At 69.3% G+C, this 55134-nt stretch carries 56 protein-coding genes (1 of these 56 only partly in view); 27 read left to right on the top strand and 29 right to left on the bottom strand.

Annotated features, from left to right (window positions below; all coding sequences use genetic code 11):
• On the bottom strand, positions 1-568 hold the 5' end (the start) of the coding sequence (locus MKL11_RS01945; protein WP_243939759.1) for a hypothetical protein. The gene continues 6569 nt to the left of window position 1, outside the view; only the first 568 of its 7137 coding nucleotides appear in the window; its start codon is at positions 566-568; its stop codon lies off the left edge, out of view.
• Positions 569-858: 290 nt separating this feature from the next.
• Between MKL11_RS01945 and MKL11_RS01940 the strand changes: the two genes are divergently transcribed.
• Together MKL11_RS01940 and MKL11_RS01935 are read left to right on the top strand one after the other, a co-directional pair.
• Positions 859-1182, top strand: coding sequence for an Hpt domain-containing protein (locus tag MKL11_RS01940; RefSeq protein WP_243939757.1), 324 nt, complete (start codon positions 859-861; stop codon positions 1180-1182).
• A 146-nt stretch (positions 1183-1328) separates the two neighbouring features.
• Positions 1329-1649: a 2Fe-2S iron-sulfur cluster-binding protein gene (locus MKL11_RS01935; protein ID WP_007568306.1), complete on the top strand. Its 321-nt coding sequence runs from the start codon at positions 1329-1331 to the stop codon at positions 1647-1649.
• Between the two features lie 6 nt (positions 1650-1655).
• On the opposite strand, the gene MKL11_RS01930 is transcribed toward MKL11_RS01935, so the two are convergent.
• Positions 1656-2831 carry a vWA domain-containing protein gene (locus tag MKL11_RS01930; RefSeq protein ID WP_243939808.1) on the bottom strand — a complete coding sequence of 392 codons (1176 nt, stop codon included), beginning with the start codon at positions 2829-2831 and terminating at the stop codon, positions 1656-1658.
• 337 nt (positions 2832-3168) lie between these two features.
• On the opposite strand from MKL11_RS01930, the gene MKL11_RS01925 reads away from it, so the two are divergent.
• Entirely contained in the window at positions 3169-3576 is a 408-nt protein-coding gene (locus MKL11_RS01925) for a hypothetical protein (RefSeq protein ID WP_058193747.1), read from the top strand.
• 20 nt (positions 3577-3596) lie between these two features.
• Here the strand turns inward: MKL11_RS01925 and MKL11_RS01920 are convergent, their stop codons facing one another.
• Positions 3597-5429 carry a cation:proton antiporter gene (locus MKL11_RS01920; RefSeq protein WP_243939754.1) on the bottom strand — a complete coding sequence of 611 codons (1833 nt, stop codon included), beginning with the start codon at positions 5427-5429 and terminating at the stop codon, positions 3597-3599.
• A 378-nt stretch (positions 5430-5807) separates the two neighbouring features.
• Here MKL11_RS01920 and MKL11_RS01915 point away from each other — a divergent pair, with 378 nt between their 5' ends.
• The 5 genes from MKL11_RS01915 (at position 5808) to MKL11_RS01895 (ending at position 9298) form a co-directional block, all read left to right on the top strand.
• Complete coding sequence (locus MKL11_RS01915; protein ID WP_243939751.1) at positions 5808-7070, top strand: ATPase; 1263 nt, start codon at positions 5808-5810, stop codon at positions 7068-7070.
• A complete protein-coding gene (locus tag MKL11_RS01910) occupies positions 7067-7711 on the top strand; it encodes a hypothetical protein (RefSeq protein ID WP_243939749.1) in 645 nt (214 codons plus the stop codon). Before MKL11_RS01915 ends, MKL11_RS01910 begins: the two co-directional genes overlap by 4 nt.
• A 75-nt stretch (positions 7712-7786) precedes the next feature.
• Complete coding sequence (locus tag MKL11_RS01905; protein ID WP_243939747.1) at positions 7787-8026, top strand: DUF4160 domain-containing protein; 240 nt, start codon at positions 7787-7789, stop codon at positions 8024-8026.
• A complete protein-coding gene (locus MKL11_RS01900) occupies positions 8019-8408 on the top strand; it encodes a DUF2442 domain-containing protein (protein WP_243939745.1) in 390 nt (129 codons plus the stop codon). Before MKL11_RS01905 ends, MKL11_RS01900 begins: the two co-directional genes overlap by 8 nt.
• A 38-nt stretch (positions 8409-8446) precedes the next feature.
• Positions 8447-9298 carry an AAA family ATPase gene (locus tag MKL11_RS01895; protein ID WP_243939742.1) on the top strand — a complete coding sequence of 284 codons (852 nt, stop codon included), beginning with the start codon at positions 8447-8449 and terminating at the stop codon, positions 9296-9298.
• Between the two features lie 3 nt (positions 9299-9301).
• Here the strand turns inward: MKL11_RS01895 and MKL11_RS01890 are convergent, their stop codons facing one another.
• Entirely contained in the window at positions 9302-10231 is a 930-nt protein-coding gene (locus MKL11_RS01890; RefSeq protein WP_243939740.1) for a class I fructose-bisphosphate aldolase, read from the bottom strand.
• Between the two features lie 173 nt (positions 10232-10404).
• Between MKL11_RS01890 and MKL11_RS01885 the strand changes: the two genes are divergently transcribed.
• Complete coding sequence (locus MKL11_RS01885; protein WP_243939739.1) at positions 10405-10929, top strand: SixA phosphatase family protein; 525 nt, start codon at positions 10405-10407, stop codon at positions 10927-10929.
• A gap of 4 nt (positions 10930-10933) precedes the next feature.
• Here MKL11_RS01885 and MKL11_RS01880 read toward each other — a convergent pair whose 3' ends face one another.
• Positions 10934-11965, bottom strand: a complete 1032-nt coding sequence (locus MKL11_RS01880; protein WP_243939737.1) for an alpha/beta fold hydrolase — start codon at positions 11963-11965, stop codon at positions 10934-10936.
• A gap of 194 nt (positions 11966-12159) precedes the next feature.
• Between MKL11_RS01880 and MKL11_RS01875 the strand changes: the two genes are divergently transcribed.
• Together MKL11_RS01875 and MKL11_RS01870 are read left to right on the top strand one after the other, a co-directional pair.
• Complete coding sequence (locus MKL11_RS01875) at positions 12160-12642, top strand: Hsp20 family protein (RefSeq protein ID WP_243939735.1); 483 nt, start codon at positions 12160-12162, stop codon at positions 12640-12642.
• Positions 12643-12795: 153 nt separating this feature from the next.
• On the top strand, positions 12796-13797 hold the full coding sequence (locus tag MKL11_RS01870) for a GNAT family N-acetyltransferase (RefSeq protein WP_243939733.1): 1002 nt from the start codon (positions 12796-12798) through the stop codon (positions 13795-13797).
• Positions 13798-13947: 150 nt separating this feature from the next.
• On the opposite strand, the gene MKL11_RS01865 is transcribed toward MKL11_RS01870, so the two are convergent.
• Positions 13948-14400: an RNA polymerase subunit sigma-70 gene (locus tag MKL11_RS01865; protein WP_243939731.1), complete on the bottom strand. Its 453-nt coding sequence runs from the start codon at positions 14398-14400 to the stop codon at positions 13948-13950.
• Positions 14401-14609: 209 nt separating this feature from the next.
• Here MKL11_RS01865 and MKL11_RS01860 point away from each other — a divergent pair, with 209 nt between their 5' ends.
• From MKL11_RS01860 to MKL11_RS01850, 3 genes are all read left to right on the top strand, one after another.
• Positions 14610-15470 carry a Kdo hydroxylase family protein gene (locus MKL11_RS01860; RefSeq protein ID WP_243939806.1) on the top strand — a complete coding sequence of 287 codons (861 nt, stop codon included), beginning with the start codon at positions 14610-14612 and terminating at the stop codon, positions 15468-15470.
• An 18-nt stretch (positions 15471-15488) separates the two neighbouring features.
• Positions 15489-15788 (top strand): antibiotic biosynthesis monooxygenase family protein, encoded by a 300-nt coding sequence (locus tag MKL11_RS01855; RefSeq protein WP_243939729.1) that lies wholly within the window; start codon positions 15489-15491, stop codon positions 15786-15788.
• Between the two features lie 362 nt (positions 15789-16150).
• The gene (locus MKL11_RS01850; RefSeq protein WP_243939727.1) at positions 16151-21430 is read left to right on the top strand and encodes an alpha-2-macroglobulin family protein; all 5280 of its coding nucleotides are present in this window, start codon (positions 16151-16153) and stop codon (positions 21428-21430) included.
• Between the two features lie 180 nt (positions 21431-21610).
• Here MKL11_RS01850 and rlmN read toward each other — a convergent pair whose 3' ends face one another.
• From rlmN to recQ, 7 genes are all read right to left on the bottom strand, one after another.
• Positions 21611-22885 carry a 23S rRNA (adenine(2503)-C(2))-methyltransferase RlmN gene (gene rlmN / locus MKL11_RS01845; protein ID WP_243939724.1) on the bottom strand — a complete coding sequence of 425 codons (1275 nt, stop codon included), beginning with the start codon at positions 22883-22885 and terminating at the stop codon, positions 21611-21613.
• 166 nt (positions 22886-23051) lie between these two features.
• Positions 23052-23390 carry a Grx4 family monothiol glutaredoxin gene (gene grxD / locus MKL11_RS01840; protein ID WP_243939722.1) on the bottom strand — a complete coding sequence of 113 codons (339 nt, stop codon included), beginning with the start codon at positions 23388-23390 and terminating at the stop codon, positions 23052-23054.
• A 42-nt stretch (positions 23391-23432) separates the two neighbouring features.
• Complete coding sequence (locus tag MKL11_RS01835) at positions 23433-23927, bottom strand: DUF29 domain-containing protein (RefSeq protein ID WP_243939720.1); 495 nt, start codon at positions 23925-23927, stop codon at positions 23433-23435.
• A 23-nt stretch (positions 23928-23950) separates the two neighbouring features.
• The gene (locus MKL11_RS01830; protein WP_243939718.1) at positions 23951-24187 is read right to left on the bottom strand and encodes a BolA family protein; all 237 of its coding nucleotides are present in this window, start codon (positions 24185-24187) and stop codon (positions 23951-23953) included.
• Between the two features lie 25 nt (positions 24188-24212).
• On the bottom strand, positions 24213-26438 hold the full coding sequence (gene purL, locus MKL11_RS01825) for a phosphoribosylformylglycinamidine synthase subunit PurL (protein ID WP_243939716.1): 2226 nt from the start codon (positions 26436-26438) through the stop codon (positions 24213-24215).
• Between the two features lie 139 nt (positions 26439-26577).
• Positions 26578-27732: a hydrolase gene (locus MKL11_RS01820; protein ID WP_243939804.1), complete on the bottom strand. Its 1155-nt coding sequence runs from the start codon at positions 27730-27732 to the stop codon at positions 26578-26580.
• A gap of 211 nt (positions 27733-27943) precedes the next feature.
• Positions 27944-29785 carry a DNA helicase RecQ gene (gene recQ / locus MKL11_RS01815; RefSeq protein WP_243939714.1) on the bottom strand — a complete coding sequence of 614 codons (1842 nt, stop codon included), beginning with the start codon at positions 29783-29785 and terminating at the stop codon, positions 27944-27946.
• Between the two features lie 83 nt (positions 29786-29868).
• Here recQ and MKL11_RS01810 point away from each other — a divergent pair, with 83 nt between their 5' ends.
• On the top strand, positions 29869-30105 hold the full coding sequence (locus MKL11_RS01810; protein WP_243939712.1) for a type II toxin-antitoxin system VapB family antitoxin: 237 nt from the start codon (positions 29869-29871) through the stop codon (positions 30103-30105).
• Positions 30105-30506, top strand: coding sequence for a type II toxin-antitoxin system VapC family toxin (locus MKL11_RS01805; protein WP_238261826.1), 402 nt, complete (start codon positions 30105-30107; stop codon positions 30504-30506). The genes MKL11_RS01810 and MKL11_RS01805 overlap by 1 nt, the downstream gene beginning before the upstream one ends.
• Before the next feature lie 3 nt (positions 30507-30509).
• Here the strand turns inward: MKL11_RS01805 and denD are convergent, their stop codons facing one another.
• From denD to MKL11_RS01780, 5 genes are all read right to left on the bottom strand, one after another.
• Positions 30510-31487: a D-erythronate dehydrogenase gene (gene denD, locus MKL11_RS01800; RefSeq protein WP_243939710.1), complete on the bottom strand. Its 978-nt coding sequence runs from the start codon at positions 31485-31487 to the stop codon at positions 30510-30512.
• 27 nt (positions 31488-31514) lie between these two features.
• Positions 31515-32789, bottom strand: a complete 1275-nt coding sequence (gene otnK, locus MKL11_RS01795; RefSeq protein WP_243939708.1) for a 3-oxo-tetronate kinase — start codon at positions 32787-32789, stop codon at positions 31515-31517.
• A complete protein-coding gene (gene otnI, locus MKL11_RS01790; RefSeq protein ID WP_243939706.1) occupies positions 32786-33568 on the bottom strand; it encodes a 2-oxo-tetronate isomerase in 783 nt (260 codons plus the stop codon). The genes otnK and otnI overlap by 4 nt, the downstream gene beginning before the upstream one ends.
• A 29-nt stretch (positions 33569-33597) precedes the next feature.
• Positions 33598-34512: an L-threonate dehydrogenase gene (gene ltnD / locus MKL11_RS01785; RefSeq protein ID WP_243939704.1), complete on the bottom strand. Its 915-nt coding sequence runs from the start codon at positions 34510-34512 to the stop codon at positions 33598-33600.
• Positions 34513-34695: 183 nt separating this feature from the next.
• Positions 34696-36018, bottom strand: coding sequence for an MFS transporter (locus MKL11_RS01780; RefSeq protein ID WP_243939702.1), 1323 nt, complete (start codon positions 36016-36018; stop codon positions 34696-34698).
• A gap of 342 nt (positions 36019-36360) precedes the next feature.
• On the opposite strand from MKL11_RS01780, the gene MKL11_RS01775 reads away from it, so the two are divergent.
• Complete coding sequence (locus tag MKL11_RS01775; protein ID WP_243939700.1) at positions 36361-37368, top strand: LacI family DNA-binding transcriptional regulator; 1008 nt, start codon at positions 36361-36363, stop codon at positions 37366-37368.
• Positions 37365-38042, top strand: a complete 678-nt coding sequence (locus MKL11_RS01770) for an aldolase (RefSeq protein WP_243939698.1) — start codon at positions 37365-37367, stop codon at positions 38040-38042. Before MKL11_RS01775 ends, MKL11_RS01770 begins: the two co-directional genes overlap by 4 nt.
• A gap of 310 nt (positions 38043-38352) precedes the next feature.
• On the opposite strand, the gene glyS is transcribed toward MKL11_RS01770, so the two are convergent.
• The gene (gene glyS / locus MKL11_RS01765) at positions 38353-40455 is read right to left on the bottom strand and encodes a glycine--tRNA ligase subunit beta (RefSeq protein WP_409565797.1); all 2103 of its coding nucleotides are present in this window, start codon (positions 40453-40455) and stop codon (positions 38353-38355) included.
• Positions 40456-40561: 106 nt separating this feature from the next.
• A complete protein-coding gene (locus MKL11_RS01760) occupies positions 40562-41005 on the bottom strand; it encodes a hypothetical protein (protein WP_243939694.1) in 444 nt (147 codons plus the stop codon).
• Positions 41006-41141: 136 nt separating this feature from the next.
• On the opposite strand from MKL11_RS01760, the gene MKL11_RS01755 reads away from it, so the two are divergent.
• The gene (locus MKL11_RS01755; RefSeq protein ID WP_243939692.1) at positions 41142-41381 is read left to right on the top strand and encodes a DUF4926 domain-containing protein; all 240 of its coding nucleotides are present in this window, start codon (positions 41142-41144) and stop codon (positions 41379-41381) included.
• A 5-nt stretch (positions 41382-41386) separates the two neighbouring features.
• Positions 41387-41728, top strand: coding sequence for a DUF6883 domain-containing protein (locus tag MKL11_RS01750; protein WP_243939690.1), 342 nt, complete (start codon positions 41387-41389; stop codon positions 41726-41728).
• Between the two features lie 4 nt (positions 41729-41732).
• Here the strand turns inward: MKL11_RS01750 and MKL11_RS01745 are convergent, their stop codons facing one another.
• Entirely contained in the window at positions 41733-42641 is a 909-nt protein-coding gene (locus MKL11_RS01745) for a glycine--tRNA ligase subunit alpha (RefSeq protein ID WP_243939688.1), read from the bottom strand.
• Positions 42642-42793: 152 nt separating this feature from the next.
• Between MKL11_RS01745 and MKL11_RS01740 the strand changes: the two genes are divergently transcribed.
• Together MKL11_RS01740 and MKL11_RS01735 are read left to right on the top strand one after the other, a co-directional pair.
• Positions 42794-43252, top strand: coding sequence for a GNAT family N-acetyltransferase (locus MKL11_RS01740; protein WP_243939686.1), 459 nt, complete (start codon positions 42794-42796; stop codon positions 43250-43252).
• A 142-nt stretch (positions 43253-43394) separates the two neighbouring features.
• Positions 43395-43670: a hypothetical protein gene (locus tag MKL11_RS01735; protein WP_243939684.1), complete on the top strand. Its 276-nt coding sequence runs from the start codon at positions 43395-43397 to the stop codon at positions 43668-43670.
• Positions 43671-43789: 119 nt separating this feature from the next.
• Here MKL11_RS01735 and MKL11_RS01730 read toward each other — a convergent pair whose 3' ends face one another.
• The 7 genes from MKL11_RS01730 to MKL11_RS01700 form a co-directional block, all read right to left on the bottom strand.
• Positions 43790-44296 carry an MmcB family DNA repair protein gene (locus MKL11_RS01730; RefSeq protein WP_243939683.1) on the bottom strand — a complete coding sequence of 169 codons (507 nt, stop codon included), beginning with the start codon at positions 44294-44296 and terminating at the stop codon, positions 43790-43792.
• Between the two features lie 112 nt (positions 44297-44408).
• Positions 44409-45194, bottom strand: coding sequence for a cobalamin-binding protein (locus MKL11_RS01725; RefSeq protein WP_243939682.1), 786 nt, complete (start codon positions 45192-45194; stop codon positions 44409-44411).
• 22 nt (positions 45195-45216) lie between these two features.
• Positions 45217-45738, bottom strand: a complete 522-nt coding sequence (locus MKL11_RS01720; protein ID WP_243939681.1) for a DedA family protein — start codon at positions 45736-45738, stop codon at positions 45217-45219.
• Positions 45739-46081: 343 nt separating this feature from the next.
• On the bottom strand, positions 46082-46666 hold the full coding sequence (locus tag MKL11_RS01715; RefSeq protein ID WP_243939679.1) for a hypothetical protein: 585 nt from the start codon (positions 46664-46666) through the stop codon (positions 46082-46084).
• On the bottom strand, positions 46663-47847 hold the full coding sequence (locus MKL11_RS01710; protein ID WP_243939677.1) for a toll/interleukin-1 receptor domain-containing protein: 1185 nt from the start codon (positions 47845-47847) through the stop codon (positions 46663-46665). Before MKL11_RS01710 ends, MKL11_RS01715 begins: the two co-directional genes overlap by 4 nt.
• Positions 47844-48446 (bottom strand): TIR domain-containing protein, encoded by a 603-nt coding sequence (locus tag MKL11_RS01705; RefSeq protein ID WP_243939676.1) that lies wholly within the window; start codon positions 48444-48446, stop codon positions 47844-47846. Before MKL11_RS01705 ends, MKL11_RS01710 begins: the two co-directional genes overlap by 4 nt.
• A gap of 15 nt (positions 48447-48461) precedes the next feature.
• Positions 48462-48941, bottom strand: coding sequence for a TIR domain-containing protein (locus MKL11_RS01700; RefSeq protein WP_243939675.1), 480 nt, complete (start codon positions 48939-48941; stop codon positions 48462-48464).
• 427 nt (positions 48942-49368) lie between these two features.
• Between MKL11_RS01700 and pdxY the strand changes: the two genes are divergently transcribed.
• The gene (pdxY, locus tag MKL11_RS01695; RefSeq protein ID WP_243939674.1) at positions 49369-50217 is read left to right on the top strand and encodes a pyridoxal kinase PdxY; all 849 of its coding nucleotides are present in this window, start codon (positions 49369-49371) and stop codon (positions 50215-50217) included.
• Between the two features lie 33 nt (positions 50218-50250).
• Here pdxY and MKL11_RS01690 read toward each other — a convergent pair whose 3' ends face one another.
• Positions 50251-50730 carry an OsmC family protein gene (locus tag MKL11_RS01690; protein WP_243939673.1) on the bottom strand — a complete coding sequence of 160 codons (480 nt, stop codon included), beginning with the start codon at positions 50728-50730 and terminating at the stop codon, positions 50251-50253.
• Positions 50731-50893: 163 nt separating this feature from the next.
• On the opposite strand from MKL11_RS01690, the gene MKL11_RS01685 reads away from it, so the two are divergent.
• From MKL11_RS01685 to MKL11_RS01670, 4 genes are all read left to right on the top strand, one after another.
• Positions 50894-51778, top strand: a complete 885-nt coding sequence (locus MKL11_RS01685; protein WP_243939672.1) for a PhzF family phenazine biosynthesis protein — start codon at positions 50894-50896, stop codon at positions 51776-51778.
• Positions 51771-52475, top strand: a complete 705-nt coding sequence (locus tag MKL11_RS01680; RefSeq protein ID WP_243939671.1) for an NUDIX hydrolase — start codon at positions 51771-51773, stop codon at positions 52473-52475. The genes MKL11_RS01685 and MKL11_RS01680 overlap by 8 nt, the downstream gene beginning before the upstream one ends.
• Before the next feature lie 409 nt (positions 52476-52884).
• Positions 52885-53748, top strand: coding sequence for a flagellar motor stator protein MotA (gene motA, locus MKL11_RS01675; RefSeq protein WP_243939670.1), 864 nt, complete (start codon positions 52885-52887; stop codon positions 53746-53748).
• 22 nt (positions 53749-53770) lie between these two features.
• Entirely contained in the window at positions 53771-54631 is an 861-nt protein-coding gene (locus tag MKL11_RS01670; RefSeq protein ID WP_243939669.1) for a flagellar motor protein MotB, read from the top strand.
• The last annotated feature ends 503 nt before the right edge of the window (positions 54632-55134 follow it).

Here is a 55134-nt window from a genome sequence, read left to right as displayed (position 1 = left end):
CAACGAGGCGCATCTCCTGCGCCCGGGCCGCCAGCATGGCGGCGATCACGAACAGGACGACCGGGCCGAGCAGGGCCGCGGCGCCCACGGTCGCCTGGAGGGCGGTGAGGCCCGAGACGACGCCGCGCAGGTCGCCGCCGGATTGCAGCCAGGCGACCAGCACCAGGCCGGCGATCCAGGCGAGCCCGGCCAGCAGTGCGAACAGGTAGGGCTTGGGCGAGGAGCGCACCCGCAGGGTCTGCTGCAGGATGCCGATGTTGCGCCGGTCGTCGTTCGCCACCAGCGAGCGGTCGGGGGGCAGCAGGCCGCCCTCGCGGCGCAGGCGCTCGCGGCCGGGCGGGGGCAGGTCGGAGGCCAGCGGCGGATCGAGGTCGAGGCGCGGCGGCATCTGGCGGCCGGCCGGATCGAGGGCGCCGTCGAGCAGGGGATGGGCATCCCCGACATCGGGCAGGCGCGGCTCGGCGCGGCTCTCGGTGCCGGTCGGCGTCAGGGCGTCGAGGTTCAGCGCCTGCTCGATCGCAGAGAGCGCGGCCTCGGCCGGGTCCTTCAGCTTCTTCTCGGTCGCCATTCAACGCCTCGTCACACGGGTTTCACCGGCACCTGGGGAGGCTGATGCCAGAGACGCAACGTCCCGTTTACCATTACAGGATTAGACGCGGACACCGATTGCCGATACCCGAGCCGCCGTCCGACCCCAGAAACCGTTAACGCTATGGTTACTGCGGCCGCTGCCTTCCGGCTCCACCATCTTGGCGCAGATGAGGGTCCCTGCGCGATCCCCGTCCGGCGAATCAGGGGGTGAATCATGGGGATCGGTTCGGCAACCCCCAGAAGAATGCGGATTCCGGGAGTGCGCGCATGCTGGCCATCGATCGTGCGGAGCTCGATGCGCAGACCGGCGGCGACGCCGAGCTGGCCGGCGAGGTGCTGGCACTGTTTGCCGGGCAATGCCGATCAATCCTGCTCCGGCTGACCGATCCGTCCCTGCCCAGCGCGCAGCGCGCCGACCTCGCCCATACCCTGAAGGGCTCGGCCGCCGGCGTCGGCGCCACGCGGGTGCGCGCCTGCGCGGACGCCGCCGAGGCGCAGTTGCGGGCCGGCACGGAGGCTGTCGCGCTCGACGACCTCGTGCAGGCGGTCGCGGCGGCGCTGGAGGAGATCGAGCCGGACACCGAGTCTTAAGAGCGTCGGTCCGCCGAGCGCATGCGGATGCGGCGATCGATCCGGAACGGACCGCCGCCACCGCGCTTGCATTCCATGGCCTCAGCCGCCAAGCAGTCACCCCGCCCGTCGAAGCGAGGCCGCTCGACGCGAGCCCGGAGCCGAGCATGCCCAAGATCACTTACGTCGACCACGCCGGGACGGAGAGGACCGTCGAAGGCAGCGTCGGCGCGACCGTGATGGAGACGGCGTTGCGCAACAACGTCCCGGGCATCGACGCGGAATGCGGCGGCGCCTGCGCCTGCGCCACCTGCCACGTCTACGTGGCCGACGACTGGATCGACGTCGTGGGCAAGGCGCAGGACATGGAGCAGGATATGCTCGATTTCGCCTCCGACGTGCGCGAGAATTCCCGCCTGTCCTGCCAGATCAAGATCGCGCCGAACCTGGATGGGCTCGTGGTCTCGACCCCCGCGCAGCAGGGGTAGCGACCCTCACCGCACCAGCGCCCGGGCCGCCGCGTCGAGCCCGTCGAGGGTCAACGGGAACATCCGGCCGCCCACGAGCCGCTGCACCATCCCGATCGACTGGGTGTAGCCCCAGTGGGTCTCCGGTATCGGGTTGAGCCACGCCGCCTTCGGGAAATGGTCGAGGAGCCGCTGCATCCAGACAGCGCCGGGCTCCGCGTTCCAATGCTCCACCGAGCCGCCCGGCGTGGCGATCTCGTAGGGGCTCATCGAGGCGTCGCCCACGAACACCACCCGGTAGTCGCTGCCATAGGTGCGGATCACGTCGAGCAGGGGGGTCTTCGCCTCGTGCCGACGCCGGTTCTCGGTCCAGACCGCCTCGTAGGGGCAGTTGTGGAAGTAGTAATGCGCGAGGTGCTTGAACTCCGAGCGCGCCGCCGAGAACAGCGCCTCCGCCTGCGCGATGTGCCAGTCCATCGAGCCGCCCACGTCGAGGAACAGCAGCACCTTGACGGCGTTGCGCCGCTCCGGCCGCAGCCGCACGTCGATATAGCCCTGGCGGGCGCTCTCGCGGATCGTGCCGTCGAGGTCGAGCTCCTCGGCCGCCCCCGTCCGGGCGAAGCGGCGCAGCCGCCGCAGAGCGAGGCGCATGGTGCGCGCGCCGATCTCGCGGTCGTCGTCGAGATCCTTGAATTCGCGCTTGTCCCAGACCTTCACCGCGCGGAAGTTGCGGTTCCCGTCCTGGCCGATGCGGATACCCTCGGCATTGTAGCCGTAGGCGCCGAACGGGGAGGTCCCGCCGGTGCCGATCCATTTCGAGCCGCCCTGGTGGCGCGCCGTCTGCTCGGCCAACCGCTGCTTGAGCGTCTCGAACAGCTTGTCCCAGCCGAGCGCCTGCAGTTCGGCCTTCTCGGCCTCGGTCAGGTACTTCTCCGCGAGCTTGCGCAGCCATTCCTCGGGGATCGCCGCGGGCTCCACCGCCGCGCCGAGGGTCTCCAGCCCCTTGAACACCGTGCCGAACACCCGGTCGAACCGGTCGAGATGCGCCTCGTCCTTCACCAGCGCGGTGCGCGACAGGAAGTAGAACGCCTCGACATCGTGTTCGGCCAGGCCCCGGTCGAGGGCGCCGAGCAGGGTCAGGTACTCCTTGAGGGAGACGGGTACCTTGGCCTCCCGGAGGGCCGTGAAGAAGTGCAGCAGCATCCTGGAAGAACGCGCCAGCACGACGCCCGGGTCAAGCCCAGGCGAATCAGACAAGCTTACGGTCGGCCGGGCAGGATGTCCGGGCCTTCTCCCCGAGTCGTCGCGGATGGTCGACAAGATTCAGCGGCAGACAAAGGCCTAATGCAGAGGCACCTGGAGAGTCTCCGCTGGCCCCGGAGACTCATAAGTTGGGCATAAGTCGTCGAATCTGTTGATATGTGCCCGGACAAGCCTCGCGCAGTCACTGAAACCGTCACGGGAATCGCTCAACTCGGGGCATCAGGTGTGTTCAGCCGCGAGGACGCGTGCCGCACCGAACGAAGCGAGGAGGCCTGCGATGGCGGTCATCCTGCGGAATGTGACGGATTTCAAGCGGTTTCTCGGGAAGCCGGGCGCGACGATTCAACTGGTGCGTAACACCTTCATGGATCGCCAGCCCGAGACGACCCGGGAGGCCTACCGCGCCAAGGGCATGTACGCGCCCCGTGCCGTGCAGGCCCTGTCGCGCAAGGCCGCGGTGTTCACCCTGCGAGGGTTCCCCGGGACTGTCTGGCTGTACTGGGACAAGGGTGCCCGGGGCTGGCGCTTCTCGGGGGACACCGTGACCGTCCCCCTGGTCACCGGCCTCGGACCGGCGGACGAACTCGTCTACCGGTGCAGCTTCGCCGACGGCTTCGAGCCGGCGCCGCGCAACCGCGTGACCCGGCAGCCCAAGCACGCCGAGGCGCATCTAGCCCCGGCGTAAGGCTGTCCGCGGCCGTCGGCTCAAGCTTCCTGGCGCGCCGCAACCTCTTTCTTGGCCGGCGGCTTGCCGAGGGCCTTTCCCACCGTGCGCCGGGCGCGAAAGATCGGCTTTGCCTCGTTCTCGCGCTTTTTGAGCAGCGCGCGGTACTCGTCCCGCCGCTCGTGGATCGACGCGATGACGAGGCCCATCGGCACGCCGACATCGACCAGCACCGCCTCCGACAATTGCAGCGAGGCCTCGATCGTCTCGGGCACCGCGTCGTCGACGCCGAGCTCGTACAGGGCCGAGGCGTGGCGGGCATCGCGGGCGCGGGCGACGATGGTCAGGTCCGGCCGCTCCGCCCGGGCCGCCGTCACCGCCTGCTCGACGGCCCGCGGGTTGTCGAGGGTGACCACCAGGGCGCGAGCCGTGGCGATGTCGCAGCGGCGCAGGATCTCGGTGTTGCCGGAATCCCCGAAATAGACCGGCGCGCCGGCGCGGCGCTGCTCGGCCACCCGGGCCGCGTCGGAATCGAGGGCGAGGTAGGGGATCCCGTGCCGGTCCAGCATCTCGCCGACCTGGCGGCCGACGCGGCCGAAGCCGGCGATGATCACCCGGTTCTCGACCCGGTCCGGCAGCGGCTCCGACTTCATGGCAGCCTGGGCGGAGCTCGTCGCGCGCCGGCCCAGCCGCCGGCCCAGAGCCGCCAGGGCCGGGATCATGATCATCGTGACGGTGGTCACGATCAGGGCGGCCGCGCCGACATCCTCCGGCACCAGCCCGGCGGCGACGGCGCCCCCGATCAGCACGAAGGCGAATTCGCCGCCCGGCCCGAGGAGCAGGGCCGCCTCCAGCGCCACAGGACGGGAGATCTTGAGGGCAGGGGCCGCCATCATCACCACGGCGGCCTTGATCAGGACCAGCGCCAGCGACAGGCCGAGGATCGCCCCGGGCGCCGCCATGAGCTGGGCCGGGTCGAGGTTCATGCCCACGGAGACGAAGAACACGCCCAGCAGCAGGCCCTTGAACGGGTCGATGGTCGCCTCGATCGCCCGGCGGTACTCGGTCTCGGCCAGCAGCAGCCCGGCCACGAAGGCGCCGAGCGTCATCGACAACCCGCTCGCCGCCGCCGTCAGCGCGGTGCCGACGATGACCAGCAGGCAGGCCGCCATGAACAGCTCGGTGGAGCGCGTCCGCGCCACCAGCTGGAACAGCGGGCGCAGGGCCAAGCGGCCGGCGACCACGATCAGCAGCAGCGCGACGGCGGCCTGGCCCAAGGCCATGGCCAGCGCCCAGCCCTTGTCGCCCTCGTCGCCGCGGCCCAGCACCGCGATGGCGAACAGCACTGGGGCGACCGCGAGATCCTGGAACAGCAGGACCGCGAAGCTCGCCCGGCCGGAGGGCGCGTTGAGCCGCTTCTGCTCGGCGAGCACCGGCAGCACCACCGCGGTCGACGACAGCGCGAGCCCGATGCCGACGATCGCCGCGCCGGCGAGCGGCACCTGCAGCCCGTACAGGATCGCCCCGAGGATCAGCGCCGAGCAGCCGACCTGCAGCGAGCCGAGGCCGAAGACGAGCCGGCGCAGGGTCCGCAGCCGCTCCCACGACAGCTCGACTCCGATCATGAACATCAGGAAGATCACGCCGAACTCGGCCAGATGCGCGATCTCGGTGCGGTTGCCGATGGTGAAGAGGTGGACGTAGGGATGGGTGTCGGCGAGACGCCCGAGGCCGAAGGGTCCGAGCAGGGCGCCGGCGCCGATGAAGCCCAGCACCGGGGAGATCCGCAGCCGGTGGAACAGCGGCACCACGATGCCCGCGGTGACGAGGAACAGGATCGCTTCCTTGTAGGAGCCGGCGTGAACCTCTGGCATCGGCGGCGGATCGAACCTCGTATTTTCGACCGGTGCGGAAGCCGATCACGGATGCGCGATCATGGGTCGGCACCGCGCGCCGGGCAACCGCTTTCGGCCACCGCAAGGCCGGCGAGGTGCGCTCTGACACAAGCCGGATACACATGTCGGGTGAGACATTTCAGCCACCCGGGCGGCGCTTGCGGGCGATCCACCGGGGAAGGGGTGCAGGGCGGCCCAAAATCGGCACAATGCCCGCCTACACGCTGGAGTTAACCGGGGGTTACGTTCGGCCAGGGCCGCGCCTGCATTTGAGCATCCTCTCGAAAGGTGGTTTCCAGCTTTCGAAAAAAGGTGATGCGGAAATTGCAGGGATGCGCGCGCCCGCGACAGGACCCGATGGATGTGACGAGGCCGATGATCTCCATCAAGTCGATATTCTCCGGTCCCGCGGCGCCACCGAGTCGCGACCTCGCCCGCGAGCGCCGCCAATGGAAGCTCGAATCGGACCGGTGGCAGCACCAGCGGCACGTCGATCGCGGCTACCGCATCAAGTGGGGCTACGTCGCGATCGCGTACCTCGTCGAGTTCATGGTGATCGGCGCCTCGCTCTGGGGCGCGTGGCTGTTCGCGGGCGTCTACAGCGACGGCGACTGGCACGCCTTCTACTTCATGCTGCTGGCGCCCCTGGTCTACGCCGCCGTCGAGCTGTGCCGCGTGCCGCTCGGCATCCTGGCCCGCACCCAGCGCTCGCATTTCGTGCGCGGGCTGGCGGTGCTCGGCATCATCTTCGCGGCTGGCGTGACCACCAAGTCGGTGTCGCAGCTCGGCGAGATGATGTTCCATCCCCGCCTGATGGAGGCGGCGCGGACCAAGACCGCCCTCAAGGACGCTCAGGCCGACCGCGCCACGATCGGCGACCGCATCAAGGCGGCGGACGAGCGCGTGGCGCAGTACACGGCGGAGCTCGACCAGATCGAGAAGCGGTCCTCCGACAACGCCCAGCAGCTCGCGGGCCTGCCGGCCCAGCGCTGCGAGCGGGTGTTCGGCACCAACAGCAAGGGCCGCAAGTACCAGAACCTGAAATGCGTGGCCGATCCGCGCGTGGCCGCCCTGTCGGCGGGCGTCACCAAGGCCTCGGCCGATCGCGCGGTGCTGGTCAAGAACCTCGAGGAGGCCCGCAAGGCGCGCGCCGCGCTCGATCCCGGGGCCGCCGACCGGCGGGTGGCCGATGCCGAGCAGGGCTACCGTAACGCGGTCAACCGCTCGCAGCTGCACTCCTTCACCGCCATGGTCTACGGCGTCGACCCGATCGACGTGACGGAGAGCCAGGTCCACGCCTTCCTGCGGATCTTCGTGTTCCTGCCCGCCGTCTGCGCCGCCTTCGCGTCGACCATCCTGGCGCTCTGCGCGGTCTCCACCCGCCGGACCTTCATGGATGAGGACGACCTCGGCGCCGCCGTGAACCCGGAGGCCGCGCCGTTCATGCTGGACGCGATCGCCGACGCGCTGCGCTCCAACCCCGAGCCGATCATGCCCCGGGCGGCCAACGCCACCGGTGCGGTGATCCCGATGAACCGGCCGGCCCAGGGCCAGCAGAGCCTGCCCGGCCAAAACCTTCCGGGCCAGCAGTCCCTACCTGCCGCGGGAGCCGGCGCATGAATTACGTCGCCGGCGGCACCCCTGAGAACGTCGCCCTCGCCCAGCAGGTGAATTCCCGCCTGCGGGCGGATTCGAGCTACGTCGCGGCCCGGGCCTTCCTGTTCCGGGCGCTGGGCTTCGGCGCCTTCGCGTGCCTGTCCGGCATCGGCGTCGGGGCGGCGGCCTATGGCTGGGCGACCCTCAACCAGTTCGACACGGCCGCGGAGAAGATCGCCGCCGCCATGCAGGCCGCACTCTCGGACGTGACCCTGAAGACCAAGGGCGAGGTCACGCTGACCGACAACACCCTCAAGCTCGAGGGCCTGCCCAAGCTCGGCGGCGGCACGCCGACGCCGACCAAGGCCCAGCTCGGCAGCGATGCCGCCCCGGCCTCGAAGGCCGCCGTGAACACCACCTTCACGGTGTTCAAGCAGGTGCCCTATCTCGACGGCCAGATCGTCACCGGCTGGAACTTCAAGGACAACGCCGACCAGCCCTACCAGCAGTATTGCTACTTCTCCCGGCGCTCCAACGAGTCGAAGGGGCAGGTCGAGATCAAGATCGACCTCGCCATGGACGGCAAGACCCTGCCGCAGCCGCAGAAATCCGACGTGAACCTGGAGATCCTGGCCCGGAACTGCGTCTGGCACGAGAAGGGTTAGGCCACCTCGCCCGCTGGGCGGCGCGTTTACGTGGTCCAGCGCCCCTGCTAGGTAACCCAACATGATGGGTTACCGATGGCAACGATTCTTCGAGCCGGTGGGCTGCGTGTCATCATCTTCGTCGACGACCACGAGCCCGCCCATGTGCACGTCTTCGGGGACGGGCATGCCAAGATCAATCTCGTCTCATCGACCGGCGAGCCCGAACTCGTCTGGTCGGCGGGCATGAGCCGGGTCGAGCGCCTACGGGCGTTGAGTCTCGTCTCCGAGCATCGGGACCTGCTGCTGGCACGCTGGGAGGAGATCCATGGCTGATCCGACCGACGCCTCGGCCACGCCGCGCGGAGCGCCCCCTGGTCCTCGGGCCGAGACGGCGCGCTACGATCGCGCGCGGGGCCGCGTGGTGCTCGACCTCGACAACGGATGTACCTTCGCCTTTCCACCACGCTTGGTCCAAGGCCTGGAAAGCGCGGACGAGGATCAGATCGCCGAGATCGAGCTCCTGGGTTCCGGCTACGGCCTGCACTGGGAAACCCTGGACGTGGACATCTCGGTGCCCGGTCTGTTGGCCGGAATTTTCGGCACGCGCGCCTACATGGCCGCGCGGGCCGGGCGCGCGACCTCTGCCGCCAAGGCCGCGGCGGCGCGCGCCAACGGATCGCGGGGCGGACGCCCGCGCAAGACCGCACACAGTTGATACGCGCCCCTGATTCTCCCGGCCGAGGCAAGCGACCGATGCGATTTTCCGGAACCGAGTCCTACGTCGCGACCCCCGACCTGACCGCCGCGGTCAACGCCGCCGTGGTCCTGGAGCGTCCGCTCCTGGTCAAGGGCGAGCCCGGCACCGGCAAGACCGTGCTGGCGGAAGAAATCGCCAAGGGGCTGGGTGCGCCGCTGATCGTCTGGAACATCAAGTCGACCACCAAGGCCCAGCAGGGCCTCTACGAGTACGACGCGGTCTCGCGGCTGCGCGACTCGCAGCTCGGCGACCCGCGGGTCTCGGACATCGGCAACTACATCCGCCGGGGCAAGCTCTGGGAGGCGTTCACAGCCCCCGAGCGCCCGGTGCTGCTGATCGACGAGATCGACAAGGCCGATATCGAATTCCCCAATGACCTCCTGACCGAACTCGATCGGATGGAGTTCCACGTCTACGAGACCGGCGAGACCGTGAAGGCCGTGCGCCGGCCGATCATGATCATCACCTCGAACAACGAGAAGGAGCTGCCGGACGCGTTCCTGCGCCGCTGCTTCTTCCACTACATCAAGTTCCCGGACGCCGAGACGCTGATGCGCATCGTCGACGTCCATTATCCGGGCATCAAGCACCGTCTGGTCGAGGAGGCCCTGCGGGTGTTCCTGGAAACCCGCGAGGTGCCGGGCCTCAAGAAGAAGCCCTTGACCTCGGAACTGCTGGACTGGCTCAAGCTCCTCGTCTCCGAAGATATTTCGCCCGAGACCCTGCGCGAGCGCGACGGCCGCAAGCTGATCCCGCCCCTGCACGGCGCCCTGCTGAAGAACGAGCAGGATGTCAGCCTGTTCGAGAAGCTCGCCTTCATGATGCGCCGCGAGCAGCGGGGCGGCTGAGCCTCAGCCGTCCTTCCCCGCGTAGATATCAGTGATCTGCCCCAGCAGCTTCAGGGCATCCGCCTTGGAGCGCTGGAAGGCGTTGCGGCCGACGATCGAGCCGAAGCCGCCGCCCGCCTGGATGGCGCGGATCTCATCGAGGAATTTGTCTTCCTCGGCCTGGGCGCCACCCGAGAAGATCACGATCCGTCGCCCGTTGAAGGCACATTGCACCACGTGGCGCACCCGCTCGGCCGCGGTGCCGATCGGGATGCCGGTCGATTCGTAGACCTTCTTGGCAGCCGGTTGCTCGATATGGGCGGTGGGCAGCTTGACCTTGATGATGTGGGCGCCGAGTTGCGCGGCGATCTGCGCCGCGTAGCCGATCACGTCGATGGCGGTCTCGCCCTCCTTCGACAGGGCCGAGCCGCGGGCATAGGACCAGATCACCACGGCGAGGCCGACGCTCTTGGCCTCCTCGGCGATCACCCGGATCTGGCCGTACATGGCGTTGCGGTGGGTCGAGCCGGGATAGATCGTGAAGCCGATCGCGCAGGCGCCGAGCCGCAAAGCATCCGCCACCGAGCCGGTGATCGCCTGCTCGGGATCGTCCTCGTCCGCGAGCAGGTCGTGATCGTTGAGCTTGAGGATCAGCGGGATCCGCCCGGCGTAATCCCGCGCGCCCGCCTCCAGGAAGCCCAGCGGCGCAGCGTAGGCATTGCAGCCCGCCGCCAGGGCGAGCTCGAAATGGTAATGCGGATCGTAGGCCGCCGGGTTCGGGCCGAAGCTGCGGGCGGGGCCGTGCTCGAAGCCCTGGTCCACCGGCAGGATCAGCATCTTGCCGGTGCCGCCGAGCCACCCGTGCTCCAGCATCCGGGCGAGGTTGGTGAGCGTGCCGGGGCTGTCGGCCCCGTACCAGGACAGGATCTCGGACACCCGGAGCGATCGATCCATCGCGCGACCTCCTTCGACAGAGGCCGCTATCCACGGCTTGCCCTGCTTCGGCGGCCCCGGTTTCCGAACCGGGCAGGGCTGCCGAGGTTCCCGCGCGCCGCGCTTTCGGCTAACCGGGCCCCGGCGCGAATCCGGCGCCTGTCGAGACTCCCACGCCGAGAAGGGCTCGCTCCATGCGCAGGCTGATCCTGTTGCGGCACGCCAAGTCGGACCGTCCGGCCGGCGTCGCCGACCACGAACGGCCGCTCAACGACCGCGGCCGCCGGGCCGCGCCGGCCGTGGGCGCCCACCTTGCCGAGGCGGGCTTTCGGCCCGACCTCGCCCTGGTCTCGACCGCCACCCGCACCCGCGAGACCTGGGAGGCGGTGGCCGCCGCCCTCGGCGCGCCCGAGGCGCGGTTCCACCGGGAGATCTACGAGGCGCCGGCGGAGCGGATCCTCGGGGTGATCCGAGGGGCGCCCGACGCGGCCGAAACCGTGATCGTCGTCGGCCACAATCCGGGGCTGGGCGACCTCGCGGCGACCCTGGCCGGGGAGGGGGCCCGCAAGGAGCTCGCGCGCCTCGCCACGGAATTCCCGACCGCCGCCTACGCGGTGATCGCGTTCGACGCCGCATCCTGGTCGACGGTCGTCCCGGGGCAAGGCCGGCTGGAGCGGTTCGTGCGCCCGCGGGACATCGACCCGGAGTTGGGGGGCTGACGGCTCAGGCCACTGGCACGGCCGTGTGCGCCTCCACCTCCAGGTGGGAGGGCAGGGGCGAGCCCGGCACGAAGGCGTCGAAGGCCGCCCAGAAATCCTGCCGGATGGCGTCGCGCTCGCTCAGGATCTCGTGCCGGGAATCCGGCAGGACCAGGATGTGGCCGGCCTTCAGCCGCGCCGCGAACCGCTCGGTCTCCAGGGTCCCGCAGACCGGATCGGCGCCGGCCGCGACGATCAGGGTCGGCAGGGTGATGCGCGGGGCGGCGCGCGGGTCGCGCAGGCGCGCCATCGCCCGGAACGCCTCGGCGAGCCACGCGATCGTCGGGTCCCCGACCGCGCCGGCGCCGACCTGCCGGGCCGCGGCCGCGTTGCGGGCGTAGCGCACCGGATCGCGCGACAGGCGATTGCCTGCATAGGGCTTGGTGGCGATCGAGACCGGCTTGCCGAGCGGGATGTAGCGGTCGCCCAGCCCGATCCGGTGCAAGACCCGCGACAGGAACGCCGCCCCGGCGGGCCAGCGCACCATCCGGACCGACAGCATCGGCGCCACCGTGACCAGCCGCCGGAACGGCAGCCAGCCGTCGAGCGCCCCGATCAGGGCGACGCAGCCGCCCATCGAGTGCGCGAGGCCGACATGCGGCTCGGGCATCAGCGGCACCAGCACCGTCTCGGCCACCGCCCTGAGATCGATGCGGTAATCGTCGAACCGGCCGACATGGCCCTTGTGCGGGTCGTCGACCCGCCGGTCCGACTCGCCCTGGCCGCGCCAGTCGAACGCCACCACGGCGAAGCCGCGCGTGCGCAGATCCTGGATGGTCTCGTAGTACTTCTCGATGAATTCGGCCCGGCCCTGGAGCAGGCAGACCGTGCCCCGGCAGGTCCGCGCCGTACTCTGCCAATAGGCTGCCCGCAGGGTGCAGTCGTCGCGGGTGCCGACCGCGATCAGGGTGCCTCCGGGCGGCACCGGATTGTCCGGCGTGCCGCGCAGGGTCAGGAGCGGCGGCTCCCGCCCGATATCCCCGTCGAACCGTCTCACGGGCCCACCTCGTTTCGTCCGCGCGCCAGCGTGACCGTAGCCGAAAAAATCCCGGACTCCGCCCTCGCCGCGGGTCTTGAACGCCGATTTTTCGCCCCCGATATTCCGTCTGTGCCGGCCGTCAGGCGGCACGAAAGACGGGTCCGGCCCATCGGGCGGACCAATTCTGCATGTTGCTCAGACGAGGATATGTCATGCGTCAGTTCGATCTCGCCCCCCTGTATCGGTCCACCGTCGGTTTCGACCGGCTGTTCTCCGCCCTCGACCAGTTCGCCACCGCCGAGGCGGCGCCGACCTACCCGCCCTACAACATCGAGCGGACCGGCGAGAACGCCTACCGCATCACCGTCGCGGTCGCCGGCTTCACCGAAGCCGACCTGTCGATCGAGGTCCGGGAGAACGCCCTCACCCTCAAGGGCGAGCGCAAGGCCGAGGCCAAGGCGGAGTTCCTGCACCAGGGTATCGCGGCCCGCGCGTTCGAGCGCCGCTTCCAGCTCGCCGACCACGTCCAGGTGACCGGTGCGGCCCTGGAGAACGGCCTCCTCCATATCGACCTCGTCCGCGAGGTGCCGGAGGCGAAGAAGCCCCGCCGCATCCAGATCGCCACGGCCGGCACCCCGTCCGCGCCGGTGATCGAGGGTGACGTGCGCAAGGACGCGGTCCAGCAGGCGGCCTGATCCGGCCGCAGGCTTGAAGACCGGCTCGACTGATGGAACGCCTCGGCCCCGGCCGGGGCGTTCTCGTGTCGCGGCTGTCATAATGGCGTGTGCGCTTCGTGCTCTCTATCCGTCCGGACGGTGCATAACCGTGCACCCGGAGTGAACCCGACCATGGTCGCCAATCTCGCCCGCGGAGCCTACAGCGCGCTCGGAGCCGGCTGGCACAAGGGCGTTCAGGGTATGCAATGGGGCGTCGGCGCGCCGATCGCGAAGCTGCGCCGCCGGCACGCGCTGATTCAGGCCGGCCCTGCGGGCATCGCGGATGTCCTGTCGGCCGAGCGGGCGATCCGCCTGCCCGAGCCGTTCGAGGGCCGCAGCCTCGGCCGGATCGGCAACCTCGAGGTGCGGCTCGCGTCGAAGAAATCCGAGATCCGGCGGGCGCAGCGTCTGCGTTTCAAGGTCTTCTACGAAGAGATGGCGGCGATCCCGACGGGCCTCGCGGCTTTGTCGCGAAGAGATTGCGACGGCTACGACGCGCTCTGCGACCATCTCCTGGTCCTCGACCATGCCGCGCCGCGGCGGAAGAAGCCGTTCGTCGAGCACCGTCCGAAGGTGGTCGGCACCTACCGGCTGCTCCGCGGCGAGGTGGCCGAACGCCATGCCGGCTTCTACTCCGAGGGCGAGTACGACCTGGAGCCGCTCCTGGCCGCCCAGGGGCACCGGCGGCTGCTCGAGCTCGGCCGCTCCTGCGTGCTCAAGCCCTACCGGGGCAAGCGCACCGTCGAGCTGTTGTGGCAGGGGATCTACGCCTACGTGCTGCACCACCGGATCGACGCGCTGATCGGCTGCGCCAGCCTGGAGGGCACCGATCCGGACCGGCTGGCCCTGCCGCTGTCGTTCCTGCACCACCACGCCCGCGCCCCGGAGGCGTGGCGGGCCCGGGCCCTGCCGGAGCGGGCGGTGGCGATGGACCGGCTGCCGCGCGAGGCGGTCGATCCTAAGGCGGCGCTCCAGGCGTTGCCGCCGCTGATCAAGGGCTACCTGCGGATCGGCGCGACCTTCGGGGACGGCGCGGTGATCGACCGCCAGTTCGGCACCACCGACGTGTTCGTGGCGCTCCCGGTCGAGGCGATCGGCGCGCGCTACCGCGGGCATTTCGCGCCGACGAACTGAGCCCGTAAAAATCCCGGATTCAAAAGGTCGACGACCTTTTGCGGGTGCAGGGCAGAGCCCTGCGAGAGCCCCTGAGAGGCATGCGAACTCGGGGCTGCGTGCCCCGAACCCTGCCAAAGGGCTGCGAGCCCCTTAGAATCCCATTCGTTCCTACAGATCCCCGAGCGCCAGCTGGCCCTGGTTGCGCGCCTTGGCGGGGGTCTTGGGGGCGGCCGCCTTGCGCTCCTTGGCACGGGACGTTGCCAGGGGCGGCTTCTTCGGCTTGGGGTCGCCGCGCATGCGGGCAAGCGCCTTGTCCCGGGCCACCGCCTCGGGGGCCTGGGGATCGTCCGACAGCCACTTGCCGCGCTTGATCACCTCGTTGACCCGGCCCTGGTTGACCCCGACCTTGAAGGCGATCTCCTGCTGGGTCATGCCGGTGGAGGCGTGCAGGTCGAGGATCGCCCGGGCGAGTTCGGGGGTCATCTTCTGGCCGGTCAGCCGGCGGGCCGGCTTGACCGTGCGGGTGGCGCGGTCGCGCTCGCGCAGGCGCTCCAGCAGCGCCAGCGCCATGTTCATGCCGTGCTCGCGCAGGGCTTCCTCGAATTCCTTCAGGGTCGCCATCGGCGCCATCCTCCGCCGGGCTCGTGGGCCGGTATGCGGAGGGGAACGTGCCGGGAACGCGGCGGTTGCGCAAGCGCTCCGGGCCGCGGCCCCGGGCGGTGCCAGTGGACGGGCGATGTCATCCACCGGAAATGCGGACCCTGGCCTCCCGGCGGCAGCTCGGCTACAGGATTGCGCCCCTCCGGCACGGCAGGCCCGGCCCGCACACGATGATCAGCCCGATCCGCACCGTCGCCCCCGGCGAATCCGCCGGCTCCCTGGCCCGGGAACTGGAAGCCGGCGCGGTGCTGCTGTTCCCGGACCTGCCGTTCCCGTTCAGCGACTTCGAGAAGCGGTTCACCGAGCGGCCCTTCGCGGACGGCAAGGCCAAGAACGTCAACATCCGGGGCGAGGCCGCGGAGCTGCGCGGCGCCGCCGGCACCCCGGAAGAGCAGGAAGCCCTGCGCCAGATCCTGATCCGCTACCGCGCCTTCGCCCGGGACCTGATCGGCACCTACCTGCCGGACTATGCCGACCGGGTGAGCCTGGCCGGCACCTCCTACCGCCCCTTCGACGTCGACCGGCGCAAGCTCAGCTGGCGGCGCGACGACACGCGGCTGCATGTCGACGCCTTCCCGTCGAACCCGATCGGCGAGAAGCGGATCCTGCGGGTGTTCCGCAACATCAACCCGTCGGGCGAGCCGCGCCGCTGGCGGGTCGGCGAGGATTTCGGCTCGATGGCGGAGAAATTCCTGCCGCGGGTCCCGCGCTACTCGGCCCTCTCGGCCCACGTGCTCGCCGCCCTGCGGATCACCAAGGCAAGGCGCTCCGAATACGACCACCTGATGCTGCACCTGCACGACGCCCTCAAGCAGGACGAGACCTATCAGGCGAGCGCTCCGCAGGCCGATGTCGCGTTCCGGCCCGGTGCCACCTGGGTGACCTTCTCAGACCTCGTGATGCACGGGGCGATGGGCGGCCGCTACATGCTGGAGCAGACCGCCTACCTGCCGGTGGCGGCGCAGGCCGATCCCGCCTTGAGCCCGCAACGCATCCTGGCGGCCAAGCTCGGCCGCCCCCTCCACGCGTAAGGATAAGGATTCGACGTCATGATCCTCGAAATCGCACAGATCGAGATCAAGCCCGGCATGGAGACGGCGTTCGAGGCCGGCATCGCCGAGGCCGCGGCGATCTTCAAGGCCGCCAAGGGCTGCCGCGCCTTCGAGGTGCGCCGCTCGATCGAGCATCCCCAGCGCTACCGCCTGATGATCCACTGGGACACGCTGGAAGCCCACACCAAGGACTTCACCGGGTCGCAGCCCTGGCAGGATTATCGCGCCCTGGTCTCGCACTGCTTCGCCGGGCCGGTCTCGGTGGAGCACACCGAGCAGGTGCTCAAGGCGTTCTGATGTTTTGGATTCTGCCCTGCGCTCGCCGTGACGGCGGCGGACGCCCGGGCATGCCGTGACCTGTGACAAGTTCGGGGACCCGCTCCCATAAAGGCTCAAGCCTACACAGGTTTCGGTCTTTGAGCAGGCCACGGCGTTTCGCGTCATGGGCGCGGCCCCTCACCCGCACGGGAGAGGGGGCCCGTTGCGGCCTGCAAGAACGACAGCGCCCCAAACCCGTTCGGGACCCAGCAGGACATGGGCCGCGGAGCGGTTCCGAATACCGGCCTGAGGCGTTGCGGCCGGACTCGCAGGTGCTAGGCTCCCGGCCGGCCGATCCCGGGGCGAATCGTCCGGGCTCCGGGGCCGACGAGGGCAGGCGCATGGCGTGGCGGAACCGGCTTGCGGGTGCTCTGGCGCTTCTGGCAGGCCTGGCCTGCGGGCCGGCCCTCGCCCAGACGGCGCCGAAGCCCCGGACCGCCCAGGCAGCCGCCTTCGAGAAAACCTTCGTCCGCACCGACCTCGCCAGCGCCGCATTGCGGCTCGAGGCGGCGCTCAAGGCCGAGGCCGGAGGATCGCTCAGGCCCGCCGGCCAGTCCCTCGCCGCCGGACAGACACTGCTCGCCTCCGACAAGCCGGACGCAGCTTTGGCCCCGCTCACCGCTGCAGTAGCGGCGGATCCGGCGAATATCCGCGCCTGGCAGGCCTATGCCCGGGCCGCTGCGGCGGCGGTCGAGACCCTGGAGGAGAACGACTATCAGGGCCGTGCCGTCCTGCGGGACCGGGCCGTAGCGGCCGCCTACCGCGCCTATGAGCGCGCGGGGTCACCCGCCGACGCCGCGGCCTCCCTGGCGCAGCTCGGCGCCCTGGAGGCCGGGCAATCCGCTTGGCGCCCTTCCCTGAACGCCTACGCGGCCAGCCTCGCCCTCGACGGCGACCCCGCGATCCGCCGGACCTACGAGGCCCTGCGCGCCGAGCACGGCTTCCGGGTGCTCGACTACAAGGTCGATTCGGATGCCGCCGCGCCGCGGCTGTGCTTCACCCTTTCGGAGCCGGTGGTCCCCAAGACCGACTACGCCCCCTACGTGGCGGTCTCGGGCAGCAGCAGCGCCGCCGTGACGGCGGAGGGCTCGCAGGTCTGCGTCGACGGCCTGAAGCATGGCGGCCGCTACGCCGTGGTCCTGCGCCAGGGCCTGCCGTCGACGGTGGGCGAGAGCCTGCTCACCTCCGCCGATTACGAGATCTACGTCCGCGACCGCGCCCCGCAGGTGCGGTTCACCGGGCGCAACTATGTCCTGCCGCGCACCGGCCAGGCGGGCGTGCCGCTGGTCTCGGTGAACGCCCCGAAGCTCGACGTGGAGGTCCTGCGCATCGGCGACCGCGGCCTGTTGCCGACCCTGCGCTCGGAGGATTTTCTGGGCCAGCTCAGCGGTGCGACCGCCAGGACCCTGGCGGCCGAGAAGGGCATGCGCGTCTGGAAGGGCACCCTCGACACCGCCAAGGCCGAGCTGAACCAGGAGGCGGTGACCGCCTTCCCGGTCCTGCAGGCGTTGGGCAAGCTGGAGCCCGGCCTCTACGTGATGCTGGCCCGGCCCACCGGCACGGGCGCGCCGGACGAGGACGGCTACGAGACCCAGGCGACCCAGTGGTTCGTGGTCTCAGATCTCGGGCTCACCGCCACCAAGGGGCGGGACGGGGTCCACGTGGTCCTGCGCTCGCTCGCCTCCGCGCAGGTACTGCCGGGGGCCGAGATCCGGCTGATCGCCCGCAACAACGAGGTGCTGGGGACCGCCAGGACCGACGCGCAGGGCCATGCCGCCTTCGATCCGGGCCTCGCCCGCGGGGAGGGCGGCACCGCGCCGAGCCTGGTGGTCGCCCAGGCGGGGGACGATTACGGCTTCCTCGACCTCAACCTCGGCGCCTTCGACCTGACCGACCGCGGCGTGAAGGGCCGGCCCGAGACCGGTGGGCTCGACGCCTACCTGTTCACCGAGCGCGGGGTCTACCGCTCGGGCGAGACCGTGCAGATCACCGCCCTGCTGCGCGATCCCCGCAACGCGGCGGTGCCGGACCTGCCGCTGACCCTGGTGGTGAAGCGTCCGGACGGGGTCGAGTATCGCCGGGTCTCGGTGCCGGACCAGGGGCTCGGCGGCCGGGCGCTGCCCCTGCCGCTGCTGTCGGGGGCCATGCACGGCACCTGGCGGGTCTCGGCCTACACCGACCCGAAGGCCCCGGCGCTCGGCACGACCAGCTTCCTGGTGGAGGATTACGTCCCCGAGCGCCTGGAAGTGATCCTCAAGGCCGCCCAGGCCGCCCTGCGCCGGGGCGAGGCCGCGCAGGTCGACGTCGCCGCGCGCTACCTCTACGGCGCCCCGGGCGCCGGGCTCGACGTGTCGGGCAGCGTCGTCGTGCAGGCGGCCTCGGGCAGCGGCATCGCGGGCCTGGCGGGCTACACGATCGGCCTCGACGACGAGGCCGTCGAGCCGAGCGTGCAGGAGCTCGCGACCCACGCCACCACGGACGCGCAGGGGCACGCCACCGTCACCGTGCCCCTGCCGGAGGTGGCCGCGCCCCGGCCGCTGGAGGCGAAGATCACCCTCGCGGTGGGCGAGCCCGGCGGCCGGGCGCTGTCGCGCAGCCTCACCCTGCCGATCCTGCCGGCGGGGCCGGTGCTCGCCCTCCGCAAGACGTCCCCGGAGCTGAAGGAGGGCGACCGCGCGGGTTTCGACGCGGTGTTCGCCGCCCCGGACGGCAAGCTGCTGGCCCGGCCCGGGGTGACCTGGACCCTGTCGCGGGTGGAACGGACCTATCAATGGTATCGCGCGGACGGCCGCTGGTCGTTCGAGGCGGTCAAGACCAGCCGGCGGATCGCCAGCGGCAGCCTCGACCTCGCGGCCGGGGCCCCGGGCCGGATCGAGGCACCGGTGGGCCCGGTCGGCCGCTACCGGCTGGAGATCGCGACGGCGGGCGCCCCGGAGGCCACGGCGAGCCTCGGCTTCGAGGTCGGCTGGGGCGGTTCCGAGACAGCGGACGCGCCGGACCTCCTCGACCTGACCCTCGACAAGGCCGCCTACGCGGCCGGCGACACGCTGCGGGCCACGCTCAGCCCGAAGTTCAAGGGGCAGGCCAGCCTCATGGTGGTGAGCGACCGGGTGCACGAGACCGTGGAGGTCAGCGTGCCGGCGGGGGGCACCACCGTGAGCCTGCCGGTCAAAGCCGAATGGGGCGCGGGCGCCTACCTGATCGCCACCGCCTACCGGCCCCTCGATCAGGCGGCCAAGCGCCTGCCGGGCCGGGCGCTGGGGCTCGCCTGGTTCTCGGTGGACCGCGCGCGGCGCAGCCTCGGCGTCACCGTGAAGGCGCCGGAGCGCACCCGCCCGCGGCAGGACCTGACCATCCCGGTGCAGCTCACCGGTCTGAAGTCCGGCGAGGCGGCACGGATCACCGTGGCGCTGGTCGATGTCGGCATCCTCAACCTGACCCGCTACGAGGCACCGAACCCGACCCAGTACTTCCTCGGCCAGAGGGCCCTGGGGCCGGAATTCCGCGACCTCTACGGCTACTTGATCGACGGCATGCAGGGCTCGGCCGGGGCGATCCGCTCCGGCGGCGACGCGGGGGGCGGCGAGCTCGCCGACGCGCCGCCGGCCCAGGCGCCGCTCGCCCTGTTCTCCGGCGTCGTGACCGTAGGGCCGGATGGGGCGGCCAGCGTCACGTTCCCGCTGCCGGCCTTCAACGGCACCGGCCGGGTGATGGTCACCGCCTGGAGCGGCGACCGGGTCGGCCAGGCGCAGGCGGACGTGATCATCCGCGACCCCGTGGTGCTGGCCGCGACCCTGCCGCACTTCCTCGATACCGGCGACCGCTCGCGCCTGTTCGTGGCCCTCGACAACGTCGAGGGCCGGGCCGGCGACTACACGGTGGACATCGCCCCCTCCGGCCCGATCCTGATCGGTGCCAGCGCCTTGCGGCAGACGATCCGGCTGGAGGCCGGGGGCAGGGGCCAGGTCGCGATCCCGCTCACCGCCGCGGGGCCCGGCACGGCGCGGCTCGACCTCGCCCTGTCGGGGCCGGGCCTCGACGGGACCCTGAGCCAGAGCTTTTCGCTCGGCGTGCTGCCGGGAACCGGGGCGCTGCTGCGCCGCTCGGTGCGCAATCTGGCCCCCGGGACCGGCCTAACGGTCAGCGCCGACCTGCTGGCCGACCTGCTGCCGGGGACCGGCAGCGTGTCGCTCTCGGCCTCGGCGCTGCCCGGCCTCGACGTGCCGGCCCTGCTCCAGGCGCTGGACCGCTATCCCTATGGCTGCTCCGAGCAGATCGTCAGCCGGGCGCTGCCGCTGCTCTACGTCAACCGCCTGGCGGCGCTGGACAAGCTCGCCCTCGATACAAACGTCGACGACCGGGTGCGCGAGTCGATCGAGCGCCTGCTCGCCCGCCAGGATTCGAGCGGCGATTTCGGCCTGTGGTCGGCGCAAGGCTCGGGCGACCTCTGGCTCGACGCCTACGTGACCGACTTCCTCACCCGCGCCCGGGAGCGCGGCTTCGCGGTGCCGCAGGGGGCCTTCGCCCAGGCCCTCGACCGCCTGCGCAACAGTGTCGCCAACGCCACGGAGGTGCGGGACGGCGGTGCCGACCTCGCCTACGCGGCTTACGTCCTGGCCCGCAACGGCCGGCCGGTGATGGGCGACCTGCGCTACCTCGCCGACACCAAGCTCGACGCCTTCGCCTCCGGGCTCGCCCGGGCGCAGCTCGCCGCGTCCCTGGCGCTGCTGGGCGACCGGGGCCGCGCCGCCACGGTGATGGAGTCGGCGCTCACCGCGCTGAAATCCCGGCGGGATGCCGGCCTCTACCGGGCCGATTACGGCTCTCGCCTGCGCGACGGCGCCGGGCTGATCGCCCTGGCGGCGGAGAGCGGGCTCACCCAGGCCGCCCTGGCCCCGGTGGCCGCAATCATCGGCGAGGAGCGGCAGGACGTGCGCGCGACCAGCACCCAGGAGAATGCCTGGCTGGTGCTCGCCGCCGAGAGCTTGTCCAAGGAGGCGGAGGCGCTGTCCTTCAGCCTCGACGGCGCGGCGCAGACCGGACCGCTCGCCCGGATCTACCGGGGGGCGGCGCTGGAGGGGCGCAATGTCGAACTCACCAATACCGGCCGGGTGCCGGTGCAGGTGGTGCTGGGGGTGAACGGCAACCCGCTGATTCCTGAGCCCGCCGCGGCGCAGGGCTACACGATCGCGCGCACGTTCCACCGGCTCGACGGCAGCCTGGTCGATCCGGCCCAGGGCCTGCGCCAGAACGACCGGCTCGTGGTGGTGCTCAAGGTCACCGAGGACAAGGCCCTGGCCGCCCGGCTCCTGCTGGTCGATCCGCTACCGGCGGGGCTGGAGATCGACAACCCGAAGCTGCTCGACGCCGACGCCCTCCAGGGCCTCGCCTTCGCCAAATCCGACGTGCAGCCGGTCCACACCGAGTTCCGCGACGACCGGTTCGTGGCCGCCTACGACCGCACCCCGGACCAGCCGGCGTTCTTCACCGTGGCCTACACGGTCCGGGCGGTCTCACCGGGCACCTACGTACATCCGGGCGCCTCGGTGGAGGACATGTACCGCCCGGCCCGGTTCGGCCGCACCGCCTCCGGCAGCGTCGAGATCGGCGCGGCGCGGTAGGCCTCCCGGAACCATCCGGGGGAGACGATCACTTGGCTCCAGGCCGAGCACCCCGAGGCCCTGCAGCGGCACCGCGCCGAGTGGGTCGTCAGGGCGAAGCCCGACACCCGGCGAAGCCCGGCAGCAGGGCTTTGCCCTGCACCCACGAAAGGTCTCGGACCTTTCGAAACCGCGACTGGCTCAGTCGTCGAGGCCGGCGTAGAAGCCCTCGGCGCCGATGCCCTCTTCCTGCATCATCCGGGCCCGGGCGCGCAGTTTTTCCGTCTCGCTCTTGAGCTGGCCGCAGGCGGCCAGGATGTCCCGGCCCCGGGGCGTGCGCACAGGCGAAGCGTAGCCGGCGTTGAACACGATCTCGGAGAAGCGCTCGATCCGGTCCCAGTCCGAGCATTCGTAGCGGCTGCCCGGCCAGGGGTTGAACGGGATCAAATTGATCTTGGCCGGGATGCCCTTGAGCAGGCGGACCAGTTCGCGCGCATCCGCGTCGGAATCGTTGACGCCCTTCAGCATCACGTACTCGAAGGTGATGCGGCGGGCGTTGCTCACACCCGGATAGGTGCGGCAGGCTTCGAGCAGCTGGGCGATCGGATATTTGCGGTTGAGCGGCACCAGCTCGTCGCGCAGGTCGTCGCGCACCGCGTGGAGCGAGATCGCCAGCATGGCGTTGGCCGCCTCGCCGAGGCGGGGGATCTGCGGCACCACCCCGGAGGTCGAAACCGTGATCCGCCGCCGGGAGAGGCCGAGCCCCTCCTGGTCGGACATCACGCCGACCGCGTCGATCACGGCGTCGAGATTGTACAGGGGCTCGCCCATGCCCATGAACACGACGTTGGTGACGAGCCGCCCCACTTCGCCGGCCCCGGAGGCGTCGCGGCTCGGCATCTGGCCGGCCCAGTCGCCGAGTTCGTCGCGAGCCACCACGAGCTGCTGTACGATTTCGGCCGACGAGAGGTTGCGCACGAGGCGCTGCGTGCCGGTGTGGCAAAACGAGCAGGTGAGGGTGCAGCCGACCTGGCTCGACACGCACAGCGTGCCGCGATCCGGGCCCGGGATGTAGACGCACTCGATCTCGGCGCCGCGATTGTGCTCCTGCGGGTTGGTCGGTGCCATGCGCAGCAGCCACTTGCGGGTGCCGTCGCGGGAGACCTGGCGGCTGGCGACCTCGGGCCGCTCCAGCGTGAAATGCTGCGCGAGCTCGGCCTTCAGCGCCTTGCCGACATTGGTCATCGCGGCGAAGTCGGTCGCCCCGCGGAAATTGACCCAGTGCCAGATCTGGCCGGCCCGCATGCGGCTCTCGCGCTCGGGCACGCCCATGCCGATGAGTTGCGCCTTGAGCGCGTCGCGGGTGAGCCCGACCAGCGACGGGGGCCGCCCGGGGAGCAGTGCGGGCTGGAAATCGGGCGCCTTCTCGATCGCGGGTTCGGCCGCGCGGGCGCTGTCGAGCGACGGCGTCGCCATGATGATCGGTCTATCCATAGCTGTGGAACGGTTCTGATATAGGCGATCGCGTTAGCGAACGCGAATGCGCCCCGCCCACGGGTGACTCGACCGGGCGCGATAGCGGCCGGCCACGAAAAAGGGCGCCCGCAGGCGCCCTGATCCATCCTAGAAAGTCCGAAAAAGATCAGGCGGCGGCGGTCTTCACCGGGACGCCCTTCTCGGCCAGGAAGGTCTGCAGCTCGCCCGACTGGAACATCTCCCGGGTGATGTCGCAGCCGCCGACGAACTCGCCCTTCACGTAGATCTGCGGGATGGTCGGCCAGTTCGAGAACGCCTTGATGCCCTCGCGGATGCCCTGATCGGCCAGCACGTTCACGCCCTTGAACGGCACTTCGAGGTAGTTGAGGATCTGCACCACCTGGCCCGAGAAGCCACATTGCGGCATCTGCGGCGTGCCCTTCATGAACACCACCACGTCCTGGGAGGCGATCTCGTTCTGGATGGTCGTGTTGGCGTCGGTCATCACTCAATCCTCAGTTATTCGATCTCGTATGTGCGGTCTCTATCAGCGGCGCGCAACCGAGGCGGCGATCACACGAAGCGCCTGATCGATATCAAAGCGTTCGGTCAAAAGGTCCTCGGCCGCAATCGGGCACGCCTTCGGTAGTCCTGGAAGAATCTGGTTCCCAAAGGCACCGAGACCAGCCTCCGCGGCCGTGACCGCGGATTTCCAGATCCTCGGCCAGTTCAACCTCTGCCGCATCGACGACTCGTACGCATTCCAAGCCGTGATCTGGAATGTCGCGATCTCCTCGCGCCAATGCAAGCTTGACGGGGCGAGGGGCGCGGAGGCGCGCTTCAGGAGGTGAGCGAGCGTCTGGATCAGCAGGCCCTCGACCGCCCGCAAATGGGATCGCCCCACGCTCTCGATCTCCTCCGCGATATTCGCCCAATCGACCGCATTCGACAGGTCGCTGCGGGCTCCGAGCGCGCGCAGAGCCGCAGCCTGCTCCTCAGCCCAGGTCACGATGTCGTCGTCGTAGAGACTCGGTCGGTCCATCGGGAGAACTCCCGCGAGAAGGCCTAATCCTGAGGGACGCCCGTGGTCAGCGCAAGGGCGTGGAGCACGCCGCCCATCCGGCCCTGGAGGGCGCCGTAGACCATCTGGTGCTGGGCGACCCGGGTCTTGCCCTTGAAGGCCGCGGACAGGACGGTGGCGGCGTAATGGTCGCCGTCGCCGGCGAGGTCGCGGATCTCCACGGTCGCGTCGGGCAGCGCTTCGCGGATCATGCGCTCGATCTCGCCCGCATCCATCGGCATCGGAAAACTCCTGGGCGTAAGGGGTTCAGGCAGCCGGCGCGGCCGGCTGGCTCGCCATGTAGTTCGGCAGCCAGCCCTCATGGGCCGCACGCAGCTCGGACAGCGATATGGTCTCGCCGCCCGGCAGGGTCAAACGGTCGGTGCCGGTGACCCCGACCACGGCCGCGTCGATACCCTGGGCCGAGGCGCTGTAGAGCAGGTCGGTGGCCGCCTCCGGATCGACCGCCAGCAGGTAGCGGGCCTGGTCCTCGCCGAACAGGTAGGCGTGGGCCGGCAGGTCGACCGGCACCTCCGGCAGGGCCGCTCCGATGCCGCCGGCCATGGCCATCTCGGCGAGCGCCACCGCAAGACCGCCATCGGACAGGTCGTGGACGGTGTCGACCGTACCCGAGAGGATCAAGGCGCGCACGAAGTCGCCGTTGCGGCGCTCGAGCGAGAGATCCACCGGCGGCGGCGCGCCCTCTTCCCGGCCCTCGATTACCGCCAGATAGGCGGATTGGCCGAGCCAGCCCTCGCCAGCGCCGACCAGGACCAGCACGTCGCCCTCGCGCTTGAGCGCGATGGTGGCGTGGCGCTCCACGTCGTCGAGCACGCCGACGCCGCCGATGGTCGGGGTCGGCAGGATGCCGACACCATTGGTCTCGTTGTAGAGCGAGACGTTGCCGGACACGACCGGGAAGTCGAGCGCCCGGCAAGCCTCGCCGATGCCCTGCAGGCAGCCGACCAACTGGCCCATCACCTCGGGTTTTTCCGGGTTGCCGAAGTTCAGGTTGTCGGTGATGGCGAGCGGGCGACCGCCCACCGCGGTGATGTTGCGCCACGCCTCGGCCACGGCCTGCCGGCCGCCCTCGACCGGGTCGGCCTCGCAGTAGCGCGGGGTGACGTCGCAGGTCAGCGCCAGGCCCTTCGGGCCGTCCTCGACCCGCACGATGGCGGCGTCGCCCCCGGGCTTCTGCACGGTGTTGCCGAGGATGAAGTGGTCGTACTGCTCGTAGACCCAGCGCTTCGAGGCGAGGTCGGGGGAGCCGACGAGGCGCTTGAGGGCGTCGGTCAGCGAGGCCGGCGCCGGCACCGCAGCGGCTGCAATCACCGGCTGGTGGGTGTTGGCCAGGTGCGGCCGGTCGTAGAGCGGCGCCTCGTCACCGAGTTCCTTGATCGGCAGGTCGGCCACGGTCTGCCCGTGCCACTTGACCACGAACCGCAGCGTGTCGGTGGTCCGGCCGATCACCGCGAAGTCGAGACCCCACTTGACGAAGATCGCTTCGGCCTCCGCCTCCATGCCGGGCTTGAGCACCATGAGCATGCGCTCCTGGCTCTCGGACAGCATCATCTCGTAGGGGGTCATACCGGCCTCGCGGGCCGGGACCTTCTCGATATCGAGCTCGACGCCGAGGTCGCCCTTGGCGCCCATCTCGACGGCCGAGCAGGTCAGCCCCGCCGCGCCCATGTCCTGGATGGCAATGACGGCGCCCGAGGCCATCAGTTCCAGGCAGGCCTCCAGCAGCAGCTTCTCGGCGAAGGGGTCGCCGACCTGCACGGTCGGGCGCTTCGACTCGGAGGCCTTGTCGAACTCCGCCGACGCCATGGTGGCGCCGTGGATGCCGTCGCGGCCGGTCTTGGAGCCGAGATAGACGATCGGGTTCCCGACCCCGGTGGCGGCCGCGTAGAAGATCGCGTCGGTGCGGGCGAGCCCCACCGCCATGGCGTTGACCAGAATGTTGCCGTCGTAGCGCCGGTGGAACCCGGTCAGGCCGCCGACGGTGGGCACGCCGAAGGAATTGCCGTAGCCGCCGACCCCGGCCACCACGCCGGAGACCAGAGCGCGGGTCCGCGGGTGGTCGGGGGAGCCGAAGCGCAGGGCGTTGAGCGCCGCGATCGGCCGCGCCCCCATGGTGAACACGTCGCGCAGGATGCCCCCGACGCCGGTCGCCGCGCCCTGGTAGGGCTCGATGTAGCTCGGGTGGTTGTGGCTCTCCATCTTGAAGACGCAGGCCAGCCCGTCGCCGATATCGATCACGCCAGCATTCTCGCCCGGCCCCTGGATCACGTGAGGGCCCGAGGTCGGAAGCCCCTTCAGGTGCTTGCGGGAGGACTTGTACGAGCAATGCTCGTTCCACATCGCCGAGACAATGCCGAGCTCGGTCAGCGTCGGGTCGCGCCCGATCAGGCCGCGGAAGCGCTCGTACTCCTCCGGCGTGAGGCCGTGCTGGGCCACGAGCTCGGGGGTGATCGGAACGTCGTTGCGGAACATGCGAAGGTCTCGGCAGAGAGCGGTCCGTCTCGAGAGACGCGTACCGCGGCGAACCCGAACCGGGCTGAGATCTCAGGCTGCCCCGGCTCTAGAGCGGAAGCGCCCGCGCTGGCAACATCCGCCGGCGCGGGGCTGGGGGTCAGCGCCTGGCCTCGCCGACCGGATCCGCGGGCGGCCCGTCCTCCCGGCAGCGGGCGACCAAGACGTGCACCGGCTCCGGCCCGGTGACCACGTCGAGATAGTCGAAGCCGCTGTCGCGCTGGCTCGCCATGAGCAGCTGGAAGTGCATCTGGAACAGGTTCCACTGGCGCCGGCCGACATCGGCGCTGGTGATCAGGTCGTGGATCGCCACCCAGAGCACGGACGGGCGGCCGGGATCCGGCGGGGTGAGGCCGCAGGCGGCAATCGGGTTGTTCTTGTGGATCGAGAGCCAGTCCCAGGTGGCGCGCACGTCGAGCCAGCCGATCTGCGTCGCTCGTCCGAAGCGCAGGAGGCTGGTGCGGAAGTTTTGGGCAGCCGGGTCGAGGCCGAGCCAGGGGATGACGCTGCCGATGCTCACGAACGAGACCGGCGTGCCGCGCCCGCCGAAGCCGGGGTCGCGGGCGAGCACCCGGTCCAGCGCCTCGATGCCGAGGAAGCTCGACGAGGAATGGCCGACCACCACCACCTCGTCGGCCTCGCCCTCGGCGGCGCGGATGCGCGCCGCGAAGGCGTCGAGCCGGGGGTCCATCTCGGGGGCCTCGCCGGCCGCGTAGGCATGCGTGAACGCGGTGTCGTCCACGAGGTGGGGCACGTAGAGCGGCTTGCCGCGGGTCGCCCGGATCAGCCCGGCCAGGATCGCGTAGGCGAGGGGCGGCACCGCCAGCAGGCTCCAGGGCTGGAACGCGGGCGGCGTGAGGGCGGCGAGGCCCCCGGCGGCGGCGAGGCTGAGGAGCGCCAGGGCGATGTAGATGTAGTGGACGCAGAAGATCACCGTGGAGAAGCGCCAGCCCTCCCGGCGCAGGTCCGCCATGTAGCCCGTCCGCCACAGCCGCCAGAGCAGAGCCGGCACGCCCCGGAGCCGCGTCCAGTCGGATTGCGGGAATCGGGCCCGGACGATGTCCTCCCAGCGCAGCAGGACATAGCGGGTCGAGACCCCGCGCGACTCCGCCGTCCAGGCGAGGTCGAGCCCGTCCGGGGAGCGGACCGGATCGCCGACCGTGATCGCGGCGCCCCGGCACGCGGCGGTGAGCCGGGCTTCGCGGCGGAACAGGCCCCAATAGGTCTCCGGATCGCGCGGGTCGAAGCCCGGCATGTAGAACACGATGCGGGAGGTCAGCGTCCGCGGCGCGTCACCGTCCGGTTTTTCGGACGTGTGCTGGGCCGGTGCGGCGGCGACGGGGATGCGTGTCGAAATGACGGGTCCGATCGATTCGAGGTGGCGGCCTGCCTACATGAAGCGGCCGGGCGCGCCGAGGGTGAAACTGCGTGGGGCTTGCGCCGGATCGGCCGCAGAGGCGGCAGGCTCACGCCGCCGGCGGCTCGGCCAGGAACGCGCTGATCGCGGCCACGAACGTCTCGCCATAGGCCTCGCGCTTGCGCTCGCCGACCCCGTGGACCGCCCGCAGGGCCCAGAGGTCGACGGGCTTCTGACGCGCCATCTCGATCAGGGTCCGGTCGGGAAACACCATGAAGGCGGCGATGCCCTCGGCCCGGGCCAGGGTAGCGCGCAGGCCGCGCAGGTGCTGGAACAGGGCCTCGTCGGTCTCGGAGAGCGCGATCTCGCCCTCCTCGCGCGGCGTGGCCCGGCGACGCTCGCGGGATTCGGCCTTCGGTTCCGGGTCGGGGCGCAGCTTGACCGGCTCGCGGCCGAACAGGATCGCCTCGCCCTTCTCGGTCATGGACAGGCCGCCATAGCCGTCGGCGTTCTCGGCGATCGCCCCGGCGGCGAAGAGCTGGCGCAGGATCGCCCGCCAAGCGGCCACCGGCTTGTCGGCGCCGACCCCGAAGGTCTTGAGGCCGGTATGACCGTTGCGGCGGACCTGCTCGCTCTCCTTGCCGTGGACCACGTCGCAGATATAGGCCGCGCCGAAGCGCTGGCCGGTGCGCACGATCGCCGAGAGGATCTTCTGCGCCGCCACGGTCCCGTCCACGAGCGTGACGCCGCCGCGGCAGAGATCGCAGCGGCCGCAGGGCTCGCTCGCCTCGCCGAAATAGCCGAGCAGCGACTGGCGCCGGCAGGTGGCGCCCTCGCACAGGGAGATCATCGCCTCGAGCTTGCGCCGCTCGACCCGGCGGCGCTCGTCCGAGATCTCCTTCTCGTCGATCTGGCGGCGGCGTAGCGCCATGTCGTCGAGGCCGTAGAGGGTCAGCGTGTCGGCCGGCAGCCCGTCGCGGCCGGCGCGGCCGATCTCCTGGTAATAGCCCTCGACGTTGTTGGGCATGTCGGCGTGGCAGACGAAGCGCACGTCGGGCTTGTTGATGCCCATGCCGAAGGCGATCGTCGCGGTCATCACCACCCCGTCCTCCTGCAGGAACCGGTCCTGGTTGCGCATCCGCGTGCCCTGGTCGAGGCCGGCATGGTAGGGCAGGGCGTCGAACCCGTCCTTCCTGAGGGTCTCGGCGAGCTGCTCGACGCGCTTGCGCGAGGAGCAGTAGATGATCCCGCTCTCCGCCCTCCGGTGCTTCAGGAACCGCTCGATCTGCCGGGCCGGGTTGTCCTTGGGCTGGAACGTCAGCCGGATGTTCGGCCGATCGAACGAGTGGACGAAGATCTTCGGGCCGCGCCCTTGCGGGAACAGCCGCTCTGCGATCTCGGCCCGGGTGGCGGCATCGGCGGTGGCGGTCAGCGCCAGGGTCTGGACGTTGCCCAACGCCTGTCGGGCCCGGGCGATCTCCCGGTATTCGGGCCGGAAATCGTGGCCCCATTGCGAGACGCAATGGGCCTCGTCCACCGCGAGCCGCCGGACCCCGACCCCGCGCAGGGCCTCGATGCAGCCCTCCATCAGCAGGCGCTCGGGGGAGACGAACAGGAGGCGCAATTCCCCGGACCGCAGGCTGCGCCAGGTCTCGCGCGACTCCGCCTCCGTCACCGTCGAGTTGAGGGTGGCGGCCTCGACGCCGACGCTGCGCATCTGCTGCACCTGGTCGTGCATCAGGGCGATCAGGGGCGAGACCACCACGGTCAGCCCGGAATCGATCAGCGCCGGGAGCTGGTAGGTCATCGACTTGCCCGAGCCCGTGGGCATCACGGCGAACACGTCGTCGCCATCCAGCACCGCGCCGATCACCTCGTCCTGCCCGGGCCGGAAATCCTCGTAGCCGAACGTCTTCTTCAGCGCGGCGCGGGCCTCGTCGAGGCGGGTCATCGGGATCCTTGTTCGGGGTACGCGCCGCGCTTGCGGCTCTGGTGTGTAGGCACTAGCCTCCCTACGTCTACACGGAGGCTGTCGTGCCGCTCAACATCCGCAGCGAAGAGGTCAACCAATTGGCCGAGACGCTGGCATCGCGGGCCGGCGTGAGCAAGACCGAAGCGGTGCGAATCGCGCTCGAAAACGAGATCGCGCGGCGCAGCCGACGCGTGCCGCTCGCGGAACGCCTGAAACCCTTGCTCGACAAGATGGATGCCGTACCGCGCACGGGCCTGGAGGCCGACAAGGCGTTCTACGACAGCCTGAACGACGAGTGATGTTCGTCGACGCCTCGGCTCTCGTGGCGATCCTGACGGCCGAGCCGGAGCGTTCCGTCCTGCTGGACTGCCTCGATGGCGCGATGACGCCGCTCACGTCGGGCATCGCCGTCTTCGAGACGGTGGTCGCGGTGGCGCGTAAGAAGGCGATCTCCGTGGCAGACGCTGAGACGGAGGTCGACGCGTTCATCCGCATCGCTGGTCTGCGAATCGTGCCGATTTCGGCGGCGGAATCCGCCCTCGCCCTCACCGCCCATGCCCGTTTTGGCAAGGGCCGCCACCCCGCCCGCCTGAACCTCGGCGACTGCTTCGCCTATGCCTGCGCGCAGGTCCACGGCGTGCCGCTGCTCTATATCGGCGACGATTTCCCGCGGACCGACATCCGCTCCGCCCGCGGCTGAATCTCAGCCGCCATGGAACGCCGCGACGTGCTGGGCCACGATCGCGTCGAAGGATTCGTCTGCCCGGAAGCCCAACGCAAGTGCGGCCTCCGGCTCGAACGACTCCGGCCAGGATCCGACGATCCGGGCGATAGCGGCGTCCGGCTCGCGCCGGATCAGCGCCACGGCCTTGTCGCCGGCCACGCGCCGCAGGGCCTCGATCTCGTCGGCCACGGTGGCCGAGACGCCCGGCATGGTCAGGCTGATCCGCGGGCCGATGGCCGCGAGGTCGAGCCCGGCCGCGTGAACCAAAAAACCCACCGCAGCGGCGGGGCTCGCGAACCAGTGGCGCACCGTGTCGGGGACCGGCAGCACCGCCTCGTGGCCAGCGAGCGGCTCGCGGATGATCCCGGAGAAGAAACCCGAAGCCGCCTTGTTGGGCTTGCCCGGGCGCACGCAGATGGTCGGCAGACGCAGGCCGATCCCGTCCAAGAAGCCGCGGCGCGCATAGTCGGCGAGCATCAACTCGCCCATGGCCTTCTGGACGCCGTACGAGGAGGCCGGGCGCAGGATGAAATCGTCCGGGATCACCTTGGGGAAGGGCGGTCCGAACACGGCCAGCGACGAGGTGAAGACCAGCTTCGGCCGGTACCCGTCGGCGGCGTTGGCCCGGCGGATCGCGTCGAGCAGCAGCCGCGTTCCGTCGAGATTGACCCGGTAGCCGAGTTCCAGATTCGCCTCCGCCTCGCCCGAGACCACCGCGGCGAGGTGGAAGATCACTCCCGGGCGCTCGGCGATGGCGGCATCGGCGGCACCGGGGGCAGTGAGATCCGCGGCCTCGGCCTTCACCGGGCCGGAGAAGCCTGCGGGTGCCGTGGGCGGCATCACGTCGAGCAGGGTGAGGGCGCTGAGCGGTTCGCCGCCGACCTTGCCGTCCGCGACCAGGGCATCGACGAGGCGGCGGCCGATCATGCCGGCGGCGCCGAGAATCAGAGCGTGCATGGGAACCCTCGTATCTATGGGCGGTGGTCAGTCCATCATGTCCAGGGCACGGCCAAAAAAGTCCGAGCCGCCGAAATTGCCCGATTTCAGGGCGAGCAGCATCGGCTCGGGCCGACCGGCACTGCGCAGGATGGGCACGCCGGCGGCGATCTCGGGGCCGAGCAGGAACGCCCGGAGCCCGAGCCGGTCGACGACCGCGCCCGACGTCTCGCCCCCGGCCACCACCAGCCGGCGCACGCCGCGGGCGACCAGCCCCTCGGCGATGGCCGCCAGCGCGGTCTCGATGGCGTGGCCGACCGCATCGACCCCGTGCTCGGCCTGGAGAGCCCGGACCGCCTCGGGGGTCGCCGAGGAGGCGATCAGCACCGGGCCGGCGGCCAGCCGCGCGTCGGCGAAGGCTAGGGCCTCCGCCACCGCGTCGGCGCCGGCGAGGAGCGCCGCGGTGTCGAGGCGCAGCACCGGCATCTGCGCCTCCGCGGCGGCGATCTGCTGGAGGGTCGCCTGCGAGCAGCTGCCGGCGAGGCAGGCCGCGGCCCCGCCCACCGGCTCGCCCATGGCCGCGCCGGCGGCGTCGCGGGTGCCGCGCCCGTCGGCGACGAGGGCGCGGGCGAGGCCGAGCCCCAGCCCCGAGGCCCCCACCGAGAACTTTTTGGCGATGACCGCCCGGCCCAAGGTTTCGAGGTCGCTGTCGAAGATCGCGTCGGCGATGGCCGCCTGCTTGCCCTCGGCCGCCAGGGCGTCGAGCCGGGCCGCCACCGCCTCGGCGCCCCTTGCCACTGTGGCGGTGTCCACGAGGCCGACCGCCCCCACGCTCTGGCGTGCCAGCACGCGCACCAGGTTGGCGTCGCGCATCGGGTTGAGCGGGTGGTCCTTGAGCGGGCTCTCGTTGAGGGGCACCGCGCCGACGAACAGGTTGCCCTGGTAGACGCTGCGTCCCGTCTCCGGGAAGGCGGGCGTGACCAGCGCGATGGCCTCGCCGGCATCCGCCCGCAGGGCGTCCATCACCGGGCCGATATTGCCGGCATCCGTGGAGTCGAAGGTCGAGCAGACCTTGAACATCACGTGGGCGGCCCCTCGGGCCCGCAGCCAGCGTTCCGCCTCGCGGGACCGCGCCACGGCCTCGCCGGCCGGGATCGAGCGGCTCTTCAGTGCCACCACCACCGCGTCGGCCTCCGGCAGGGCGCGATCATCCTCGGGCACGCCGATGGTCTGGATCGTGCGCAGGCCCGCCTTGGTCAGGGTGTTGGCGAGGTCCGAGGCCCCCGTGTAATCGTCGGCGACGCATCCCAGCGCGAGGCTCATCGGGCTCTCCCTTGATAGGCGGCGAGCCAGCCGAGGCCGGCCAGGGTGTCGGCGGCTGGGATGTACTCGCAGCCGACGAAGCCGGCGTAGCCGAGCCGGTCCAGCTCGTCGAACAGGAACGCGTCGTTCATCTCGCCGGTGCCGGGCTCGTGCCGCTCCGGCACGCTCGCGGTCTGGACATGGCCGACGATCGGCATCAGCGCGCGCAGCCGCAGGGTCACGTCGCCGTGCAGGATCTGGCAATGGTAGAGGTCGAACTGGAGCTTCAGGTTCGGCAGCGCCAGGTCGCGGATGAGGTCGGCGGCCCGACCGAAATCGTTCAGAAAGTAGCCCGGCATGTTGCGGCCGTTGATCGGCTCGAGCACGAGGTCGAGGCCGGCCGCGCCCAGGCGCTCCGCCGTCCAGGTCACCGCCCGGCGGTAGGCCTCCGCGGCGCGGGGATCATCGTGCGGGGCGAGGCCCGCCATCAGGTGCAGCCGGGCGACGCCGGTCGCCTCGGCGTAGCGCAGCGCCGTATCGACGCCGGCCTTCAGCTCATCCAACCGCTCAGGAAACGCCGCCAAGCCGCGCTCGCCGTTCGCGAAATCCCCCGGCGGTAAGTTGAACAGCGCCTGGGTCAGGCCGTTCGCCCGAAGCCGCTCGGCGATGGCCTCGGGCGGGTGCTCGTAGGGGAACAGGAACTCGACGGCGTCGAACCCGGCGCGCGCCGCCGCATCGAAGCGGTCGAGGAACGGCACCTCGTTGAACATCAGGCTGAGATTGGCGGCAAAGCGCGGCATTTTCTTCGGACTCCCTGCGCTCGATCCGGTTACTTCCGCCCCGGCAGCTTCGCGCCCGAGACCTGCGCGTAGAGCCGCGCCACGGAGGCGTCGTCGTCCCGGCCCATGCCGGCGCCGGACGCCATCAAAAACATCTGGAGCGCCGCCGCGGCCACCGGCACCGGGTATTTCTCCGCCCGGGCCATGTCCTGCACGATGCCGAGATCCTTGACGAAGATGTCGACCGCGCTCTTCGGCGCGTAGTCGGCCTCGAGGATGTGGGGCACCCGGTTCTCGAACATCCAGGAATTGCCCGCCGACTTGGTGATCACCTCGTAGACGCGGGCCAGGTCGAGGCCCTGCTTGGCGGCAAAGCTCATCGCCTCGCAGGCGGCGGCGATGTGCACACCGGCGAGCAGCTGGTTGATCATCTTGAAGGCCGCACCCTGGCCGGCGGCGTCGCCGAGCTCGTAGAGCGTGCCCGCCATGGCATCGAGGGCGGGGCGCGCCTTGGCGAAGGCGGCCGGGGAGCCCGAGGCCAGGAAGGTCAGCCCGCCATCGGCCGCGCGGGCGGCGCCGCCGCTCATCGGGGCGTCGAGATAGAGGCGGCTGGTGGCCTCCAGCCGCGCCGCCAGCGCCCGGGCGACGGCCGGATCCATGGTCGCCGAGGAGACGAACACGGCGCCCTCGGGCATCGCCGCGGCGGCGCCATGCTCGCCGAACAGCACCGCCTCGGTCTGGGCGGCGTTGACCACCACGCTCACCACCACGTCGGCACCCTGCGCCGCCTCGGCCGGATTGGCCGCCGCAATCCCGCCCGCATCCCGGAAGCGGGCGACGGCCTCCGGGTTCACGTCGCAGGCGGCGACGGAGAAGCCTGCCCGCAGCAGCGAGCCGGCCATGCCGGAACCCATGGAGCCGAGGCCGATCACCGCGGCGCGGCGGGTTTGGGTGTCGGTGGTCATGAGCCGGAAACCTCGCGGAGGGTGGGAATCCGCCGTCTCGGCGTCGCCGAGGATGGCGCGGGTCCCCTCTCCCGTGCGGGAGAGGGACAGGGTGAGGGATCAGGTCATTCCGGAGGAGTCGCACCCCTCACCCCAACCCTCTCCCGCAGGGGAGAGGGGGTCCGTCGTGCCCGGATCGGAGCCTCAGCGGTTGACCATCTTCGCCGGCGTGACGAACACGCAGGCCGAGCCGACCACCAGCATCACGGCCAGCGCGTACATGCCGGCCGCGGTGCTGCCGGTGGCGTCGCGCAGCGCCCCGATCACGTAGGGGCTGACGAAGCCCGCGAGGTTCCCCACCGAGTTGATCAGCGCGATGCCGGCCGCAGCACCCGCGCCGCTCAGGAAGGCGGTGGGCAGGGACCAGAACAGGGGCGAGCAGGTCAGCACGCCGGCCGCCGCCACCGAGAGCGCCGCCACGGCGATCGTGGTCGAGCCGGCACTCGCCGAGACCACGAAGCCGACAGCGCCGATGAGCGCCGGGATGATGAGATGCCAGCGGCGCTCGCGCATCCGGTCGGCGGAGAGGCCCAGCAGGACCATCACGACGGCCGCGCACAGGAACGGGATCGCGCTGATCAGACCGATATTGAGGTTGCCCTGCACGCCGGACGCCTTGACGATCGTCGGCAGCCAGAAGGTCAGGCCGTACTGGCCGGTGACGAAGGCGAAGTAGATCAGGCTCATGAACCACACGCGGCCGTTGCGGAACACGGTGGCGATCGAGTGCGGGCTGGATTCCTTGCCGTGGTTGTCGGCGGCGATGTCGCGCTCGAGGACCTGCTTCTCGGCGTCGGTCAGCCACTTGGCCTCGGCGGGGCGGTTGTCGAGGTATAGGAACACCGCGACGCCGATCAGCACCGCCGGCACGGCTTCGATCAGGAACATCCACTGCCAGCCGGACAGGCCCTGGGCGCCGTTGAGCGCGTCCATGATGTAGCCGGAGAGGGGGTTGCCGAAGATGCCCGAGATCGGGATCGCGGCCATGAACACCGCGATGACCTTGGCCCGGCGATGGGCCGGGAACCACTGCGTCGTGTACAGGATCACGCCCGGGTAGAACCCGGCCTCGGCGAGGCCGAGCAGGAAGCGCATCCCGTAGAAGGTCCATTCCGAGTTCACGAACACGAAGGCGCCGGAGATCAGCCCCCAGGTGATCATGATCCGGGCGATCCAGACCCGGGCGCCGACCCGGTGCAGGATCACGTTCGACGGCACCTCGAACAGGAAGTAGCCCAGAAAGAAAATGCCGGCGCCGAGGCCGTAGACCGTCTCGGAGAACTTCAGCTCCTGGGACATCTGCAACTTGGCGAAGCCGACATTCACCCGGTCGAGATACGCCACCACGTAGCAGAGCATCAGGAACGGCACGAGGCGCCAGAACACCTTCGCGTAGGTCCGGTCGACGAAGGATTTTTGCTCCGCAGCGGGGGCGGCGCCTCCCAGCGGGGCGGCTTGAACCGACATCGGCGTTCTCCCTGGTCCGGACCGCGTCGCAGGGCGGGCGGATAATGGTCTTCGCCGCTCGTTCCGGCGGCGCTGGCGGTGCCTGTAACTGTTTTTGGCAGCGCTGCCAATCCGGTTGTGCGGAATAATGCAGGACGCTATGTCGGGGGTAAGGCGCCGCCGAACGCGGGACCTGCCTCCGATCCAACCCCCTCATCCTGAGGTGAGGCGAAGCCGCCTCGAAGGAGCCCTCCAGGGACCATGCCGACATCTGGAAGGCTCCTTCGAGGCCCGCTGGCGCGGGCACCTCAGAATGAGGGCGCGGGTGGGAGGTGAGGCGGAGTCGCAAAAAAAGGCCGGGAGATGGACGGATTCCAGCCGCCGGGGCGGCTCGTGACGCTCACCGACGTGGCCCGCGAGGCGGGGGTCGGGGAGAGCACGGTCTCGCGGGTCCTGCGCAACCACGGCTCCTCTTCGAAGCGCGCCCGGGAGCGGGTGGCCGAGGCCGTGGCCCGGCTCGGCTACGTGCCGAACCGGCTGGCCGGCAGCCTCGCGGGCCCGGGGGCGAGCGCTCAGCTCGCCGGGGTGATCGTGCCGTCGCTCGCCAACGTGGTCTTCCCCGACCTGCTGCGTGGGCTGACCGGCGCGCTGGACGCCGCCGGCATCCGCTGCGTGATCGGGGTCAGCGACTACGATCCCGACCGGGAGGAGGCCCTGGCCGCCGCGCTCCTGTCCTGGCGCCCGGCCGCGCTGCTGCTCACCGGGCTGGAGCACAATCCCGGGACGGTGGCCCTGGCGAAGGCCGGGGGCGTGCGCGTGGTCGAGATGATCGACACGGACGGGGCGGGAATCGACGCCGTGGTCGGCTTCTCCAACCGGGCGGTGGGGGCGGCGAGCGCCCGGCACCTCGTGGCCCGCGGGTATCGCCGCATCGCCTATCTCGGCCACGACCTGCAGGTGGACCTGCGGGCGGGCAAGCGTCTCGCCGGGTTCGAGGCCGCCCTGGGCGAGGCCGGCCTGTCGCTCCACGGCACAGAAATCAGACCCGGGCCGTCCTCGCCGGGCTCGGGCCGCGCCGGGCTGGAGGCGCTGCTGGCGCGCCATCCGGATCTCGACGCAGTGTATTTCTCCAACGACGACATGGCGCTCGGCGGCTACTTCGCCTGCCTGTCGGCGGGCTTGAGCGTCCCGGGTCGGATCGCCCTGTTCGGCTTCAACGGGCTCGACTTCGCGGCGGCGATGCCCCAGCCCCTGTCGACGGTGCGCACGCCGCGCCTGGAGATCGGCCGGCAGGCGGCCTCGTGCCTGATGGGTGAACGTCCCAAAACAATCGATGTCGGATTCGAGCTGATCGAGGGAGCGACCGCATGAGTGAGACGGCGTTGCGCGAACAAATCTGCCGCTACGGCCGCTCGCTGTTCGAGCGCGGCCTGACGCCGGGCTCGTCGGGCAACATCTCGCTGCGCCTGCCCGACGGCGGCTGGCTGGTGACGCCGACCAACGCGTCGCTCGGATTCCTCGACCCGGCCCGGATCTCGCGGCTGGACGCGGACGGCCGGCTGGTCTCGGGCGACAAGCCGACCAAGGAAATCCCGCTGCATACGGCGCTCTACGAGAGCCGGGGCGAGGCCAAGGCGATCGTGCACTTGCACTCGACCCACGCGGTGGCGGTCTCGATGCTGCCGGAGATCGACCCGCGCCAGGTGCTGCCGCCGCTGACGCCCTACTACCTGATGCGCACCGGCGGCACCGCGCTGGTGCCCTATTACCGCCCCGGCGATCCCGCGGTGGCGGACGCGATCCGGGGGCTCGCCGGTCGGTACAGCTCGGTACTGCTCGCCAATCACGGCCCGGTGGTGGCCGGCGACAGCCTGGAGGGCGCGGTCTTTGCCACGGAAGAGCTGGAAGAGACCGCCAAGCTGTATTTGCTCCTGCGCAACCTCAACCCGCGGCAATTGAGTCCGGCTCAGGTGGCCGACCTGGTGAGCCATTTCGGGCTGACCCTGCCGGAGGTAGATGACCATGCGGGGCATGATCACGGGTGAGGCAGCTTCAGGCCGAGCCTTTCGGCTTCACCGTCATCACGAGCGCAGCGAAGTGACCCAGGGCAGCGCGCCATCATCGAGCGTGGCGCCACGCTGGGTTGCTTCGCTGCGCTCGCAAAGACGGGAGAAGCGCTTGGCGATCGCGTGAAAACCGCGCGACCTCCAACCAATCCCCCTCATCCTGAGGCGGCGCAGCGAAGCGGAGCCCTCGAAGGAGCCCTCCAGCCGGCCGCACGATCCCTGGAGCCCTCCTTCGAGGCTCGCTGCGCTCGCGCCTCAGGATGAGGGGGGCGGGATGGGACGGCAGCCGCTATCCCTCGATCTTCGAGAAATCGGCCACCGCGCGGGTCGCGGCGCGGAGCGCGTTGAGCAGCAGCAGGCGGTTCTCGCGGAGCTTCGGGTCGGCGGCGTTGACGGTCACGTCCTGGAAGAAGGCGTCGACCGGCGCGCGCAGGGTCGAGAGCGCGCGCATCGCCCCGGCAAAGTCCTCGGTCGCGATGGCTTGCGATGCCGTCGCGGCGGCGGCCGCCAGGGCCTCGGCGAGCGCCCGCTCGGCCGGCTCGCCGGACGCCGCCAGTGCAGAGTCGGGCGCGCCATCGTAGGCGCGGCCGTCCTTCTTCTCCTCGATCCGCAGGATGTTCGAGGCGCGCTTGACCCCGGCCAGCAGGTTTTTGCCGTCTTCGGTCTCCAGGAAGGCCTGCAACGCCTCGACTCGGCGCACCACCATCAGCAGGTCGTCCTGGCCGGGCAGCGCGAAGACCGCATCGATCAGATCGTGCCGGGCACCCTGGTCGCGCAGGTAAACTTTGAGGCGGTCGGCGAAGAAATCCAATAATTCAGCACTTCTATTGCCTACAGTTAAACTCCCATAGGTCGAAGCATTTGTCTTCCGAAGATAAGAATTCTTTATAGACTCATCGATTTTCGATGTATGCGCTCCGGAAATCTCCACCAAATTCAGGCGGCGTCCTTCAAGAATCAGCCGGATCACTCCCAACGCCGCCCGCCGCAGCGCATACGGGTCCTTGCTTCCCGTCGGCTTCTCGTCGATCGCCCAAAAACCCACCAGCGTGTCGAGCTTGTCGGCCAGCGCCACCGCGATCGAGACCGGGTCGCCCGGCACCCGGTCGGAGGGGCCGACCGGCTTGTAATGCTCCTCGATGGCGGCGCAGACGCTCGGGTGCTCGCCCTGGAGCGCCGCGTATTTGCGGCCCATCAGGCCCTGCAGCTCCGGGAACTCGCCGACCATCTCGGTGACGAGGTCGGCCTTGGCGAGCCGCGCCGCGCGCTCGGCCAGCGCCGGATCGGCCCCGACCAGCGGCGCCAGCGCCTGCGCCAGGGCGGCGATGCGGGCGATCCGCTCGCCCTGGGTGCCGAGCTTTTCGTGGAAGACGATGCTGTCGAGCTTAGGCAGCCGGTCCTCGAGCTTGGTGGCCTTGTCGGTCTCCCAGAAGAACTTCGCGTCCGACAGGCGCGCCCGCACCACCCGCTCGTTGCCGGCGGTGATCGCTTGGCCGCCGTCCGAGGCCAGAAGATTCGAGACCAGGATGAAGGCCGGCGCCAGATCCTCCGAGCCGCTTTTCCGCAGGACGAAGCATTTCTGGTTCGCCCGGATGGTCGCCCGGATCGCCTCGGCCGGGATCTCGAGGAAGGCCGCGTCGAAGGAGCCCATCAGCACCACCGGCCATTCCACCAGGCCGGCCACCTCCTCCAGCAGGCCCTCGTCCTCCACGAGGTCGAGGCCGCGCGCGAAGGCGAGGTCGCGGGCGTCGTGCAGGATCACGTCCTTGCGCCGGTCGGCGTCGAGGATGACCTTCGCCCGCTCCAGGGCCTGGATATAGTCGTCGAACCGGCGGACCTCGATCGGCCCCGGCGCCAGGAACCGGTGGCCGTAGGTGACGGTCCCGGCCGCGATGCCGCCGACCGCGAACGGCACCACCTCGGGGGACTCGGTCTCCGGGCCGAAGGTCGCGACGATCGATTGCAGCGGCCGCACCCAGCGCAGGGCGCCGGGCTGAGCCGACGCCGCGCCCCAGCGCATCGCCTTCGGCCAGGGAAAGCTCTTGATGATCTCGGGCAGGAGCTCGGCGAGCACGTCCAGGGTCTCGCGGCCGGGCCGCTCGATCACCGCGAGGTAGAATTCCCCTTTCTTGGGGTCCGTGATTCTCTGGGCCTCGTCCAGGCTCGCCAGGCCCGCGCCCTTCAGGAACCCCTGGATGGCGGCCTCGGGGGCGCCGACCCGCGGGCCTCTGCGTTCTTCCCGGACCGCCTCGCCCCGGGCCGGCAGGCCGGCGATGTGCAGGGCCAGGCGGCGCGGCGTCGAGAACGCCTTGGCGCCCTCGTACAGGAAGCCGCGCTCGACCAGCGCGTCGGTGACGAGCTTCTTGAGATCCTCCGCCGCGCGCCGCTGCATGCGGGCGGGGATCTCTTCCGAGCGGAGTTCGAGCAGGAGGTCGGGCATGGCGCGGCCATATCGCCGCGCCGCAGGCCTGTCGAGGGTCGAACGGCCGGGGCCGGCCTTATTGCGCCTCGCCCTTCAGGATGGTGGAGAGCTGCCACTTGCGGTCGCCGATCGCGTGGGCGTCGGAGACCCGCCAGGCTCCGTCCTCGCGGACGAGGTCGTAGACGATGGATTTCGAGCCGTCCCCGCCCTTGCGCTCCACCGTGACCTTCGCCTGATCCTTACCCTCGGTCGCCTCCTTGAAGGTCAGGGCGTTCACGGTGTCGGGCTTCAGGGGCTCGCCGTTGAGGCGGTAGTCGAAATCGAGGCTGCCGGTGGCGCCGTTGGCCTGCTTGGCGTCGGCGTCGAACAGGCCCTGAAGGCGCTTGGTGTAAACGGTGGAGTGATTCGGGTGCGGCTCGGCATAGAGCTTCTTGACCACCGCCTCCGGACCGGGATCGGCCGCGAGCGCCGGGCCGAGGCCGAACGCGAGGATGCCGAGGGCGAGGAGGGTCTGTTTCATCATGGGATTCCCGCGTCTGCGGACGCGCCGAGGCGCGCCGGTTGGCGGGGGTTGCAACGCGCGAGGGCGCAAGGGGCTCCGCCGCAGACCCGTGGAAGCACTTGCGCGCCTGCGGACGGCGCGCACATGATACGGCATGTCGTTCGACACGCTGTATCAGTCCCGTGATCCGGTGACGCCCCGGCCGGCCTTCGCCGAGTTGAGCGTGGTCGCGGTGCTGCGCGATGTGCAGACCGACGACGGCGACACGATTCCGGCCGGCACGGAAGGCACGATCGTCGGCATCTGGGCCGGCGGCGAAGCCTACGAGGTCGAGTTCGACGAGCCGGTGGTGGGCAACGCCACGGTTCGCGCGGAAGCCCTGCGGGCGGCCTGAGGGCGGTGGCCGACGATTCCGCTGACTGGACCCCGGATCTCACGATCGCCGAGTCCAAGATCCACGGCTACCTGCTGAACCTCGATCATCGGAAGGGTCGACACAAAGCCCGCGTCCTGCTGGCCTGCGGCTTCACGCAATCCGGTGGCGATTTGCTGGTCTCGGCCCTCTTCCGACACGCGCGCCCGAGCCAGCTCGTGCGTGAGTTTGCGGATGTCCATGGCCGCAAGTTCGTCTACGAGGGCCCGCTGGAAAGCCCGGATGGACGCAACCCGCTGTTCCGGTCCGTCTGGCAATCGAAGCCCGAGGACCCGCGCCGCTTCTTCTGCACGGCCTATCCGCTTTGAGGTCTCAAGCGCCCCCGGCCGCCGTTCTCAGCCACGCCGCGCCGCAAGCCTTGGCCAATTCCCGAACCCGCAGGATGTAGCTCTGGCGCTCGGTGACCGAGATCACCCCGCGAGCGTCGAGCAGGTTGAAGACGTGGCTCGCCTTGATGCACTGGTCGTAGGCCGGCTGCGCCATGCGGTGGCGCTCGGTCTCCGCCGCAGGGGCGCCGGCGTCCAGATAGGACCGGCAGGCGGTCTCCGCGTCGGTGAACTGGCGGAACAGCATCGCCGTGTCGGCCGCCTCGAAATTGTGCCGGGAATATTCCTGCTCGGCCTGCAGGAATACGTCGCCATAGGTGATCCGGTCAGGCCCCTCGGCACCGTTGAAGTCGAGGTCGTAGACGTTCTCGACGCCCTGGACGTACATGGCGAGCCGCTCGAGCCCGTAGGTCAGCTCGCCGGCCACCGGGGCGCATTCGAAGCCCGCCACCTGCTGAAAGTAAGTGAACTGGCTGACCTCCATCCCGTCGCACCAGCATTCCCAGCCGAGGCCCCAGGCGCCGAGCGTCGGGCTCTCCCAATCGTCCTCGACGAAGCGGATGTCGTGGAGCTTCAGGTCGACCCCGATGGCGTCGAGGGAGGCGAGATAGAGCTCCTGCAGGTTGGGCGGGTTCGGCTTCAGGATCACCTGGAACTGGTAATAGTGCTGGAGCCGGTTGGGGTTCTCGCCGTAGCGGCCGTCCTTGGGCCGGCGCGACGGCTGGACATAGGCCGCCTTCCAGGGCTTGGGGCCCAGCGCCCGCAGCGTCGTCGCCGGATGGAACGTGCCGGCACCGACCTCCATGTCGTAGGGCTGGAGGATCACGCAGCCCTGCGCCGCCCAGAATTCCTGCAGCGTCAGGATCAGCCCCTGGAACGATTTCTTGTGGGACATGGGCGGCGAGGGCTCGGCGATGCGGGGCGGGTCTGGGTGTCGGCGCGCCGGTTTAGGTGCGGGCGGCGGGGGGTGCAAGACGAGGGCGCCCCTTGCGCCCGCGTGGCGGACGATGGTCAGCTTCCCCCGACGCGGCAGGGGAGGGGCGGATCGTGACGACCAGTCCGGAAGCAATCGAGATTCGCCCGATCGGCGCGGGGGACCGGGCGGCGTGGCTGCCGCTGTGGCGGGGCTACCAGGCCTTCTACGAGGTCGACATCGCCGAGGCGGTCACCGACTGCACCTGGGACCGCCTCAACGATCCGGCCGAGCCGGTGGACGGCGCCCTGGCCTGGCGGGGCGCCGAGGCGGTCGGGCTCGTCCACCATATCCGCCATCGCTCGGCGTGGACGATCGGCGATTACTGCTACCTCCAGGATCTGTTCGTGGCGGATGTTGCCCGCGGCGCGGGAATCGGACGCCGGCTGATCACGCATGTCTATGACGCAGCCAAGGCCGCCGGGTGTTCGCGCGTCCACTGGCTGACCCACGAGACCAATACCGACGCGATGCTGCTCTACGACCGGATCGCGGAGCGGTCGGGCTTCGTCCAATACCGCAAGATCCTCTGACATCAGCGCCGGGTGTGCGGGCAAGCACGCAAGCCAGACTGTTTTCGGTGCAGAGCGGGAACCGTCAAGTTCGCGGCCAAGTTATCGCCGCAAACAGGGGATTTCGGCACCTGAGCGCGCCGAACACGACGGACCACCGATCATGCAACAGGCTCGCACGCGTCACGATTTCGGCCGCAAGAACCTCGCCGTCCTGGCCGCCATCGCCGTCTCGGCCATGGCCGCCACCCCGTTCGTGATGAGCGCCAGCCGCGCGCTGGCGACCCCGGAGGAGCCGGCCATCACGGCGACCCTGCGGGTGGACCCGGTGGAGGTCTCCCCCGTGGCGGCCCCCAAGGAGGCGGCGCCCTGCCTGCGCAAGGTGCGGGTCGTCTACAGCGGCTACGGCACCCCGTCCGACGCCTGCACCACCCGCTGAGAACACAGTCAGGGTTTCAAAAGGTCCGAGACCTTTTGCGGGTGCAGGGCAGAGCCCTGCTGCATCGGGGCTCTGCCCCGACACCCCGCCAAAAGGGCGTAGCCCTTTAGAATCCCTCGTTAAAGCGCCCCTTCCCGCACTGCGCCCGGATCGGCCAGGGCGTGGAGGATGCGGGCGGCGCTGTGGGCGAAGCGGAGGGTGACGGCCTTGCGGCGGGGGCCGCTGAGCGGGTGCTCGGGGGCTTCCCGCAGGATGCCGGCGCCGTAGCCGTCGGCGACGATCAGGCCGCATTCCTCCGGGATCAGGGATTCGGGCACGTCCTCGGGGATGGCGAAGAAGAACCGGTCGCAGAAGTCCTTGTAATCAGACCACTTTCTGTCGGCGCGGAAATCCGCGACGCTCGACTTGATCTCCACGATGGTCAGCCGGCCCGCGCCGCACAGGGCGATCACGTCGGCCCGGCGGCCGTTGACCAGGGAAAATTCCGGCAGGGTGACGCAGCCCATCTCGGAGAACAGCCGGCGCACCCCGCGCTGGATCCGCAGGGCGGTGGGCGATTGCCGTCCATCGGGGGGCAGGATCAGGGTGCCCGCCGGGAGCGCGGGGAGGCCGAGGGAAGCGGACATGCGGGGCCGGGATGCGCCTGTGTCGATTCGGGACATCCTGCCGAATCGCGCAGCGCCCGTCACCTGCGGCGCGGCATCGCCCCCGGAGCGGCCCGGAAACAACCATTTCAGATCAGTGGCTTAGTTCCAAAAAACCCCGGATCGCGGCGAAGCCGTCCGTGAGCGCGGCGGGCCCCGGCTGGAGGATCAGCGGGGCCTTGATCTCGTGAATGCGGCCGTCGCGCACCGCCGGGATCGCGTCCCAGCCGGGGCGGGACCGGATGCGGTCGAGGTTGACCTTCTTGCCGCACCAGGAGGCCAGGATCACGTCGGGGGCGGCGGCGATCACCTGCTCGGGGGTGACGATCCGGTCCTTCGCGGCCGGCTGCCGACTGAGCTCCGGAAAGACGTCCCGGCCCCCGGCATAGCCGATCAACTCGGAGACCCAGCCGATTCCGGAGATCATCGGCGCGTCCCACTCTTCGAAATACACGCGCGGGCTGGGCGACCGCTGCGAAGAATTGGCGGCCCGGTTCAGCGATCCCGCGAAGCTGTCGGCCAGCGCCGCGGCCCGCTCCGGAACCCCGACCAGGGCCCCCAGGGTGCGGATCATCGCCAGGCAGCCCGCCACATCCCTCTGGTTGAACAGATGGACGGCGATACCCGCGCGGGCCAGATCGGCGACGATCCCGGCCTGGAGGTCGGAAAACGCCAGGACGAGGTCCGGCGCCAGCGCCAGGATCTTTGGGAGGTCGGCGCTGGTGAAGGCCGAGACCCGGGGCTTCTCCCGGCGGACCCGGGGCGGGCGCACCGCGTAGCCCGAGACGCCGACGATCCTTTCCTCCTCGCCCAGGAGGTACAGGGTCTCGACGGTCTCCTCGGTGAGGCAGACGATGCGCTCCGGCGGGAAGCGACGCATCAGCGGGCGCGCCCGAATATCATTATTGGTCGAGCCAGGTGAGCAGCCCGGCCCCAGGGGCGAGCAGCACGAAGGCCCAGACCAGGGCCGAGGCGCCGTTGGCCAGCTGGAACGGCAGCCGCGCCAGCCCGAGGGTGCCGGCGAGCAGCGGCACCAGGGCCCGGGCCGGCCCGAAGAAGCGCCCCAGCGCCACCGCGGCGATGCCCCAGCGGCCGATGAAGGTCTCCGCCTTGGCGACGAGGTCGGGATAGCGCCGCAGCGGCCATTTCGTGCGGGCGCCCGGCCCGACCCAGCGCCCGACCTCGTAGGAGAGCCAATCCCCCAGGGCGGCGCCGAGCGCGGCCGCGCCGATCACCGGCCAGAGCGGGATGTCGGCCCCCCCGACCAGGGCGCCGATGCCGATCAGGATCACGGTGGCCGGCACGAACAGCGACAGGATCGCGATCGACTCGCAGAAGGCGAGCCCCCCGGCGATCAGCGGGGTCCAGACCTTGTGCGCCTCGACGAAGGCGAGGGTCGCGCTGCGCAGGGCTTCGATGTCCATCGGGCTCGGGGGGCGGCGGGGCGACCCGACCCATCTGAGTTGGGGGCGGGCGGGGGACAAGGGTTTTGGGTATTTGGGCTTGGCTAGGCGCAGATGGGCGGGAAGTGCTGCCGGGGCAACCCCGGAGATCTTGAACGCAAGTCGCTGTATTAATCTGGCCTGCTGTCACGCGCCACCGCTGACAACCGGCACATCATTCAGGGGGCTGTGCAGCCCCGGGTTCGCGCGTGGCATCGAAAGGCAGTTTGGGCTGTGTGCAAATGCCACCTAGGCCTGACCGGAATCAAACTAGCCAGACTTTTTTGATTTCTATTCTTATTTGACCATAACAATTTTAAAAAATCTACCCTGAACCAAGTCTTTTGGAGGAAATTAGCCTCCGGCGAAATAGGCTAGAGTATGTCCTCTCACGTGCCAGCTCCTCATCATAACCGCCGTTTCGATGCACAATTGCGGCAGCCGCTCCAGTTGTAGGAACTGGCAGCACTTTTGCATTAGGGTGCGATGCGCGGAACAGATCGTATTCCTCGTAGATGCCTTCCATGCCGCCGATAATGACAGCGGCGTCGAATGGCCGACTTGCTATCATCAGCTGCCGCATCGCTGTGAGGCTTCTCCCTATATCATTACCAACCGCATCAGTCATTCGAACATCAACAAAGTTTTCCAACTCAGGAGGCAATTTACCATTGAAGAGACGGCTTTGATAAATTGTCACATGATCCGAGCTAAGATCCGCCTCCCGTACAAAAAGAGCTAGAAGTGGCGTAATAGCTGGATGCCCACCACATGTTATTCGACCAACAGGAAGAATAACCTCAACCAGCGCTTTGATAGACTCCCGTATGGCGAGGATATCGGCAGTATCAAAAAATATGCGATTGCGCTGTGGGAGCGGTACGCTTGCAGAAAGGAAAATCTCGATCATCGCATCGCCTCAGAGAGACGCTCTGGCACCTTCGCCATCTGCACGTTGCGAATGGGCAAATGTGTGTCGAGCCAGTCGAGATGGGACAACCAAGATTTAAGAATACCTCGGCTGTCATAGATAATCCAGATCTCCCCCAAGCCCAGATCCGGATCTGATATTTTTGAGAAGATCTCATTGATCCGATCAGACTTAGGAACGCCAACTGTAGGAACGATGGCAAGCGCCTTGCCCGACCGTAGCGTCAACAAGATCCACCCGTCCACCTGAACAGAAACGCTGAGCCCAAGATCTCTGGATGCATCGCAGAAACTATCAACCAAGTACCGGTGCCGCGCCGCCAATGCACGAGCGCGAAGACGTTCTGCTTCATTGCAAATATGTTCAACACTCCTATCTTTTATGAACCGCCCTCGCAGAGGTAAGTAGCTCTTGAAATCCGACCGTTTCAATTTCAAGAAATGGCTAAAAGCCGAACTGGCATCCTCCTTTAGGCCGGGCCACAGCAAGTGGAGGATTTGGACATTCGTAGCGTTGGCCTGCGCAAGTTCCGCGGCTGTCCACCGTCCTTCGCGAAAACCAGGCGTGTCGATTAATATTATAACATCAGAGTCCGTCATGCGATGCCAGAGCTCGTTTTGAAAATCTGTCGCTGGCGGAACGGAGCGCACATCTATAAAAACATCAAAGCCACGGGCATCGAGCGCTTCATAGAGTCGATCAGCAAGTGGCTGCGAACCATTGCGCTTATAACTAATAAATAGCCTTCTTTCGCGCCGCAGAAGCCTGAATGTTTCGAATATGAGCGTAGTAAGTCGAATTATCGCGTCACCCGGAGCACTTAGAGATACCGCATTGATGTGCCGCAACTGAGGGGGAATTTCGTTGCTTACACGGATCAAACTGGACACTACCGGAGCAATTACAGCCGAGTCTTCCAAAAGCTGGGCAACGAGGTCGGTATCAACTGCGAGTGAGTCATGACCAAAAAAGACAGCCATAACTGGAACGCTCAAATCAAGGCGGCCCGCATCATTTGCATCGAAGAATCGAATACTATTTTTAGGCAGACCTAAACGCATGAGGCTGTTTTCAACCTCGCCGCGCAATCGCCGTGCAACATCGCCCGGTGATCCGAGCAAAATTAATTGATAAGACGCTCTAGTGTGATTGATCATCATCGGCCAGCCATCCCGGCAGCAATCTCGATCCATTCACCAATATCTTTATGTCCGTTTTGACCCGCGAAATCGTAGGAAAGACAATGCGTGGAGAGCTGAACAGGCCTGTCAGTCTGCGGAGGAGCAAACCATAGATCGCTCTCCGGGATGGCAAGCGTGTAGTCCCCGTAAGCAATCCATTTACCGGCAGACCATTCGGCGAGAAAAATGCCACGCGCGGTCCGATAGAGGCCCATCTGAGCGAGGGGATTAGCCCCTTTCGCACTTAGCTCTTGATTATTATCGCGAACACCATGGATGAAAACAGTCAAAAGGCCGTTACCCTTCATAATACTGCGTGCGATTTCATATCGAACCCAACGTCGGCGCCAAGTATTAGCACCAGCCAGCACGCACGTGACAGAGGTATTTTCAAGCCCCTTACTGAGAAAGCGTTTCAAAGCCTCGTCACCCACTCGTTTTGAGGCTTCGAAAACACTGCTATCAAAAAAACCTTGATCTTCCTTATCATCTCTTCTCACAACCCAGCTGTTACGCACATTCCATGCGCGCCAGACATCCGGCCCGTAGTGGAAAGAGAAGAAAGTCCGTCGCGGCAATTCTACGACTCCAACTTATTTTCGCGCCTTAATTGCTGCGTCTACCCAGGATTCGATATTTGACGCGATATAGTCATATACTTTTTTACTTGTTGTATATGGTGGATCATAGGTTTTCCCTGTGACCGAAACGCCGTCAACAGTCAAATTAGCAAAAGGATCAGAACCCTTGGTTGTTTGCTCGCTGTCCGAGCCCTTGAGATTATGAATATAGATAGCTAAAACACCTATACCATCTTTCCATGCCTTCTTGATTTCATGCTTTACCCATCGCCGCCCAGCCGTCTTCTCACCGACAAGGACTACAAGACAGTCTTTATCTTTCATATTATCGGCAATCCATTTCTCAATGGCGCCGTCACCCTTCTTCTTAATCTCCTCCCATTTGTTGGCATCAAGAATTGGCTGCTCTTCAATCGACCCGATTTGTTTTATCTGCGAAACCTGCCAGCTATCAGCTTTATAGTGGAAGCTTAAAAAGCATTTTTTAGCCACTGGCGCTTCTCCTCTAATTTTCGTTGCGAGCTGATATGCCTAATCAATCAGGCATTTTACAGAATTATACCCGACCCTTGGGCCAGAGAGTGCCTGATCCGGCGTCGGGTCCAACCCCCATTTCAACTCTAGAGCGTTCGAACGCGAACCTCAAGTTTGGATAAGCGAAGTCAGGGTCGTGGAGAGCGAATATGAGCGTTCGCGTGCCTACGTTCGAGGGTGGACAGGCTGCTCGCCTCCTCGTTTGAGTTCGCGTCATCGGCACTTCGTTCCAAAGCTATCCGAACTTTAATCGGCGAAGACCTATCCTCTGCAGACTGGGGGGCCAGGCATTATCCCTCCAAACCTGCCCACCCCCATCGCTTGCGTCCGCGCCCCGGATCGCCGACAGCTTCGGCTCTCCCCACGGCACCGGGAATCACCCGCGTTGAACGTCCTGTCGATCCAGTCCCACGTCGCCTACGGCCATGTCGGCAACGCGGCGGCGGTGTTCCCGATGCAGCGGCTCGGGGTCGAGGTCTGGCCGGTCCACACGGTGCAGTTCTCCAACCACACCGGCTACGGGGCGTGGCGCGGCCCGGTCTTCGAGGCGGGGATGATCCGCGACGTGGTCCGGGGCCTCGGCGAGCGCGGGGTGCTGGGCACCTGCGACGCGGTGCTCTCGGGCTATATGGGCTCGGCCGAGATCGGGGCCGCGATCCTGGAGGCGGTGGAATCCGTGCGGGCGGCCAACCCCCGGGCACTCTATGGCTGCGATCCGGTGATCGGCGACGTCGCGGAGGGCGTCTACGTGCGGCCGGGGATCGAGGCGTTCCTGCGCGAGCGCGCCGTGCCGGTGGCCGACATCCTCACCCCCAACCAGTTCGAGCTCGGCCTGCTCACCGGCCTGCCGAGCCGCACCCTGGCCGAGGCCGGGGCGGCGATCGCGGCGCTCCAGGCCCGGGGCCCCCAGGTGGTGCTGGTCACCTCGGCGCTGTGCGCGGACACGCCGGCCGACAGCCTCGACCTGCTGGCCGGGGCGGAGGGCCGGCTGTTCCGGGTCCGCACCCCGCGGCTCGCCATCGCGGTGAACGGGGCGGGCGACTGCATCGCGGCACTGTTCCTGGTCCACTACGCCCGCACCGGCTCGGCCGCCGCGGCGCTCGGCGCCGCCGCCGCCTCGGTCTACGGCCTCCTGAAGCGCACCGCCGAGGCCGGCTCCCGGGAGATCCTCACCGTGGCCGCGCAGGAGGAGTACGTGAACCCGAGCGAGGTTTTTGCCGTCGAGGCGGTGTGAGGGGGGAGGGCATGCGCGCGTTCGGCCGCCCCCTCAATCCTTCTCCCGCACGATCGTCGGCGCGTGCGTCACCGCAAAGTTCACCGAGCGGGCGATGAAGCAGTGCGCGTGCGCCCGGTGGTGCAGCGCCAGGGCCTGCGCGGCGTCCGACTCCGCGGTGATCGTCACGCGGGGGCGCAGGGTGACGGCGGTGAACTGGCCGGCGCCGTCGGGCTGCTCGGTCATGCGGCCCTCGGCCGAGTCGGTGTAGGCCGTCACCACGATCCCGGCCTGGGCGCAGAGGCCGAGATACCAGAGCTTGTGGCAGGCGCTGAGCGAGGCGACCAGCAAATCCTCCGGGTTCCAGCGGGCCGGGTCGCCCCGGAAGGCCGGGTCGGACGAGCCCGGGATCGGGGGCTTGCCCGGGGCCGCGGCCTCGAAGGCGCGCTCGTAGCCCCGAAAACTTTGGGTGCCGGCCCCGGTATTGCCGGTCCAGGTCACCGTCACCGCGTAGCTGTGCTCCGTGTCGGCCATAGCTCCCTCCCGCCTTGGCGGCCTGGGACTCCGGTCCGCACTCGGCTACGCTCGCGCCTGGCCGCCCCGGTGAGTCGGGGCGGCGGCTTCGGAGCCTACCCGAACCGGGATCGCGGCCGCCAGCCGGGATCCGCGCGGGCTCGAACGGAAGGGAACCGACCCGATGGCGCGCCGCTTCGTCACCCTCGACGTGTTCACCGACCAAAAGCTCGCCGGCAACCCGCTGGCGGTGGTGCTCGATGCCGAGGGGCTCGACACGGCCGCGATGCAGGCGATCGCCAGCGAGTTCAACCTGTCCGAGACGGTGTTCGTGCTGCCGCCGAGCGATGCCCGCCACCGGGCGCGGCTGCGGATCTTCACGCCGCGGCAGGAGCTGCCGTTCGCCGGCCACCCGACCGTGGGCAGCGCCGTGCTGCTCGCCCTGGAAGGGCCGTCCCAGGGGGATGCCCGGGCCTTCGGCCTGGAGGAGCGGATCGGGATCGTGCCCTGCGTGGTCGAGACTTTTTCTGACGGCAGCGGCGGGCGGGCGCGGTTCAAGCTGCCGGCCCTGCCCGAATTTTTGGGCCCCGGGCCGGATCCGGCGGTGCTGGCGCCGCTCCTCGGGCTGGAGGCCAGGGACATCGGCACCGGCCGGCACGTCCCGAGCCGCCACGGGGTCGGGCCGAGCTTCACCTGCGTGCCCATCGCCTCGGTGGCGGCGCTCGACGCCGCGAAACCCGCCCAGGGGCCGGAGGCGCAGGACGGGCTGTACCTCTACGCCCCCGACCCGGAGGGTCCCGGCCAGAGCTGGCAGGTGCGGATGTTCGCGCCCCATCTCGGCGTCGCGGAGGACCCCGCCACCGGCTCGGCGGCCGCCGCCTTCGCGGGGGTGCTGATGCAGTTCGAGACCCTGGGGGAGGGCACCCACGACGTGGCGATCCGCCAGGGCGAGGCCATGGGCCGGCCGAGCGCCATCGCGCTCCAGCTCACGATCGCGGCCGGCGCCCTGCGCTCGGTGGAGATCGGCGGCGCGGCCGTCATCGTGTCGGACGGCACGCTGCGTGTCTGACGGCTTCCGGATCACCCGGCTGTCCGGCGTCACGGCCCGGCTCGTCGCCTACGACTGGCCGTTTCCCCGGGACAACGCGGCGGCGATCGCCGACCATTGGCGGGCGCGGCGCGCCCGCAGCCCCGGGATGTTCGACGGCACCGTGCTGCTCGGCTGCGCCTGCGCGGTCGATTGCGGGATCGCCCGGGTCGACCTGTTCCCGGCCACCTATTCCAGCTTCATCGCCTACCGGGACCGGGGCCGGGCGGAGGGCGGGGTGGTCAACGCCTTCGCGGCGATCGTGCCCTGGAGCGCGGACGGCGCGGTCCTGCTCGGCGCGATGGGCGCCCACACGGCCAATGCCGGCCAGCTCTACTTCCCCTGCGGCACCCCGGACCTCGACGACGTGCGCGGCGACGCGGTCGACCTCGCCGGCAGCGCCGCCCGGGAGCTCGCCGAGGAGACCGGCCTCACCCTGCCGGAGGGCGCGGCGACCGACTGGGTGCTGCTCGAGGGGCAGGGCCAGCGCGCCTTCCTGCGGCCGGTGCGGTTCCCGGAGGCGGCGGAGGCCCTGTGCGCGCGCATCGAGGCCCATCGCGGCCGGGAGTCCGAGCCGGAACTCGCCGGGATCCACGTGGCGCGCGGCGCCGCCGACCCCGAGGCCGCGCGGATGCCGGGCTTCGTGCGGGCCTATCTGGCGGATGTTTTCGGGGGGTAGCCAGGGCCCGACGCGCCGTCCGCCCAGCCATCGACGCCGTGAGCGGCAAGCGATCGCGGCCTCCGTCAGCCGACCGGAGCCCCCGCTGACGGCCGCACGGCGTCCGAGGCGGCGCGGATACCGGGACTGACGCCGTCGATGCGGAAAGGCCCCCGACAGGATCGGGCCTCGCAGCGCATCCTCCCGCGCGACCATACCCTGCGATCGACGGTGGCGTGATCGACCTCCGGTCCGCGTTCCAGGAGCCGCCCCGCGATAGCGCGGCCGCTCGACGGGGAGCGCCGGGACCAGACATCTGCAAATCCGCCGGCCACGGCTCTAAACGCGCCGTTAACCTTAATCCGTGATTTACCAGATCATGAGTGGGTTCGCGCGGGCTGTACCTGCGGCCGCGCAAGGATGATAAATTATGCGGCTGATCGTCGGCACACTGATCGTCTTCGCCTGCGTCTTCGGCAGCTACGCGATGATGGGTGGCCACCTGGTCGTCCTTTGGCAGCCGTTCGAGTTCGTCATCATCCTCGGTGCCGCGATCGGCGCCTTCGTCATCGGCAATACCGGGCCGGTGCTCAAGGCCGTGCCCGCCATGCTGGGTACGCTCGTGAAGGGACCCAAATACACGCAGAAAAGCTATGTCGAACTGCTGGGGATGCAGTACTCCTTGTACAAACTCGCGAAGCAGAAGGGTTCGATGGCGCTCGAGCCGCACATCGAAGATCCGGGCGAGTCGACGCTGTTCAACGCCTTCCCGACCTTCGCGGCGAACCATCACGCGGTCGAGTTCGTCTGCGACTACATGCGGATGGTGACGCTGGGCGCCAACAACGTCTACGAGATCGACGCGCTCATGGATGAGGAACTGCAGACGCACCACCAGGAGCAGGAGCGCGTCGTTTCGGCCCTGCAGTCGCTCGCCGACGGAACGCCGGCGCTCGGCATCGTCGCCGCCGTGCTCGGCGTGATCAAGACGATGGGGGCGATCAAGGAGCCGCCGGAGGTGCTGGGCCATCTGATCGGCGGCGCGCTGGTCGGCACCTTCTTCGGCGTCTTCGTCGCCTACGGCTTCTTCGGGCCCATGGCGCAGTCGCTCAAGAGCCTCTTCGAGGCCGAGTCCAAATACTACCTGTCCCTCAAGGCGGGTCTCCTCGCCCATATCGGCGGCCAGCCGCCGGTGATGGCGGTGGAATTCGCCCGCAAGTCCCTGATGAGCGACGTCCGCCCGACCTTCAACGAGGTGGAAGCGGCGACCGCCGCTCTGCCCGCCCAGAACTGAGCCGGTATCCAGCAGGGACCCGATGACCACGATCATCATCAAGAAGGTCAAGAAGGCCGCGCACGCGCACCATGGCGGGGCCTGGAAGATCGCCTATGCGGACTTCGTGACCGCCATGATGGCGTTCTTCCTGCTGATGTGGCTGATCAGCATGACGACGCAGGAGCAGAAGAACGGGCTGGCGGAATACTTCGCGCCGTCGGCTTCGAGCCCCGCAACCAGCGGCGCCGGCGGAATGCTGTACGGCACCGCCCTGGACACGTCCGGCAACAAGGCGTCCACGCCCCGCGACGCCGGGAGGGGCTCGGCCGAGCCGGAGGCGAGCGCGCGCTCGACCAGTCCGGGCCGCGCCAGCGATCGCGATGCCAGCCGTCCCGCCGCCAGCGTGCAGGCCGACTTCAGCGCCATCGCCAGCCTCCGGCAGGCGCTCCAGACGCTGCCCGACATCGCCGAGCTGTCGCACAACATCGTGATCGAGCCGACCAAGGAGGGCGTGAACGTGTCCCTCGTGGACGAGGACGGCCGCTCCATGTTCCGCGAGGGCTCGGTCGACCCCTACGACCGCACCCGTCGCGTGCTGGAGGCGCTCGCGCCCGCCCTGCGCAGGCTGCCCAACCGCCTGTCGATCACCGGCCACACGGCCGCCGCGCGCCCGGGCTCGGCCCGGGCCGTCGAACCCTGGAACCTCACCGCCGGGCGTGCGCTCGCCGTGCGCGATATCCTGTCGGGGGCCGGGGTTCCCAACGACAACTTCATGTCCGTGGTAGGACGCGCCGACACCGAGCCGGTTTTCCCCGACAATCCCTACCTCGCGCCGAACCGACGGGTGACGATCACGCTGCTCCATGCGAACCCGCCGGCCCCCCCGAACCTGTTCCGCTGACGTCACGGCTCCAAGGCCTCGATTGCGCGCGCTCGCTGACGCCGAACCGGTATCCGTTTCGGTGGTGCGCGCTCTAGGTGTCCAGTCCCGAAGTGTGCTGGTGCATCAACGACGCTGACGCGTCAGGCGGTGGATGCACTATGGCAGGAATTCTCACGGCAGCGCCCGAACGACGCCGCGTGTTCGACCGGCACAGGTCGGCCGCCGGAGCGTCCCGCCCGCCGCGGGTTCAGAGCCGACGACCTCGGGCGATCGTCCGTCTCCAAGAGCCCTGACGCGTCCTGACGCGTCCTGGCACGGGCTCTCGGCGACCTCGGACAGGCTCGGCGGCGATGGCGAGCCGTCCGCGGCCGCGGTCTGGTTCAGAACCTGACCGTGAACGCGCCCCTGGCGGCGTGGTCCTGGGCGCGGGCGCCGATCTGGCCGGTGTAGGACACGCCCAAGGTGGCGGCCGGGGTGAGCAGCACCGCCAGCCCGGCCTCGGCGACCACGGCGTCCCGGTC

The sequence above is a fragment of the Methylobacterium sp. J-077 genome (genome assembly GCF_022829365.1).
Classification (GTDB): domain Bacteria; phylum Pseudomonadota; class Alphaproteobacteria; order Rhizobiales; family Beijerinckiaceae; genus Methylobacterium.
Note: the sequence above shows the minus strand (reverse complement) of the source record. Positions and strands in the feature narration are given on the sequence as shown.

Excerpts from the sequence above, each read along its gene's own strand:
- MKL11_RS01735 (WP_243939684.1), top strand. The coding sequence starts at position 43,395 with ATGCAACAGGCTCGCACGCGTCACGATTTCGGCCGCAAGAACCTCGCC.
- MKL11_RS01775 (WP_243939700.1), top strand. The coding sequence starts at position 36,361 with ATGGACGGATTCCAGCCGCCGGGGCGGCTCGTGACGCTCACCGACGTG.
- MKL11_RS01865 (WP_243939731.1), bottom strand. The coding sequence starts at position 14,400 with ATGGCGACCCTGAAGGAATTCGAGGAAGCCCTGCGCGAGCACGGCATG.
- MKL11_RS01770 (WP_243939698.1), top strand. The coding sequence starts at position 37,365 with ATGAGTGAGACGGCGTTGCGCGAACAAATCTGCCGCTACGGCCGCTCG.
- MKL11_RS01835 (WP_243939720.1), bottom strand. The coding sequence starts at position 23,927 with ATGGACCGACCGAGTCTCTACGACGACGACATCGTGACCTGGGCTGAG.
- MKL11_RS01720 (WP_243939681.1), bottom strand. The coding sequence starts at position 45,738 with ATGGACATCGAAGCCCTGCGCAGCGCGACCCTCGCCTTCGTCGAGGCG.
- MKL11_RS01920 (WP_243939754.1), bottom strand. The coding sequence starts at position 5,429 with ATGCCAGAGGTTCACGCCGGCTCCTACAAGGAAGCGATCCTGTTCCTC.
- MKL11_RS01850 (WP_243939727.1), top strand. The coding sequence starts at position 16,151 with ATGGCGTGGCGGAACCGGCTTGCGGGTGCTCTGGCGCTTCTGGCAGGC.
- glyS (WP_409565797.1), bottom strand. The coding sequence starts at position 40,455 with ATGCAGCGGCGCGCGGCGGAGGATCTCAAGAAGCTCGTCACCGACGCG.
- MKL11_RS01860 (WP_243939806.1), top strand. The coding sequence starts at position 14,610 with ATGATCAGCCCGATCCGCACCGTCGCCCCCGGCGAATCCGCCGGCTCC.
- MKL11_RS01915 (WP_243939751.1), top strand. The coding sequence starts at position 5,808 with ATGGATGTGACGAGGCCGATGATCTCCATCAAGTCGATATTCTCCGGT.
- MKL11_RS01725 (WP_243939682.1), bottom strand. The coding sequence starts at position 45,194 with ATGCGTCGCTTCCCGCCGGAGCGCATCGTCTGCCTCACCGAGGAGACC.
- MKL11_RS01905 (WP_243939747.1), top strand. The coding sequence starts at position 7,787 with ATGGCAACGATTCTTCGAGCCGGTGGGCTGCGTGTCATCATCTTCGTC.
- MKL11_RS01910 (WP_243939749.1), top strand. The coding sequence starts at position 7,067 with ATGAATTACGTCGCCGGCGGCACCCCTGAGAACGTCGCCCTCGCCCAG.
- MKL11_RS01805 (WP_238261826.1), top strand. The coding sequence starts at position 30,105 with ATGTTCGTCGACGCCTCGGCTCTCGTGGCGATCCTGACGGCCGAGCCG.
- MKL11_RS01925 (WP_058193747.1), top strand. The coding sequence starts at position 3,169 with ATGGCGGTCATCCTGCGGAATGTGACGGATTTCAAGCGGTTTCTCGGG.
- denD (WP_243939710.1), bottom strand. The coding sequence starts at position 31,487 with ATGCACGCTCTGATTCTCGGCGCCGCCGGCATGATCGGCCGCCGCCTC.
- MKL11_RS01685 (WP_243939672.1), top strand. The coding sequence starts at position 50,894 with ATGGCGCGCCGCTTCGTCACCCTCGACGTGTTCACCGACCAAAAGCTC.
- MKL11_RS01780 (WP_243939702.1), bottom strand. The coding sequence starts at position 36,018 with ATGTCGGTTCAAGCCGCCCCGCTGGGAGGCGCCGCCCCCGCTGCGGAG.
- purL (WP_243939716.1), bottom strand. The coding sequence starts at position 26,438 with ATGTTCCGCAACGACGTTCCGATCACCCCCGAGCTCGTGGCCCAGCAC.
- MKL11_RS01870 (WP_243939733.1), top strand. The coding sequence starts at position 12,796 with ATGGTCGCCAATCTCGCCCGCGGAGCCTACAGCGCGCTCGGAGCCGGC.
- MKL11_RS01830 (WP_243939718.1), bottom strand. The coding sequence starts at position 24,187 with ATGCCGATGGATGCGGGCGAGATCGAGCGCATGATCCGCGAAGCGCTG.
- MKL11_RS01670 (WP_243939669.1), top strand. The coding sequence starts at position 53,771 with ATGACCACGATCATCATCAAGAAGGTCAAGAAGGCCGCGCACGCGCAC.
- MKL11_RS01760 (WP_243939694.1), bottom strand. The coding sequence starts at position 41,005 with ATGAAACAGACCCTCCTCGCCCTCGGCATCCTCGCGTTCGGCCTCGGC.
- MKL11_RS01715 (WP_243939679.1), bottom strand. The coding sequence starts at position 46,666 with ATGATCGAGATTTTCCTTTCTGCAAGCGTACCGCTCCCACAGCGCAAT.
- MKL11_RS01745 (WP_243939688.1), bottom strand. The coding sequence starts at position 42,641 with ATGTCCCACAAGAAATCGTTCCAGGGGCTGATCCTGACGCTGCAGGAA.
- MKL11_RS01890 (WP_243939740.1), bottom strand. The coding sequence starts at position 10,231 with ATGGATCGATCGCTCCGGGTGTCCGAGATCCTGTCCTGGTACGGGGCC.
- recQ (WP_243939714.1), bottom strand. The coding sequence starts at position 29,785 with ATGACCCGCCTCGACGAGGCCCGCGCCGCGCTGAAGAAGACGTTCGGC.
- MKL11_RS01710 (WP_243939677.1), bottom strand. The coding sequence starts at position 47,847 with ATGATGATCAATCACACTAGAGCGTCTTATCAATTAATTTTGCTCGGA.
- MKL11_RS01855 (WP_243939729.1), top strand. The coding sequence starts at position 15,489 with ATGATCCTCGAAATCGCACAGATCGAGATCAAGCCCGGCATGGAGACG.
- grxD (WP_243939722.1), bottom strand. The coding sequence starts at position 23,390 with ATGACCGACGCCAACACGACCATCCAGAACGAGATCGCCTCCCAGGAC.
- MKL11_RS01930 (WP_243939808.1), bottom strand. The coding sequence starts at position 2,831 with ATGCTGCTGCACTTCTTCACGGCCCTCCGGGAGGCCAAGGTACCCGTC.
- otnI (WP_243939706.1), bottom strand. The coding sequence starts at position 33,568 with ATGCCGCGCTTTGCCGCCAATCTCAGCCTGATGTTCAACGAGGTGCCG.
- rlmN (WP_243939724.1), bottom strand. The coding sequence starts at position 22,885 with ATGGCGACGCCGTCGCTCGACAGCGCCCGCGCGGCCGAACCCGCGATC.
- MKL11_RS01900 (WP_243939745.1), top strand. The coding sequence starts at position 8,019 with ATGGCTGATCCGACCGACGCCTCGGCCACGCCGCGCGGAGCGCCCCCT.
- MKL11_RS01730 (WP_243939683.1), bottom strand. The coding sequence starts at position 44,296 with ATGTCCGCTTCCCTCGGCCTCCCCGCGCTCCCGGCGGGCACCCTGATC.
- MKL11_RS01755 (WP_243939692.1), top strand. The coding sequence starts at position 41,142 with ATGTCGTTCGACACGCTGTATCAGTCCCGTGATCCGGTGACGCCCCGG.
- motA (WP_243939670.1), top strand. The coding sequence starts at position 52,885 with ATGCGGCTGATCGTCGGCACACTGATCGTCTTCGCCTGCGTCTTCGGC.
- MKL11_RS01875 (WP_243939735.1), top strand. The coding sequence starts at position 12,160 with ATGCGTCAGTTCGATCTCGCCCCCCTGTATCGGTCCACCGTCGGTTTC.
- otnK (WP_243939708.1), bottom strand. The coding sequence starts at position 32,789 with ATGAGCCTCGCGCTGGGATGCGTCGCCGACGATTACACGGGGGCCTCG.
- MKL11_RS01940 (WP_243939757.1), top strand. The coding sequence starts at position 859 with ATGCTGGCCATCGATCGTGCGGAGCTCGATGCGCAGACCGGCGGCGAC.
- MKL11_RS01690 (WP_243939673.1), bottom strand. The coding sequence starts at position 50,730 with ATGGCCGACACGGAGCACAGCTACGCGGTGACGGTGACCTGGACCGGC.
- MKL11_RS01935 (WP_007568306.1), top strand. The coding sequence starts at position 1,329 with ATGCCCAAGATCACTTACGTCGACCACGCCGGGACGGAGAGGACCGTC.
- ltnD (WP_243939704.1), bottom strand. The coding sequence starts at position 34,512 with ATGACCACCGACACCCAAACCCGCCGCGCCGCGGTGATCGGCCTCGGC.
- MKL11_RS01895 (WP_243939742.1), top strand. The coding sequence starts at position 8,447 with ATGCGATTTTCCGGAACCGAGTCCTACGTCGCGACCCCCGACCTGACC.
- MKL11_RS01885 (WP_243939739.1), top strand. The coding sequence starts at position 10,405 with ATGCGCAGGCTGATCCTGTTGCGGCACGCCAAGTCGGACCGTCCGGCC.
- MKL11_RS01820 (WP_243939804.1), bottom strand. The coding sequence starts at position 27,732 with ATGCCGGGCTTCGACCCGCGCGATCCGGAGACCTATTGGGGCCTGTTC.